Annotated in this window: 40 protein-coding genes (1 of these 40 running past the window's edge); 17 read left to right on the top strand and 23 right to left on the bottom strand. The window is 64.1% G+C overall.

Annotated elements, in window-relative coordinates:
• Positions 1–156: 156 nt before the first annotated feature.
• The 7 genes from EC912_RS12910 to pilG all read right to left on the bottom strand — a co-directional run bounded on the left by EC912_RS12910 (position 157) and on the right by pilG (position 11970).
• Positions 157–654: a chemotaxis protein CheW gene (locus tag EC912_RS12910; RefSeq protein WP_132144639.1), complete on the bottom strand. Its 498-nt coding sequence runs from the start codon at positions 652–654 to the stop codon at positions 157–159.
• Positions 651–2348, bottom strand: coding sequence for a chemotaxis protein CheB (locus tag EC912_RS12905; RefSeq protein ID WP_132144637.1), 1698 nt, complete (start codon positions 2346–2348; stop codon positions 651–653). The genes EC912_RS12910 and EC912_RS12905 overlap by 4 nt, the downstream gene beginning before the upstream one ends.
• The gene (locus tag EC912_RS12900; protein ID WP_132144635.1) at positions 2341–8328 is read right to left on the bottom strand and encodes an Hpt domain-containing protein; all 5988 of its coding nucleotides are present in this window, start codon (positions 8326–8328) and stop codon (positions 2341–2343) included. The genes EC912_RS12905 and EC912_RS12900 overlap by 8 nt, the downstream gene beginning before the upstream one ends.
• Before the next feature lie 145 nt (positions 8329–8473).
• On the bottom strand, positions 8474–10507 hold the full coding sequence (locus EC912_RS12895) for a methyl-accepting chemotaxis protein (RefSeq protein ID WP_132144633.1): 2034 nt from the start codon (positions 10505–10507) through the stop codon (positions 8474–8476).
• Between the two features lie 151 nt (positions 10508–10658).
• Positions 10659–11204: a chemotaxis protein CheW gene (locus EC912_RS12890; protein WP_132144631.1), complete on the bottom strand. Its 546-nt coding sequence runs from the start codon at positions 11202–11204 to the stop codon at positions 10659–10661.
• Between the two features lie 7 nt (positions 11205–11211).
• Positions 11212–11583 carry a response regulator gene (locus tag EC912_RS12885; protein ID WP_132144629.1) on the bottom strand — a complete coding sequence of 124 codons (372 nt, stop codon included), beginning with the start codon at positions 11581–11583 and terminating at the stop codon, positions 11212–11214.
• Between the two features lie 30 nt (positions 11584–11613).
• Positions 11614–11970: a twitching motility response regulator PilG gene (pilG, locus tag EC912_RS12880; protein WP_132144704.1), complete on the bottom strand. Its 357-nt coding sequence runs from the start codon at positions 11968–11970 to the stop codon at positions 11614–11616.
• Between the two features lie 355 nt (positions 11971–12325).
• Between pilG and gshB the strand changes: the two genes are divergently transcribed.
• Both gshB and EC912_RS12870 read left to right on the top strand, forming a co-directional pair.
• On the top strand, positions 12326–13267 hold the full coding sequence (gshB, locus tag EC912_RS12875) for a glutathione synthase (RefSeq protein WP_132144627.1): 942 nt from the start codon (positions 12326–12328) through the stop codon (positions 13265–13267).
• Positions 13264–14124: an energy transducer TonB gene (locus EC912_RS12870; protein WP_132144625.1), complete on the top strand. Its 861-nt coding sequence runs from the start codon at positions 13264–13266 to the stop codon at positions 14122–14124. The genes gshB and EC912_RS12870 overlap by 4 nt, the downstream gene beginning before the upstream one ends.
• A gap of 115 nt (positions 14125–14239) precedes the next feature.
• Here EC912_RS12870 and EC912_RS12865 read toward each other — a convergent pair whose 3' ends face one another.
• A complete protein-coding gene (locus EC912_RS12865) occupies positions 14240–14548 on the bottom strand; it encodes a hypothetical protein (protein ID WP_132144623.1) in 309 nt (102 codons plus the stop codon).
• 102 nt (positions 14549–14650) lie between these two features.
• Here EC912_RS12865 and EC912_RS12860 point away from each other — a divergent pair, with 102 nt between their 5' ends.
• The 5 genes from EC912_RS12860 to EC912_RS12840 all read left to right on the top strand — a co-directional run bounded on the left by EC912_RS12860 (position 14651) and on the right by EC912_RS12840 (position 19785).
• On the top strand, positions 14651–15214 hold the full coding sequence (locus tag EC912_RS12860; protein WP_132144621.1) for a YqgE/AlgH family protein: 564 nt from the start codon (positions 14651–14653) through the stop codon (positions 15212–15214).
• Positions 15215–15221: 7 nt separating this feature from the next.
• Positions 15222–15641, top strand: coding sequence for a Holliday junction resolvase RuvX (gene ruvX / locus EC912_RS12855; RefSeq protein WP_132144619.1), 420 nt, complete (start codon positions 15222–15224; stop codon positions 15639–15641).
• Positions 15642–15732: 91 nt separating this feature from the next.
• Positions 15733–16659 carry an aspartate carbamoyltransferase catalytic subunit gene (locus tag EC912_RS12850; protein ID WP_132144617.1) on the top strand — a complete coding sequence of 309 codons (927 nt, stop codon included), beginning with the start codon at positions 15733–15735 and terminating at the stop codon, positions 16657–16659.
• An 87-nt stretch (positions 16660–16746) separates the two neighbouring features.
• The gene (locus EC912_RS12845) at positions 16747–18534 is read left to right on the top strand and encodes a hypothetical protein (RefSeq protein WP_132144615.1); all 1788 of its coding nucleotides are present in this window, start codon (positions 16747–16749) and stop codon (positions 18532–18534) included.
• Positions 18535–19419: 885 nt separating this feature from the next.
• Complete coding sequence (locus EC912_RS12840) at positions 19420–19785, top strand: BON domain-containing protein (protein WP_132144613.1); 366 nt, start codon at positions 19420–19422, stop codon at positions 19783–19785.
• 98 nt (positions 19786–19883) lie between these two features.
• Here the strand turns inward: EC912_RS12840 and EC912_RS12835 are convergent, their stop codons facing one another.
• Positions 19884–21047 (bottom strand): PilT/PilU family type 4a pilus ATPase, encoded by a 1164-nt coding sequence (locus tag EC912_RS12835; protein ID WP_132144611.1) that lies wholly within the window; start codon positions 21045–21047, stop codon positions 19884–19886.
• A gap of 110 nt (positions 21048–21157) precedes the next feature.
• Positions 21158–22195 carry a type IV pilus twitching motility protein PilT gene (locus EC912_RS12830; protein WP_132144609.1) on the bottom strand — a complete coding sequence of 346 codons (1038 nt, stop codon included), beginning with the start codon at positions 22193–22195 and terminating at the stop codon, positions 21158–21160.
• 240 nt (positions 22196–22435) lie between these two features.
• On the opposite strand from EC912_RS12830, the gene proC reads away from it, so the two are divergent.
• From proC to EC912_RS12800, 6 genes are all read left to right on the top strand, one after another.
• Positions 22436–23260 carry a pyrroline-5-carboxylate reductase gene (gene proC, locus EC912_RS12825; RefSeq protein ID WP_132144607.1) on the top strand — a complete coding sequence of 275 codons (825 nt, stop codon included), beginning with the start codon at positions 22436–22438 and terminating at the stop codon, positions 23258–23260.
• A complete protein-coding gene (locus EC912_RS12820) occupies positions 23257–23832 on the top strand; it encodes a YggT family protein (protein WP_132144605.1) in 576 nt (191 codons plus the stop codon). Before proC ends, EC912_RS12820 begins: the two co-directional genes overlap by 4 nt.
• A gap of 2 nt (positions 23833–23834) precedes the next feature.
• Positions 23835–24251 (top strand): DUF4426 domain-containing protein, encoded by a 417-nt coding sequence (locus EC912_RS12815; RefSeq protein ID WP_132144603.1) that lies wholly within the window; start codon positions 23835–23837, stop codon positions 24249–24251.
• Positions 24252–24307: 56 nt separating this feature from the next.
• Positions 24308–25423, top strand: coding sequence for a calcium:proton antiporter (locus tag EC912_RS12810; protein WP_132144601.1), 1116 nt, complete (start codon positions 24308–24310; stop codon positions 25421–25423).
• Between the two features lie 224 nt (positions 25424–25647).
• Positions 25648–27006 (top strand): TolC family outer membrane protein, encoded by a 1359-nt coding sequence (locus EC912_RS12805; protein WP_132144599.1) that lies wholly within the window; start codon positions 25648–25650, stop codon positions 27004–27006.
• Positions 27007–27165: 159 nt separating this feature from the next.
• The gene (locus tag EC912_RS12800; protein WP_132144597.1) at positions 27166–27360 is read left to right on the top strand and encodes a hypothetical protein; all 195 of its coding nucleotides are present in this window, start codon (positions 27166–27168) and stop codon (positions 27358–27360) included.
• 105 nt (positions 27361–27465) lie between these two features.
• Here EC912_RS12800 and EC912_RS12795 read toward each other — a convergent pair whose 3' ends face one another.
• Both EC912_RS12795 and hrpA read right to left on the bottom strand, forming a co-directional pair.
• A complete protein-coding gene (locus EC912_RS12795) occupies positions 27466–29580 on the bottom strand; it encodes a bifunctional (p)ppGpp synthetase/guanosine-3',5'-bis(diphosphate) 3'-pyrophosphohydrolase (protein ID WP_132144595.1) in 2115 nt (704 codons plus the stop codon).
• 37 nt (positions 29581–29617) lie between these two features.
• Positions 29618–33631: an ATP-dependent RNA helicase HrpA gene (gene hrpA / locus EC912_RS12790; protein ID WP_132144593.1), complete on the bottom strand. Its 4014-nt coding sequence runs from the start codon at positions 33629–33631 to the stop codon at positions 29618–29620.
• A 118-nt stretch (positions 33632–33749) separates the two neighbouring features.
• On the opposite strand from hrpA, the gene EC912_RS12785 reads away from it, so the two are divergent.
• The 4 genes from EC912_RS12785 (at position 33750) to EC912_RS12770 (ending at position 42791) form a co-directional block, all read left to right on the top strand.
• Positions 33750–34217, top strand: coding sequence for a Dps family protein (locus EC912_RS12785; protein ID WP_132144591.1), 468 nt, complete (start codon positions 33750–33752; stop codon positions 34215–34217).
• A 287-nt stretch (positions 34218–34504) separates the two neighbouring features.
• The gene (locus EC912_RS12780; protein ID WP_132144589.1) at positions 34505–37102 is read left to right on the top strand and encodes a glycosyltransferase family 2 protein; all 2598 of its coding nucleotides are present in this window, start codon (positions 34505–34507) and stop codon (positions 37100–37102) included.
• Between the two features lie 164 nt (positions 37103–37266).
• Positions 37267–39033 (top strand): autotransporter assembly complex protein TamA, encoded by a 1767-nt coding sequence (locus tag EC912_RS12775; protein ID WP_132144587.1) that lies wholly within the window; start codon positions 37267–37269, stop codon positions 39031–39033.
• Positions 39034–39044: 11 nt separating this feature from the next.
• Entirely contained in the window at positions 39045–42791 is a 3747-nt protein-coding gene (locus tag EC912_RS12770; RefSeq protein ID WP_132144585.1) for a translocation/assembly module TamB domain-containing protein, read from the top strand.
• 837 nt (positions 42792–43628) lie between these two features.
• Here EC912_RS12770 and EC912_RS12765 read toward each other — a convergent pair.
• The 11 genes from EC912_RS12765 to EC912_RS12715 all read right to left on the bottom strand — a co-directional run.
• Positions 43629–44024, bottom strand: coding sequence for a DUF2802 domain-containing protein (locus EC912_RS12765; protein WP_243649266.1), 396 nt, complete (start codon positions 44022–44024; stop codon positions 43629–43631).
• A gap of 56 nt (positions 44025–44080) precedes the next feature.
• On the bottom strand, positions 44081–44539 hold the full coding sequence (locus tag EC912_RS12760) for a chemotaxis protein CheW (RefSeq protein ID WP_132144581.1): 459 nt from the start codon (positions 44537–44539) through the stop codon (positions 44081–44083).
• A complete protein-coding gene (locus EC912_RS12755; protein WP_132144579.1) occupies positions 44536–45102 on the bottom strand; it encodes a hypothetical protein in 567 nt (188 codons plus the stop codon). Before EC912_RS12755 ends, EC912_RS12760 begins: the two co-directional genes overlap by 4 nt.
• On the bottom strand, positions 45099–45887 hold the full coding sequence (locus tag EC912_RS12750; protein ID WP_132144577.1) for a ParA family protein: 789 nt from the start codon (positions 45885–45887) through the stop codon (positions 45099–45101). Before EC912_RS12750 ends, EC912_RS12755 begins: the two co-directional genes overlap by 4 nt.
• Entirely contained in the window at positions 45887–46900 is a 1014-nt protein-coding gene (gene motD, locus EC912_RS12745; RefSeq protein ID WP_132144575.1) for a flagellar motor protein MotD, read from the bottom strand. Before motD ends, EC912_RS12750 begins: the two co-directional genes overlap by 1 nt.
• The gene (locus EC912_RS12740; protein ID WP_132144573.1) at positions 46897–47637 is read right to left on the bottom strand and encodes a flagellar motor protein; all 741 of its coding nucleotides are present in this window, start codon (positions 47635–47637) and stop codon (positions 46897–46899) included. Before EC912_RS12740 ends, motD begins: the two co-directional genes overlap by 4 nt.
• Position 47638: 1 nt before the next feature.
• Positions 47639–49633, bottom strand: a complete 1995-nt coding sequence (locus tag EC912_RS12735) for a chemotaxis protein CheA (protein WP_132144571.1) — start codon at positions 49631–49633, stop codon at positions 47639–47641.
• Positions 49634–49640: 7 nt separating this feature from the next.
• On the bottom strand, positions 49641–50285 hold the full coding sequence (locus EC912_RS12730) for a protein phosphatase CheZ (protein WP_132144569.1): 645 nt from the start codon (positions 50283–50285) through the stop codon (positions 49641–49643).
• An 8-nt stretch (positions 50286–50293) separates the two neighbouring features.
• The gene (gene cheY / locus EC912_RS12725; protein WP_132144567.1) at positions 50294–50692 is read right to left on the bottom strand and encodes a chemotaxis response regulator CheY; all 399 of its coding nucleotides are present in this window, start codon (positions 50690–50692) and stop codon (positions 50294–50296) included.
• A 64-nt stretch (positions 50693–50756) separates the two neighbouring features.
• Complete coding sequence (locus EC912_RS12720; protein ID WP_132144565.1) at positions 50757–51488, bottom strand: RNA polymerase sigma factor FliA; 732 nt, start codon at positions 51486–51488, stop codon at positions 50757–50759.
• A protein-coding gene (locus tag EC912_RS12715; protein ID WP_207906833.1) for a MinD/ParA family ATP-binding protein crosses the window boundary here: on the bottom strand, positions 51485–51633 show its end. Its footprint extends 727 nt past the window's final position; the window shows 149 of its 876 coding nt (coding positions 728–876); its start codon lies beyond the right edge, outside the window — the gene reads right to left on this strand; it ends in the stop codon at positions 51485–51487. The genes EC912_RS12720 and EC912_RS12715 overlap by 4 nt, the downstream gene beginning before the upstream one ends.

The following is a 51633-nucleotide window of genomic DNA, read 5'->3' as shown; positions in this document are numbered from 1 at the left end:
TGCGGGCAGGAAGCCCGCTCACGAAGCCCCGCCAGTCCACCCGCGTCGCGCAGCGACCGCCCGACGTGGGCCCGGCGAGGGGGACGGCTGGTTCCCCCAACGCCACAACACACCGCGACGCTCTTCCAGCGAATAGCTGGTTAAAGCGTATCCGCATCACTCAGCGACGCGAATACCCTCATCGCCTTCAAGCCCAAGCAACCCCACAAGCGTCTCTTCCAACGCCTCGAGATCGGGAATAATCGCCGTATCGTCCCGCACCAGCACCTGCGCACGAACCCCGAACGGTAAATCGCTCCCGTCGTGCGTAGGCAAAATCAGTTCCGCATTCAACGTCGTCAAACGCGGAAATCCCTGCGTAAGTACGGCGATAAACGGAAGTCTGGGATGGTTCCCCAATGCTTTCAGCACGGCAACGCGAGACGCCGTCGGAACATCCTCGTCGCCTGCCTTGGCCAGATGCGCGAACGACACCAATGGCACCTGCCAGCCGCGATAACCGATCCGGCCCGGCAACCACTCCGGCGCATCGGCGACTGGCTCGGGCTTGGTAAGCGTAATGACTTCAGCCACCGCCGCATTCGGCAGCAACAGACGAACGCCGCCGCTGGGAATCAATACGCAGCGAATTTCGCGCGGTAACGGCTCGCTCATGAGAGTTCCTCGATCAGTTTCTTGACGAGCGCATCGACATCGCCCGTGAAGCCGGCGACGCGTTCCTCGCGAATGCCCGCAACCATCTGGCCCGCGGCATCGTCTTCGGGTGTTTCGATCCACACACGGCCGCCCCGGTCGTATACGGCCTGCGAGCCGGCTACCGCGTCATTGGCGTGGCCTGCGAACACAATGGCCAGCGCGTCCGGGCCGAAATCGGTGGCGAGCGCGCTGAAGATGCTGTCGATCGACGGTCCCTTCGCGCGCCGTCCATTGTCGTCGTCCTTTACGGAGACGGCACCGTCGCGACGGATCTGCACCAGCGATCCGCGCGGCGCCACGACGATATCGCCATGGTGTACAGCCATACCGTTCGTCGCGACGAACGACTTCCGGCCAGCCGTCGCCGAGAGACGCTCGACAAGCACGGCGGTATCGCCGTCGTGATGCTGCGCTACCAGGATCACGGCTGGAAGCCGGGCCGACATGCGGCCCAGGAAACGGCCAAGTGCCGCTTCGCCCTCGTTCGTGGCACCCAGCGCGACGACACGCCGCACGGCGCGGGAGCCGCCTTCGAGGAACATTTCGTGCGCGAAGTCGCCATCGGTACGCGGTGCCACGGCTTCTTCCATCGAGACCAGCTCGAGGCTGAGGCCGGGCTTCAGGTCGTGCGAACCGTCGTCGACGACGTCTTGCGCCAGATATTCCGCGGCGCTGATGGTCTCGATACCGAACTGGCCCGGATTGGTCGGCGCGGTTTTCTCGACGACGATAGTGTCGTGATCGATCAGGTCCCACTCGGGCGCCGGCGGCGGCACGAATTCAGTCGAACGCGATTCGATCTCGAGGGAGCCGACCGCGTCGGTCGAGGCAGCGGCCATGTCGTCCACGGCGGCCAGTTCGAACCGGCTCAGGTCGAATTCGTGTTCGACGGACGCGGACGCGGGTGCTGCCTCATCCACTACTTCGAAGTTCGACAGATCCAGAGACGCCAGCTCGGTCAGTTCGAGATCGGCGGACGGCACGGCGTCGAGGCTGTCGGAATCGAATGCGTGACCGTCGTTCTCGGCAAGCAGCGCTTCGAGCTCGGCGGCTAGCGTCGTTGCATCCGCATCGGTTTCGTTGCCCCGGGCCTCGTCGAGCGATGTGGAGAATTCCAGCTCGTCGAAATCTTCCTCGACTGTAGCCACCGGTTCGCTAGAGGATTCGGGCTCGTATACAAATTGATCGATGGATTCTGCAGACGCTTCGAACGCATCGGCGGCCACGGGCTCGTCGATGAGGGCATCGGGCAGTTCGACGGCGGCGAGTCGCGGCTCGATCGCGCGTGCGTCAGCGGGACGCGGCGGATCCACCGGTGCTTCGCCAACGAGTTTGGCGGCGAGATGGCGCGCCCAGCGCGCTCGGTCCCAGCCGGCAAGACGACGCGAGGAATCCGCGTCGTTGAACACCAGACGCGGATGGTCGCCGTCAATGGCGTCGTAGAGACGGTCCAGGTCGGCATCGGACGGATTGTCCAGATCGACGACGACCACGTCGGCCGACGAACCGACCAGCTCGGCCGGGGCGAACGACTTCAGGTCGGATGCGTAGACGATGCTCGCACCGAGCTCGATGAGTGCTTCGCGAAGATGCGTGCTAAGGCTCGCATCGTCGAACAGCAGTGCGACCGCCGATGGCTGGCGCTCAGCCATGGGTCACTCTCAGCACGTCGTTGATCTGCACGATGAGATCGCTCTCCTGGTATGGCTTGCCGATGTAACGGTCGACACCGATATCGAACGCGCGCTGGCGATGCTTATCGCCGGTACGCGAGGTGATCATGATGATCGGTACGTCGCGCAGGCGACTGTCGGCCTTCATGTGCGTCGCGAGTTCGTAGCCATCCATCCGCGGCATCTCGATGTCGAGCAGCATCAGGTCCGGTACGCGTTCGTTGAGCTTTTCGAGCGCGTCGACACCATCCTTCGCGGTGGTGACTTCGAACTCGTTGCGTTCCAGCACGCGGCCAGTGACTTTGCGCATCGTGATCGAATCGTCGACCACCATGACCAGCGGCTTGGTCCGGATTTCGTCCTGCGCGTGCCCGAGGGCAGCTATACCCGCTTCTACCTCGAACGCGCGGCGTGCAAGGCCGTGACGCACCAGCGGAGCGAGATCCAGAATCATCAGCACCGAGCCGTCGCCCATGATCGTCGCACCGAGGATACCCGGCACCGAACTGACCTGCGGGCCGACCGGCTTGACGACGATTTCGCGCGAACCGATCACGGCGTCGATACGGATGGCGCCGCGCAGTTCGCCGCTTCGGGTGAGAAGCAGCGGCAGTTGCGCTTCGTCGGGCGCATGGACGACGTTCACGCCGAGTAGTTGCGCAAGGTCGTGAATGGCGTAGTTCTCGCCGGCATAGCTGAACTGCGGATCTTCGGACGCCACGCGCTCGGCGAGGTCTTCCGGAGAAATGCGTGCCACACCCTGCACCGACGTCATCGGAATCGCGAAGTTCGATTCGCCGATGCGCACGATGATGGCCTGGGTTACGGCCAGCGTGAACGGCAGGCGCAGTACGAAGGTAGTTCCGACACCGCGCTGGGATTCGATCCCCAATGTGCCACCGAGCTGCTTGATTTCGTTCGCCACGACGTCCATGCCGACGCCGCGACCGGCCACCTGGGTGATTTTCTCCGCGGTGGAGAAACCCGGAACCTGCGTCAGCGCGAATAGCTGGTCGTCGGAGATACGTGCGTCGGCGCGCAGCAGTCCGCGGTCGATAGCCTTGCTGCGGATCGCGTCGCGATCCATGCCCGCGCCGTCGTCGCTGAGGCGAACGACGACTTCGGTGGCTTCGCGTGCGACCTGGATGCGGACCGTGCCTTCGGCGGGCTTACCGGCCCGCTCGCGCTCGGCGGGCGATTCGATACCGTGTGCGACTGCGTTGCGCAGCATGTGTTCGAACGGCGCCTTGATACGATCGAGCAGGTTGCGATCCATTTCGCCGTGCGCGCCTTCGACCTGCAGCTGGGCGCGTTTGTCGAGATCCTGCGCGGCCTGCCGCAGCGTACGGCGGAGGTTGGGCACCATGGCGTCGAACGGCAGCATGCGAGTCTGCATCAGACCGTCCTGCAGTTCCGCGTTGACGCGCTGCTGCTGGAGCAGCAACGTTTCGGACTGACGGGTCAGGTCGTCGAGGATCGTCTGAATCGACACGAGATCGGAAACCGACTCGGCGAGTGCGCGCGAGTACTGCTGCAGCTGCGAGAAACGATCGAGTTCGAGCGGATCGAACGTCGACAGACCGGTTTCGCGATGCTCCTGGTGGTAGCGCGCGATGATCTGCGTTTCCGTTTCGATTTCCAGCATGCGCAGCTGGCTGCGCAGGCGGCTGACCGTCTGTTCGTGCTCGGTCAGCGTCGAACGGAAGCTGGCGATCTGCTGTTCCAGACGCGAGCGGTAAATCGACACCTCGCCCGCGTGGTTCACCAGCGTATCGAGCATATCCGCGCGAACGCGGATCTGCTCCTGCGGCGAACGCTGGACTTCTTCTTCCTCGAATTCCGGAAGCAGCTCGGGCATATCGCGCATGACCGGCGCGGGACGCGCGGCCTCGCGTTCGTCGCGGAAGCTTTCCAGCGTATCGGTATCGGGTGCGATCGGCGCACCGGCAAGGCGCGCGAACGGTTCGATATCTTCGTCGGTCAACGCGATGGGATGGCCGAGCGCAATCTTCTGGACCAGGCCATGCAACTTGTCGAAGCCGACTTCGGTCGCCTCGATCGCGGCACGGTCCGGCTCGCGCTGTCCGCCGGCAACGGCGTCCAGCAGCGCTTCCATCGCATGGGACAGATCGCCGACCGGCGCCATGCCGGCCATGCGTGCACTGCCCTTCAGCGTATGCAGGTCGCGCTGAAGACCGGCGACATGTTCGGGCTGGTCGGGTTCGACACGCCACTGGGCGAGTACGCCGTCGGCGTGATCGAGGATCTCGCGGCCCTCTTCCACGAAGACTTCCAGCAGATCGGGATCGATATTCGCGTACGGCGAAACCTCGGGCACGAGAGCTGCGACCGGCTCTTCGACGACGGGTGCCGCGGCGACAAATGCCTCGACAGCCGGTACTTCGACGGCAGGTTCTTCTTCCGCGATGTGCTCGTCGGCAGGCAGCGCTTCGGACACGTCGACCAGCGAAGCGTCGGCGACGAGATGTTCCTCGTACGGCGTTTCGTCAACCACTTCGTCGAGCGATTCGTCGTAACGCGGCGTTTCGCCATCGTGCGACATCGGCTGCGCGAGCGTCGCCGGTTCGTCCGTCGCCTCTTCGGCCACGCCAGGCTTGTCGACCGCAAGGTCGCCGACAAGCGCCTTCCACGCGGCGTCTTCGTCGGCGTCGTATTTTTCGATGCTCTTGATCGGCTCGGGGCTCGCGTCGACTTCGAATTTCTCGAATGCCGCCAGCAGTTCGGCGGTGAGATCCTCGTTCGTCGAAACGGGCGCCAGCGGTACCGATTCGATATCGGGAATGTCATCGTCCGCGTCCGCGACCGACTCGGTCAGCGGTGCGAATTCGTCGTCCGGCTCGTCGACGAGCCATTCGTCGTCGACCACCGGCTGCACTTCGTCGATCCGCACGGCTTCCGTGGCCGGCCCGGCGAACCGGGTGTCCTCTTCCTCGTCGTCCAACGGAACAGGATCGGGCTCGTAAAGCACATGCGCTACGGTGGCTTCGGGCTGTTCGTCGCGCAACGCGGCGACACGCGAAGCCAGCGCCGACGCCTCGCCGTTCGGCACCACCGGGTTCGTCTCGTCGAACAACGTCATCACGTGATCGACCAGATCCGCCGCCTTGCCGAGCACTTCGACGCCGTCGGCACGCAGCGGCACGCCGCTGGCGCGAACGCGCTTGATCAGGCCTTCCAGCGGTGCCAGCACCTGGATCAGTACCGGAATATCGACCATGCCGATGGCGCCATGCAGCGTATGCACCGCACGCAGCAGGCCATCGTCGACCGGCAGTTCGCCGTTCTCGGTACGCGCGAGATTGGCGCGGATGGTCTGCTGGTACTGCGCGACTTCCGTGCGCAGGATATCCAGCAGCACCGCATCGACCGGCGGCAGCGCCGGAGCGGCATAGGTGTCGTCCGCGAACGAAAGCAGCTCGGCCGCCTCGTCCGTCGTGGTACCGGCAATGGAGGCAAACGAACCGGTGGGAACCTCGGCGATCGTGTCGCGCGGAACGCGACGCTTCACCTTGGTACGCACCGTCTGCATCGAACTGCTGGCCACGTTCTCGACGTAGGCGCTTTCGCCCGCCGCTATTTTGTCGGCCGTTTCCATGATCGCCGCGATCGGCGCGGCCGGCGTCGTTTCGCCCTGCAGCGCGAGCTTCAGCTGCGGCAATGCGTCGATAGCGTGGCGCACCAGCGCCTGCACGCCGTCGTGCGGCAGGATCGTACCGTCCAGCACGCGGTTGAGCATGTTCTCCACTTTCCAGGAGAACTCGCCCAGGAGACGCGCGCCGACCAGGCGGCCCGAACCCTTCAGCGTATGGAACGAACGACGGATGGGGGTGAGCGCCTGAATCTGTTCCGGATCGGACATCCAGGCGGACTGCGCCGCGAGCAGGTTGCCGATTTCTTCCTCGGTTTCTTCAAGGAAGATGTCGCGAATTTCGTCGTCGATGCCGTCGACCGTGATCTGGAATCCGGCGAACTCGGCATTGCCGTCGCCACCGACTTCCTGCTCGACTTCTTCTTCGATCTCGACCCAGTCGCCCTCTTCCGACGCAACGGCAACGGCCGGCGCGACGGGTTCGTCTTCCACGGGCTCGTCGATGACGTCGAACGTATCGGCGAAGGTCGCGACCGTCTCGCCGTGGTCGGCGCTGCTCTCGGGCACCGCGATGTGTTCGACCGCCGTCTGTTCGATGGATTCGAGCTCGTCGCCCAATCCACGTACCTCGCGCTCCGCCGGCACCGGCCAATAGCCGAGGTCGGCAAGGCTCTGCTGCGTCACATCGAGAATGTGTTCGAGACCGCCACGATGCTCGCGTGCGGCCTCAAGGTAGTACTCCAGCGCCGCCAGCGAATCGGCCAGACGGTCCATCTGCGTGCTGGTCGGCACGCGGCGGTCGCCAAGCAGTTCGCGATGGATGAACAGGCCGATACCGCCAGCGAGATCCGCCGGGCGCGTGGCGTTCAGCATGCGCATGGCGCCGCCGATTTCCGCCATCAGTTCAGGCGTGCCATTCAGGTATTCGTGATTCCACGACGACTCGACGAAAGAAACGATCGCGTCCTTCACCTTGCCGGTATTCGCGGTCGCTTCGCGCATCAGCGTCGCGAGAATGTGCCGCGCTTCGCTGCGCGGCAGCGGGTGATGACCGCCTTCCGCGTCGATATGTTCTTCTTCGGCGCCGAGACGCTCGATGTGATCGTCCAGCGACGCTTCGACGTACAGCAGTGCGCCGGCGACATCCAGCAGCGATTCTTCGTCGGGCGTGCGCTGGTGCGTCGCGATTTCTTCGATGATGCGCCGCTGCTCGTTCACGACGCGGCGCGGTACCGACAGCGCCAGCATGCCGAGCGTGTCGCCTACCCGCTCGAGCACTTCGGCCTGCGGTCCAAGCTGCGCAGGGTCGCCATCCGGACGGCGCAGGAACAGGTCAAGCGCTTCTTTCACGCGCAGCAGATCGTCTTTGATCGCCGCGGAAACCGTATCCAGCAGCGCGCGGTTGTGACCGGACATCGATCCGCGCGCATGCTCCACTTCGGCCGCATCGGGAAGCAGGCCGTCGAGCCGATAGGTCTGGCGCAATTCGTCCAGACGTTCGCTGCCGGGCTTCGCCTGCGCAACGTAATAAAGAAGCTTGCGCGCCAGATCGTCGGCATCGCCGCTCTGCAACGCTTCTTCGCCGCCCTCGACGAGTTCGCGGATGCAACGGTCGACGCGACCGATCAGCTGGCGAACGTCGCCCGCATGGGCACGCAGCACGCCGCGCTCCAGACCTTCCAGCACACCGGCGGCAATCCACCACAGACGGCGGCCGGCGATCGTATAGCAACGCGCGGCCAGCGAATCGAGCGTGGCGCGCATGCCAAGCAACTGGCGATCGTTGCCCTGCCCCCGGAACCAGGCAAGCAACTGCTGCTGAAAACGGACGCGCAGGCCGGCAATTTCCGGCCGGTGCATTTCGGCAATGGACGGATCGGCGGCACCGGGTGCCGTCGCCGGCAGCATGGTGTCGAGATTCGGCGTGAACAGCGCGGATTCGTGCAGCGACTGTTCGCCGCGGCTCGCGCGCAGATCGTTGAGCAGCGGCAGCAATACGATGGGTACGTCGCGATGGCCGCTCTGCAGACGCTCGAGATAATCGGGCATCTGCATCATGCCGCGCATCAGCGCCGCATAAGCCTCGTCGCGCTGCGCGACACGCCCCTCGATGAGGGCGGCCACCAGCAGTTCCATTTCACCCACGACCATCGCGGCGCCGTACAGCTCGACCATGCGCAGTGTGCCGTGGACCTGATGCAGGTCGGCGGCGCAGGTGTGCATGACGAAGGTGTCGCGCGGGTCCTCCACATAGGACTCTAGCGCCTGGCGTGCCTTGGCCAGGGCGTCGTCCAGCTCGGCCTTGACCCAGTGCAGCGTGGTGAAATCGGTATGGTCTTGAAGTCTCATCGAACGCATCCAGAAGGTGCGAGGCGCCGGTTGAACCGGCTTGCGAGCCGCTCGCCGCGTGAGCGCAATCGCGGACACGCGCGGTCGTGGGCACCGTGCCCATTCGCGCGATCGTCCGGCAGGTAACGCTGCACGCTGTTCACGTTCATCCCGGGAGTTTGAAGTTCGCGACGGACAGGCGCAGATCGTTCGCGAGCTGCGCCAGGTTTCCGATCGATTCGGCGGTCTGGCTGGCACCCAGCGAAGTCTGCGACGTAATTTCCTGAATCACGTTCATCGTCGCCGACGTATCCGTCGCCGCCGCCGACTGCAGTCGTGCCGCGCTGGAGATGTTCTGAATCAGCGCCGCCAGATCGTTCGACACGCGCTCGATATCGCCCAGTGCCGTACCCGCGTCTTCCGCCAGTCGCGCACCGGCGACCACTTCGGCGGTGGTCTGCTCCATGGAGCTGACCGCCTCGTTGGTATCGGACTGAATCGTCTGGACCAGCGTTTCGATTCGCTTCGTCGCGCTCGCGGAGCGTTCCGCGAGGCGCTGCACTTCGTCCGCGACGACCGCGAAACCGCGACCCGCTTCACCGGCCGACGCGGCCTGGATCGCCGCGTTCAGAGCCAGGATGTTCGTCTGCTCGGCAATGTCGTTAATCAGTTCGACGATGGAGCCGATTTCCTGCGACGACTCACCCAGACGTTTAATTCGCTTCGAGGTTTCCTGAATCTGGTCACGGATGGAATCCATGCCCTGAATCGTTTCGCGCACCACTTCCGCGCCGCGCGATGCGATCTGCACCGAGCGCTGCGCGACGTCCGCGGATTCGGCCGAGTCTTTCGACACCGTATCCATCGAGGTCGCGATCTGGTTAATCGCGGAGGTGGCCGAGGTGATCTGCTGCGCCTGTTGCTCCGCCGCGTCGGCCAGATGCATAGCGGTCGCCTGGGTTTCCTGGGCGGCCGCGGACACGCGCACGGCGGTCTCGTTAATCGTGGTGACGAGGTTGCGCATCTCGTCGACCGCGGAGTTCATAGCGTCGGCGATGGCACCCGTGATGTCTTCGGTCACCGTCGCCTTGATGGTCAGGTCGCCTTCGGCCAGCGAACCCATCTCATCCAGCAACCGCATAATCGCGATCTGGTTACGCTGGTTGAGTTCGGACGTCGTCTCGAAGCGGCGACGCTGGTCGCGGACCAGGAAGAACACCAGGGTCAGCGCAAAGGCAACGGTTGCGATAGCGCCCAGCAGACCGGCCCACACATTGGGGAAGAGACGGGTCACCGGCAGTTTCGCGATCTGCTCCGCCGATTCGTTCGCGCGAAGAAGCACGGACTGGGAATCCAGGGATGCCTGGTTACCCGCGCGTTTCACGTCCTGAAGATTGGGCGAGGCGCTGACAAGCTGCGTCACCGGGTCCGTGAGATCGCTCCAGGAGGTCTGCATACCTTCCAGGATTTTGCGCGCATTGGCATCGCCGATGGCGCGTACGCCGCCTTCGGGATTGCCGTCCACGAGTCCTTTGAGGACAGAGCCGTACAACTGCGCATCGCGCGACAGGCCGTCGGCGGCGGGCTGGGCGGCGTCGCCACCCTGGAGAATCTCCTGCACGCGGCGGATCATACGATCGGACATGAGCATCCAGCGGGCGATCGCGAAGGTCTGTTCGACCGAGGCATTCTTCTGCTGGACGATGTTGAGCACTTCGTCGGCGCGCGCGTTGAGCAGGGGCATCTGCTTGGCGAACAGGTCCGCGCGCTCGCCGGAACTCAGCACGAGGTCCTTATTGCCAAGGATCTTGCCGATGTCGGCGTCCAGCTGGTTCCAGGCATTGGCCAGCGCGCCCACCGAGCGCCCCGCCTGCGTCACGTTATTGTCGGCGTACGCGGGCATGCCGGTTTTCACGTCGCCCTTGTTCAGGCGCGACACGGCCGAGTCGATAGTGTTCCGGGTGGCAGCCAGTTCGCGGTAAGAGTCGCGATTGCCGTCCGATGCCTCCAGCGCATATTTCGCAACCTGCTGCGAAAGCACCTGGATCTGCGTCGTAAGCGCAATAGCTTCGCGGTCCTCGCCGTTCTTGCTGTTCAACCACCAGAAGTCGACCGAAGCCAAACCGATGGAGAGAAGCAGAAATACGACGATGATCGTATAGCCGCCTTCCCTGCCTGCGCCCCCTGCTGTCGTGCTCATACTCACCTCACCCAAACCTGGCGGAGCCATCGCCGGCCCTTTCGGTCACCAGCGCGTTAGGGCGGTTTTGCCGCCCCTGCCTTTTCCCGTACGACGGCGTAACACCGTCGCTCCTGTACCGGAACACCTCGCGGCGTCCCGTTCCCCCACGCTACAGCGCGGCCTGCCTGAAATCCGGTGCACGTACCAGCCGGCTCATGCTGAACAGGCCAAACGCCTGTTCAGCCAACCGGACATTGCCTTCGACGAAACGCGCGAGGCGCGGATCGGTTTCTTCTTCCGAACTTCCGCGCTGCTCGTCGTCGATCGTGCGCTGACCGAATACCTCGTCGACCAGCAGCCCGACCGTCCCGCCGTGCTGCCGTACCAGCAGCAGACGCGTGCGCTCCGACGACGGCGTACGCTCGTCGAACAGAAAGCGTCCGAGGTCGATCGCCGGAATCAGGTTGCCGCGGACGTTCGCTACACCCATCAACCAGGCCTGCGTGCCCGGCACATGGGTCAGCGTCGGCACGGCGAGGAGTTCGTTGATTTCCTCGATGCCGCTGACGAAGCTGCGCCGCCCCACGCGAAAACCGATGCCGCGCCACAGACCCAGAGCCTCGATGCGCTCGGACGCTCCCGCCGAATGGGCGAGGCAGCGGCGTTCGTAGAGGGCAAGCAGTTCGAACGGCGAAAGTGCTGCGACTGCGCTCATGGCGACCTCAGTGGGCTTTCGGCAGCAGATTGTCGATGCATGCAAGGAGTTCCTTCTCGTTCACCGGCTTGGTGATGAAGGCTTTGGCTCCCTGACGCAGACCCCAGACGCGATCGGTTTCCATGGACTTGGTCGTGATCATTACCACCGGGACATCCGCGGTGGCGGGATCGCGACTGAGCGTGCGCGTGGCCTGGAAGCCATTCATGCCGGGCATGATGACGTCCATGATGACCAGATCCGGCTTGTGCACACGGATGCGCTCGATGCCGTCCTCGGCGTTGTCCACGCTGGACACGGAAAAACCCGCCTTTTCGAGCAGCGTGGTGAACACGCGTACGTCGGTGGGCGAGTCGTCGATGATTAGAATATTTGCCACGCGTCCCCCTAGACGTCGACAGCAGCGAACTTAAACGGCAGTCGCATATCGGTGGATCGCGCCGAGTAGCTCGTCGCGAGTAAAAGGTTTGGTCAGGTACTGCTCGGCGCCTACGATACGGCCCCGCGCCTTGTCGAACAGGCCGTCCTTGGACGACAGCATGATCACCGGCGTAGCCCTGAAGTGCGGATTATTCTTTATCAGCGCACATGTCTGATACCCGTCGAGCCGGGGCATCATGATGTCCACGAAGATGATGTGCGGTTTCTGGTCTGAAATCTTGGCTAGCGCCTCGAAACCGTCGACCGCCGTCAATACGTCGCACCCTTCCTTTTTGAGGAGGGTTTCTGCCGTACGTCGGATGGTTTTCGAGTCGTCTATGACCATGACCCGCAGTCCGGCCAGGTCGGTACCACGTCCGTTTTCGTTCACTACGCCCCCGTACCACCCAAGACTACAGTTCAAGGCCCACGATAACCCGGATGGTTCCGGTTAACCGTGCGCAAATCGACGACCGGGGCAAATAGCCACCCCGACGGCACGCTCTTCGGCGTTCCGCCTAGTGTCGCTGTTTAGCGGGTGGCCAGCATAACGTCAAGCTGAATTGTTCGTATTAGCCGGGAATCCCCTCGCCAAGAGGGTGTCGGCCGCCAACCCGAAAGGCTTTAGGCACCGCCCGTGGGCAGGACAGCTCGCGCGGCACTAAACTCCGCGCTTCGCCTTTGCAGGTCAGGAAGCCGTCATGCCCCTTTCCGTCGCCGTCCTCATGGACCCGATCCGTTCCATCAAGATCGCCAAGGACTCTACGTTCGCCATGCTGCTGGAAGCCCAGCGCCGCGGACATACCCTGTTTTACATGGAGCAGGGCGACCTGGCCCTGCGTGGAGGCGACGCCTGGGCCAGGCTGCGTCCGCTCGCCGTCCGCGAGGACCCGGCGAACTGGTACACGCTGGGCGAGGCCGCCTGGCGCCCACTGGGCGAGATCGATATCGCCCTCGCCCGCAAAGACCCGCCGGTCGACAGCCAGTTCGTCTACGACACCATGGTCCTCGAACGGGCCCAGCGCGCCGGCACGCGCGTGGTCAACGATCCGCGCTCCCTGCGCGACTGCAACGAGAAACTGTTCGCCCTGGATTTCCCCCAGTGCATCGCGCCGACGCTGGTTTCCCGCGATGCGGGCGAACTGAAGCGCTTCGTCGCCGAACATGGCGAGGCAGTGCTGAAGCCGCTGGACGGCATGGGCGGGCGCGGCATCTTCCGCGTACGCCATGGCGACAGCAACCTGAATTCCATGCTGGAAACCCTGCTCGACGGGGCGAAACATTTTGCGATCGCGCAGAAATACATCCCTGAGATCGTCAGCGGCGACAAGCGCATCCTGCTGATCGACGGCGAGCCGGTGCCCTACGCTCTGGCGCGCATCCCGCAGGGCGACGAATTCCGCGGCAATCTTGCGGCCGGCGGACGCGGCGAAGGCGTGCCGCTCAGCGAGCGCGATCGCTGGATCGCCGCCCAGGTGGCGCCCGAACTTCGCAAGCGTGGACTGCGTTTCGTGGGTCTCGACGTCATCGGCGACTACCTGACCGAGATCAACGTCACATCCCCGACATGCATCCGTGAACTCGACGCCCAGTTCGGCCTTAATATTGCCGGGCTGCTCTTCGACGCCATCGAGGCCCAATGACTTCCCGCCCCACCGGCGCCGACCTGATCGGCGCCACCCTGCTCTTTTCCCTGCTAGTGCACGGCGTGGTGGTCCTCGGCATCACGTTCGACTTCGACAAGCCGAAACCCAGCCTGCCGACGCTGGACGTCACCCTCGTGGACGTCGCCAACAGCGAAGCACCGGACAAAGCGGACTTCCTGGCGCAGGCGAATAACTCGGGCGGCGGCGACCGGGACAAGGCGGCGCGTCCGTCCGAGCCCGTGTCCGGCCCGTTGCCCACGCCCAACCGGGGCGTCGTCCCCACGCCGAAGGAAGCCTCGGCTCCGGCACCGCGCGAAGCCGCGGATGCCCAGCTGCTGACCACCAGCGGCGCCACCGGCTTCACGGTCGACACCCAGAAAGAGCGCACAACCCAGCGCGAACGCCCCGTGCCCGTTTCCGACGAGGAAGTGGAGCGCAAGCTCGAAATGGCGCGCCTCAGCGCCGAAGTGCGCGAGCAGTCGCAGGCGTATGCCAAGCGCCCGAAGAAGAAGTACATCTCTTCGAACACGCGCGAATACGTCTATGCCGCCTATATGAAGGGCTGGGTCGGCCGCGTGGAACGCGTGGGCAACCTCAACTATCCCGACGAGGCACGCCGGCAGGACATGCACGGAGAACTGGTGCTTACCGTTGGCCTGAACCGCGACGGCAGCATCAAGAGCATGGACGTCATCAAGAGTTCCGGGCACAAGCTGCTGGACGATGCCGCCCAGCGCATCGTGCGCCTTTCAGCCCCCTTCCCCAGCCTGCCGCCGGATAAGAGCAAGGTGGATGAGCTGTACATCACGCGTACGTGGCAGTTTTTGCCGGGGAATGTGTTGCGCAATTATTGAGGGGGGGGGATTCCCTCCCCTCACCGTTGCATCCCCCTCACCGTCATTCCGGCGTGCGCCGGAATGACGGTGAGGGGGAAAAAGCGCTGCGAAGCGATTCCTCGTAAAGCCTTCCTTACGGCAACAACTGATCCGCCTCGCTCACCGACGCCGTCCCCGTTTTCCTCTCGAACACGCAAAGCTCCCTGCCCGTTTTCCCCGCCATATGCTTCTGCGGATAGCGCCCTTCGAGCACCAGCGCGCTCACCGGGATACGGTCGTCGTAACGGATGATCCGCCCGACCGGCTTCACGTCGGCAAGGCCGCTGGCGGCCCGGCACGCCTTCTGGATGCGGGCGTCGTCGTCGGCCCACGCTTTTGGCGAGGAAGCATGTGCGCCGAGCGCCATGAACAGGGCCAGCGCGGGTAAGGCGTAACGCAGCATCTCGATCTCCTTTCGTGGATGAAGCTCTGGGAATAAACCCTACAAATATCTCGCTGAACCGCTTCGCACACACCCGTCACGGCGAGCGGCTACAATGCGGCCATGACGATCGCCAACACCTTCGCTGGGCAGTTTCTCATCGCCATGCCCACCCTCGCCGAACCTCCGTTCGCGCGCGGCGTCGCCTTTCTCTGCCAGCACGGGGAAGATGGCGCGGTCGGTCTGCTGATCAACCAGATATCCGAATACCGGCTGGGCGATGTCCTCGCGCAGATGAAGCTGACCTGCGACGATCCCGAAATCGCCGATTACCCCGTATTGATCGGCGGCCCCATCCAGCAGGAGCGCGGTTTCGTCCTGCATCGCGAGGTCGGTCACTGGGACTCCAGTTACCGCGTGAACGAAGAATGGTCGGTCACCACGTCGCGCGACATTCTGGTGGCGATAGCGGCGGGCGAAGGCCCGCGCCGCGCATTACTCACCCTGGGGTATGCCGGATGGGACGCGGGACAGCTCGAAAAGGAACTCATCGACAACGCATGGCTGACCACGCAGGCCCACGAACGCATCGTGTTCGATACGCCGCTCGAGGAACGCTGGATCGCGGCCGCGGGGCTCATGGGCGTCGATCCTTTCCAGCTCGCCGGCTACGCCGGTCACGCCTGACCGCACGATGAGCTCCCTGTTCGGTTTCGATGTCGGCACGAAAATCGTGGGTATCGCCGTGGGCAATCGCCTGACCGGCACCGCGCGCGGATTGGCCGCCGTTCCCGTTCGCGACGGCGAACCGGACTGGCAGGTTATCGACCGGCTTCGCGGCGAATGGCTTCCCGTCGAACTGGTCGTGGGGCTCCCGCTGGATATCGACGGCAAGGACCAGCCGATGACGCGCACCGCGCGCAAATTCGCCACGCGGATCGGCGAACGTTACGGGCTGCCGGTCGCCCTGGTGGACGAGCGCCACAGTTCCCAGGAAGCCGCCCGGCGTTTCGCCGCGGGCCGCGCCGCGGGACTGCGCAAACGGTCCGACGCACTGACCATCGACGCGGAGGCTGCGGCTGTCATTCTCGAAAGCTGGCTGGCACAGTCGTGATTGGACGCATGCCCCACCCTTCCGTTGTAGAAGCGTCCTTGAGCGCCCCTACAAATAACCCACTCCGTTCCCACCCTTATCCGAGGCTGTCATGTCCAACCGTCTGCGCCATCTGACCACGCTGGAGAACCTGCCGCGCGAGACGATCGAGCGACTGCTAGACCGCGCGGGAACGATGCGCGACGGCTGCGCCCATGGCACGCGCAAGCTCGACCTGCTGGCCGGACGCACCGTACTGAACCTGTTCTTCGAACCGTCGACGCGTACGCGCACATCGTTCGAACTGGCGGCACGGCGCCTCGGTGCCGACGTCATCAATTTCGACATCGGCTTCTCGTCGACCGCGAAGGGCGAAGAGCTTTTCGACACGTTGCACACGCTTGAAGCCATGCACATGGACGCCATCATCGTCCGGCACAAGGAATCGGGCACGCCCGAGTCGCTGGTCCGCCACGCCATGAGTGGCGTCGCCGTGATCAACGCCGGCGACGGCAATCGCGCGCACCCCACCCAGGGCCTGCTCGACGCGCTGACCATCCGCCAGCACCATCCCGATTTCAGCGATCTGATCGTCACCATCTGCGGCGACGTGAAGCATTCGCGCGTCGCCCGCTCCGATGTGCACGCGTTTTCGGCATTGGGTGCGAAGGAAATCCGCCTGTGCGGTCCGGCATCGCTGATGCCCGATCCGGCCGAGGTCCCGGGCTGCAAAATTTACGACAACTTCGACAGAGCCATCGAAGGGGCCCATGCGGTCATCATGCTGCGCCTTCAGAAAGAGCGCATGGCGGCGACCGACCTGCCGGACGAACAGGCCTACTTCACCCGTTACGGCCTGGACGGCGCGCGACTGAAGCGCGCGGCACCCGGATGCCTGGTCATGCACCCCGGCCCCATCAACCGGGGCATCGAGATCGCGACCGACGTCGCGGACGGTGCCCAGTCGCGCATTCTGGAACAGGTCGCCAACGGCGTATTCGTACGCATGGCGGTACTGGCGGAGGTCATGGGGCGCTAGCGCCCTCCGGCAGTGGATCCGTACAGGATGCGGGGCGATTCGGCATAATGCCGACCTGCGACATAGATGATAACCATGGGGAAATACATGCGACCGACGAAGCGATTGATCGCGCTCGGCCTTACCAGCGTCCTGCTGGCGGCCTGCGGCCACAAAGACAAGGATGCTCCGCTGGCCTTCGTGCCGGCCGACACCCCGTACGTGCTGGCGAACCTCGACGTACTGGACGACGACACCCGTAACGCCATGATCGCGCAGCTCAATACGCAGCTGCCCGCCCAGGTGTTGCAGATGAAGGCGGCCGCCGACCAGCTCACTGCCAAGGGCAATGCCGAAGGCGCCCGCCTGATCAATGCCCTCGCGGCGGAACTCGATGGCAAAACCATCGAGCAGGTCGCGAAAAACGACGGTTTCGACCTGAAGGGCAGGACTGCCTTCTTCGGCCTGGGCCTCAGCCCGGTCGCCCGCGTCGAGCTGGCCGACCCGACGGCTTTCGAAGGTCTGGTCGGCCGTATCGAAACGGCTTACGGCCAGAAGCTTGAAACGGCCACCGTCGGCGGACAGTCCTATCGCCACGTCACGCCGAAGGATTCGGGCGTACAGCTGATCCTCGCGGTCGTCGGCAAGCAGGCCGTGGGTACGCTGCTGCCCGCCGATGCCGGCGAACCGCTGGTCCGTCAGGCGCTGGGCCTCGACCGCCCCGCGAAGAACATCCAGGACGATGGCCGCCTCGACGATCTGGCCAAGGAAAAGGGCTATAAGCCTTACGCCGTCGGCCAGGTCGATATGGTTCGCCTGCTGCCGCTGATCGCCGGAGGCAAGGACCCGCTGTTCACGTCCCTGCTCAAGCACAAAGCCGTCGCCGAAGCCACGGCAAACGGCGAGCCTGCGCCGGCCGCCGCGCCGGAAGTTCCGGCTAGCTGCCAGACCGATGCGGCACGTATCGCCTCGCGCGTTCCGTCCATGAGCTTCGGCTATACCCGTCTGGATGCGAAGCATCAGGACCAGCGCTTCGACATCGCCCTTGCCGACGACGTCACGAAGGCATTCTCGGGCCTGAAGGTCGAACTGCCGGGTCTTGGTCAGAACGCCGACGCTCCGTTCGACGTCAGCATCGCTCTGCCCATGGAACAGCTGCGTACGTTCTGGACCGCCCAGGCCGACGCCGTTGCCGCCAAGCCGTTCACCTGCCCCAGCCTGACCGATCTCAACGACGGTTTCGCCAAGGTCGGTTCGACCATGCAGCAGGCGGCCATTCCGCCGTTCGGCGACATCCGCGGTCTGCGCATCGTGCTCGATTCGTTCAAGGCAGCCGATCCCGCTGCCGCCACGCAGGTGCCCACGTTCAGCGGTCGCATCGTGATCGGCACGCGCAATCCGGCGGGCCTGGTCGCGCTCGGCCAGACCGTGCTCGGCGGCGTGAACCTGAAGCTCGCCAATGACGGCAAGCCTGCCGCGCTTCCGCAGAACCTTACCGCCATGGTCGGTCAGCCTGCGTGGGCCGCCATGAGCGATATCGCGCTCGCGATCGGTTTCGGTCAGGGCGAAGACGCACGTCTTGGCGACGCACTGAAAGCCAGCACGGGCGATGCGGGCCGCTCGGCACGCATGCACCTGACCGGCGATATGTATCGCACGTGGATCGACCTGATGTCGGAGAAGGCCGAAGCCTATGCCGAAGCCACCGCGGCCAGTGCAGCGGCTGCCGACGGCACCGATGCGGACCCGGAGAAAGAGGGCGCCGCCGCCGCACAGCGTTCGAAGCTGCAGTTCCAGACGATGCGTGCACAGGCTGATCGCATCGTTTCGGTATCCGCCGAAGCGCATGTCGACGACAAGGGCATGGTCATCACCGGCCAGAGCGAACTTAAGTAAGGCATTCGCTACGCAGTGAAAAAGGGCGCCTTCGGGCGCCCTTTTTTTTCACGCATTAGGGGACGATCTCTCGCGTCTGGCCGCTCTTTGGGTAAGGACAGTCGCTGGTTGGCTCGTGTTATCCGCGGCTTCGTCGGCTCACGCTCGTGCGTCGGGGAAGCCGCGACCGGGTTGGCCCTTGGGGCCTTCGGCGCCGTCCCTGCGGGAGCGGGCCGTAGTCCCGCTTTCGCTCCAACTGGGTATGGCGGCTCTCGGCTAAGGCGGCCCCAAGGGCCAACCCGGCCACGGCACCGTCGGTTGCGGTTGGCTGTGGGGAGAGCACGAGCCGAGCACATGGGCAGGCGTGCACAGGCATGGGGTCAGCTATACCCATGCGTCGACGCCATGCTTTCCCCCACGTGACCGCAGCGTTCGGCAGAGCCGTCGGCCACCACCCTCGACGCGACTTGCGCAACCGAGCGCTGCGGGCGGAAAAGGCCCGCAGGGGGCGGACCTGGACGGTCCGCCGTTTTTGCTGAGGCAAGGATGCCGAATCAAAAACCCCCGCCCGCAGCGCGGGCGCGACGGGGCGCAGCCATCAGACACAAGCCGCGCAGCGGCTCTCCTTCCCCGAGCGACGGTGAAGCCGGAGCGTCGAGGGTGGTGGCCGACGGCTCCCCCCGAAACGTCCGAGCGCGAAAGCGATGGCAAAGCCGAGCCCTTCCCGACAAGGCATGAAGAACCTTCTTGCCGGCTTGCCAAACCGAATACACCCTAAACGGATATCTGAACGAACCGTCGCGCAGGGCACGAATCGTTCACGGATGCGCTGTTTCTATTGGCGCCGCGGTACGACCGCTGCCGAACGCAGCACTTACCGTCGTCCCATCCATGAAGGAGTTCACCATGAACCATGCAACCATTCGTAAGGCCCTCTTTGCTGCCGCCCTTGTTACAGGCCTCGGCGCAGTACCGTTCGCCCAGGTGAGCGCCCAGGATTCCGCTGCCAAGACCAGCGACAACCAGACCGTCCCCGGCAAGGCCGACGATGCCTGGATTACCACCAAGGTGAAATCGGAATTCGCTACGAAGAAAGCTGTCCACGGCTCGGACATCTCCGTGACGACGACCGAAGGTGTCGTCGCGCTGACGGGTAGCGTCACCACGGCCAAGGAAAAGACCAACGCCGAGAAGATCGCGAAGGCGGTCAAGGGCGTGAAGAGCGTCGATGCAAGCGGGCTGACAGTTGCGCCGGCTGCCGACGCTAAGTAAGACGTTTCGCGAGCGGTAAAAAAAGGGAGCCGAAAGGCTCCCTTTTTTTGTTCTGCTTTTGTGTAGGAGCGCTCTTGAGTGCTCCTACACACAGGGCATTAGCGATGCAGCATGCCGCCGAACGTATTCCGGTTCGTTGACTCTTCGATTTCGACGCCTTCCAGTCCCTGCGAAAGCGTATGCGCATCGCCGCCCTGCGCGAGCTTGATGCGCAACCGCACTTCGTTCGAGCTGTCGGCGTGACGCAGCGCGTCTTCGTAGGAGATCTCGCCCGCGTGGTAAAGCTCCACCAGACTCTGGTCGAAAGTGCGCATGCCGAGCTGATTGGAATCGCGCATCAGTTCCTTCAGCTTGTGCACTTCGCCCTGACGGATGTAATCCTGCGCAAGCGGCGTACCCAGCATCACTTCGACCGCTACGCGACGCGATTTCCCGTCGGGCGTGGGAATCAGCTGCTGCGCGACGATGCCCTTCAGATTCAGCGAAAGATCCATCAGGAGCGACTGGCGACGGTCTTCCGGGAAGAAGTGCAGGATACGGTCCAGCGCCTGGTTGGCGTTGTTCGCATGCAGCGTACACAGGCACAGGTGGCCCGTTTCCGAGAAGTTGATCGCATGCTCCATCGTTTCTCGCGTACGCACTTCGCCGATCATGATGACGTCGGGTGCCTGGCGCAGCGTGTTCTTCAGCGCGTTCTCCCAGCTATCGGTATCGATACCGAGTTCGCGCTGGGTGACGATGCAGCCTTCGTGCTTGTGCACGTATTCGATCGGGTCTTCGATCGTGATGATGTGACCCGTCGAATTCTGATTGCGGTAACCGATCATCGACGCGAGCGACGTCGACTTACCCGTACCCGTACCGCCCACGAAAATGATGATGCCGCGCTTGGTCATCGCCAGTTGCTTGACGATCGGCGGCAGGTTCAGTTCTTCGGGCGTGGGAATTTTCGATTCGATCCGGCGTAGCACCATGCCGACGCAGTTGCGCTGGTAGAAGCACGACACACGGAAACGGCCGACACCCGACGCGCTGATGGCGAACTGGCATTCGTGGGTCTTCTCGAACTCTTCGCGCTGCGAAGGCGTCATCACGTTGAGCACCATGTCGCGCGCCTGTTGCGCGGACAGCGGACTCTGCGTGATCGGGACGATGCGCCCCTGCACCTTCATGGACGGCGCCACACCGGCGGTGATGAACAGGTCGGACGCCTGTTTATGCACCATCAGCTTGAGGAATGAAGTGAAATCGAAGTCGCTCATGGCGAGCCCTCTTGTGGCCGGACCGGGCCGGCGCCCCTACGGGCGATCATATACCGCCCGGGGGCGGGCGGCTGTGTCTGACGCCACGTTCCTGCGCCCGGGTCGGGGCTTTAGCGGAAGCCTTCCTTGTTCTTGGCATATTTACCCGCTTCCTGCCGCGTTACCAAGCCGCGCTTGACCAGGTCCTGCAGCGTTTGGTCCAGCGTCTGCATGCCGTGCTGCTGACCCGTCTGGATGGCCGAGTACATCTGCGCGACCTTGTCCTCGCGGATCAGGTTACGGATAGCCGGGATGCCGACCATGATTTCGTGGGCCGCGATACGACCGCCGCCGACCTTCTTCAGCAGCGACTGCGAGATGACCGCGCGCAGCGATTCGGAAAGCATCGAGCGGACCATCGGCTTTTCGCCGGCCGGGAAGACGTCGATGATACGGTCGATGGTCTTGGCCGCCGACGAGGTATGCAGCGTGCCGAATACCAGATGGCCGGTTTCCGCGGCGGTCAGTGCCAGCCGGATGGTTTCCAGATCGCGAAGCTCGCCGACGAGGATGTAGTCCGGATCTTCACGCAGCGCGGAACGCAGCGCCTCGTTGAAGCCATGCGTATCGCGATGCACTTCGCGCTGATTGACCAGGCACTTCTGCGACGTATGCACGAATTCGATCGGGTCTTCGACCGTGAGGAGATGGCCGTATTCGTTCTTGTTGATGTGGTCGACCATCGCCGCCAGCGTCGTCGACTTGCCCGAGCCGGTCGGACCGGTCACCAGGATCAGCCCCTGCGGCTGCTCGATCAGCTCGCGGAAAATCTTCGGCGCACCCAGGTCTTCCAGCGTCAGCACTTCGGACGGAATGGTACGGAATACGCCGCCCGCGCCACGATTGTGGTTGAACGCATTCACGCGGAAACGGGCCAGACCGGGAATCTCGAACGAAAAGTCGGTTTCGAGGAATTCCTCGAAATCGCGGCGCTGCTTATCCGACATGATGTCGTAGATCAGCGAATGGACCTGCTTGTGCTCCAGCGCCGGGATGTTGATCCGGCGCACATCGCCGTCGACCCGGATCATGGGCGGCAGACCTGCGGAAAGATGCAAGTCGGAAGCCTTGTTCTTCACCGAGAAGGCAAGGAGTTCGGCGATATCCATCGGTGTCCCCTGATAAGTGGCTTGCGGCAGGGACTTTCGACCGGCGATCGGAAGCCGATCATGCCGTGCGCTTTCGCGAATCGAAGCCCCTGTGATTCTTATGACGCCCCGGGACCGGCCCGGAGTACGCGTTTCGCATAGGTAAACACGCCCCCACCCTCGGCGGCAAGGCGCGTCGCGTATATTCTTAGGTCGATGCCATGCTCGACTGTGACGTGGCGCACCGAAGAGACGAACTCAATGAGCCGGATTGCCTTCATCGGCGGAGGAAACATGGCGGCCAGCCTCATCGGCGGCCTGCTGCACAAGGGCAGCCAGCCCAGCAGCATCGCTGTCGCCGAGCCCCGGGCCGAGGCCTGCCAGGAGCTGTCGCGGCGTTACGGCGTGGCGACCTATGTCGATAACCTGGACGCCGTCGAAGGCGCCTCCACCGTGGTCCTGGCCGTCAAACCCCAGGTCATGGCCGACGTATGCCGCCAGTTGCAGCCCCAGATCCAACGCCAGCGTCCCCTGATCGTTTCGATCGCCGCAGGCATCCGCATCGAACAGATGGAGCGTTGGCTGGGCGGCACCCTGCCCGTCGTACGCTGCATGCCCAACACCCCGGCGATGATCGGCGCGGGTGCCACGGCGCTGTACGCCAATGGCCGCGTCAGCCCGGTGCAGCGCGCGGAAGCGCAGCACCTGCTGGATGCCGCGGGACTCACCGTATGGGTGCCGGACGAGGACCAGCTGGACACCGTGACGGCCTTGTCCGGTTCCGGTCCCGCGTACTTCTTCCTGCTGGTCGAGGCGCTGGAAAACGCGGCATTCGCCCAGGGGCTGTCCCGTGAAACGGCAAGGGCTCTCGCGGCCCAGACGGCGCTTGGCGCCGGCCGCATGCTGACCGAAAGCGGCGAATCCGCCGCGACCCTGCGCCAGCGCGTCACATCTCCGGGCGGCACCACGCAGGCCGCCCTCGAAAGTTTCGGCGCCGATGGCTTCAACGCCATCGTCGCACGCGCCGTCGACGCCGCCCGGCGTCGCGGCGGCGAACTGTCTCAAGCCATGGAATCGAATAAGTGAATTACCTGACCAACGCCGGCGGACTCATCATCAACTTCATCTTCGGCGCAGCCGTCGCGCTGTTCGTCCTGCGTCTGCTGGCCGAAGCATGGCGCGCGGATTTCCAGAATCCAATCTGCCAGTTCATCTACCGCTACACCAATCCGGTGCTGCGTCCGCTGCGCAAGGTACTGCCCAACTGGCGTCGCCTGAGCACGTCGGCGCTGGTCGTGGCGTGGCTGATCGAATGCCTGAAGGTCGTGCTGCTGATCGCGATCATGGGCTTCATACCCAATCCGGTCGGCGTGCTGGTGATGGGCGTCGCCGAGTTGCTCGATTTCGTCCTGCTGCTTTACATCGTGCTTATCGTCGTCTGGTCGCTGATGAGCATGCTGTCGACCGATCGTTACCACCCGGTAGCGCGTCTGGTCACCAGCATTACCGAGCCGCTGCTGCGCCCGTTGCGCGGCCGCATGGTGCTTGGCGGTCTGGATTTCTCGCCGGCCGTGGTCCTGTTGCTGCTGACATTGGTACGTTTGCTTGTCGCGCAACCGCTGTCGGACATCGGCCAGCGATTGATGCTGGGACTGTAAGCATGACGATCTCCCGCGCGTTTCTCGCCGTACTGTTTGCCTGCGTCGCCATTCGTGCGCACGCGGGCGAGCAAGTCGGCGGTGCGAACGTCATCCGCTACAACGCGCTCGCCACGTCGAATTTGCCCGCCGCGTCGGCGCAGCGTTACGGACTCACACGCGCGGAAGACCAGGGCATCGTGATCGTTGCGGTAGCCCGTGGCAGCGACGATGGCGATGTACCGGCAACGGTGGAAGGCAGGGCGATGACGTTGATCGGCGCACCGGTGCCGATCGCGTTCCGTCGTGTCGAGGATGCGGGCACGGTGTCGTGGCTGGGGACGTTCCGTATCCCCTCGCCCGGCGCGTTGCATTTCGTGCTGACCGTGACGCCGCGCGGCAGTGCGACAGAGACCGTGGACTTCACGCAGGATTTCTAGTCCCACCACGCAATCTCCGCTAACCTCGGACGGAACCACCGCAGCGAGGAACCCGCATGGCATCGTTCACGAAGTACGGACGACCGCTGCTCGCGTGGCTGACCGTCGCCCTCTTCCTCGTCTACGGCTCCGGATGGATGTCCGAACTCAGCCGGGATACGGTGGCTATTTCGCTGTTCGCGTGGCTGTTCGTCATGATCGTCTGGACCGCCTTCGGCGTGGTCCACGAGGCGGAAGAACTTGCGACACGGCTGGGCGAGCCCTTCGGCACGCTGATTCTCACGCTGTCGATCGTCATCATCGAGGTCGCGCTTATCTCGGCGGTGATGCTCGGCGGGACCGGCACGGCAACGCTTGCCCGCGACACCATGTTCGCCGTGTTGATGATCGTACTGAACGGCGTCGTCGGACTGGGGTTGCTCATCGGCGGCATACGCCACCACGAGCAGACCTTTAACCTTCAAGGCGCTTCGTCCTATCTGTCCGTCATCATTCCGCTGGCGACCATCGCCCTCGTGCTGCCGAACTTCACGACGTCCACGAGCGACGGCACCCTGAGTCCGGTGCAGGCCGTCGCCTTCTCCCTGTTGACGATGGCGCTGTACGGTCTGTTCCTCTGGCTACAGACGGGGCGGCACAAAGGTTATTTCGTTGCGCCGAAATCGACCGCTCCCAACGAAGCGGAGCCGCCGCCGGAACCGCAGCCGAAGATGCCGCCACGGGAACTCGCGCGCCGGATCGGCATGCTGCTGGTCTATCTGCTGCCAATCGTCATCCTCTCCAAAAGTCTCGCCAAGGTCCTCGATTACGGCATCGACGCGACCGGTGCACCGCCCGCACTCGGCGGCATCATTATCGCGATGCTCGTCTTCACTCCCGAGGGCATTTCCGCGCTGATCTCGATTCGCGGCGATCAGCTCACCCGCGCCATCAACCTGTGCCTGGGCGCCGCCGCATCCACCGTGGGTCTTACCGTGCCCGCCGTGCTGGCCATCGGACTCTTTACCGGCCAGAGCGTCGTGCTCGGACTGCCTTCGGCAAGCATCGTCCTGCTCACCGCGACCCTGGTACTCAGCACCCTCACGTTCTCCGGCTGGCGCACCACGATGCTGGAGGGCGCGGTGCACCTGTCGATGTTCGTGGTGTTCCTCGTCCTGACGTTCAGTCCCTGACCGGCTGCCCCCGGATTCGGGGAGCCGACGACGACGCCGACCGGAAAGCTCCTGTCCGGCCTCGTCCGCGTACATGTCCGCGGACAGAGGGCCGGGCTGCGCAATCGGCGGGAGGTCGCCATTACCGTGGCCCGGGCAGCCCGGATCGCGTTGGCATGCGCATTGCAGATGCATCGCGCTAGCCACCGATCCGCACGCATACGCCGTGCGGCAAAAGGATGCCCATGCTCGTCGCACAACGTCTGTCGCTACTTCCCTTCCTCATCGGCCTCGGCCTGCTTTGCTCGTCTGCGCATGGCGAGGATCTGCTGGATGCCTTCCGTCAGGCCGTGGCCAACGACCCGGTGCTTGCCACCGCGCAGGCAACGCAGCGCGTGGCGGCGGCAGGCGTTCCCATCGCACGATCGGCTCTGTTGCCCCAGCTGACGGCGAATCTCAGCCTGACCCAGTACAGCGGTGGTAACGGGTCGTCCACCACGAGCGGAAACGGCAACATCATCGACACCGGTGCGGGCGGTCACGTCCGCGAACGCGCGGCGAGCGCCAATCTGGCGCAGCCGATCGTGAACCTCGCAAGCCTCGCCACCCTGCATGCGGCGCAGGCGACGAGAAGTTCGCAGGACGAAACGGAACGGGCCGCGATGCAAGCCCTGTACGTCCGCGTCGCCACCGCCTATTTCAACGTCCTGATTGCCGAGGACGAACTGGAGGTATCGAAGTCGTACGAGGATGCCTACCAGCAGGAATTCGCCCAGTCCACCGAACGGTTCGCGGACGGCCTGGCCGCGGCATCGGACGTCGCCCAGTCCGAAGCGTATTACCACTACATCAAATCGCGGCGCATTACAGCCGAAGGTGCCCTGAAGGACACCAAGCGCGCGCTCGAACAAATTACGGGACAGCCCACACCGGTACTGAAACGGCTGCGCGAGGAACTGCCCATGCAAATGCCGGAACCGAACAAACCCGAAGCCTGGGTCGACGCGGCGATGCACACCAATCCGTCGGTCCTTGCGTCCCGCTATGTCGTCGATGCGGACGAACACAAGATCAACGCGGCGCGCGCGGGCCACGCGCCGACGCTGGGCCTGGCGGTCGGATACAGCAAGTACGGCAGCTGGTCCAATGCCCGTGCCGGCGGCGCGGGATACGGTCCGGGTACCACGTCGGTCGGCCTGCAACTGTCCGTGCCGATATTCAGCGGCGGTCTCGTGCACGCACAGATAGGACAGGCCATCAGTCAGCGCGACGCGGACGAAGGCCTGGTGGAAACCCAGCGCCGACAGGCGGCGCGCGATGCACTGAATTACTTCAACCTGATCGTCGACGGCGTCGACCAGGTAGCGAGTGCGCGTGCCGCGGTCGCCGCCGCCGGAAAAGCTTTGGAATCCATGCGTGCAGGCAACGATATTGGCACCCAGAGCCTCACGAACGTCGTGGTGGCCATTCAGTTGCTGGCGGAAACCAAGACCGAATACACCCTCGTGCGCCATAACTTCGTGCTGAACCATATGTTGCTGAAGCAGGCAGCGGGAACCATCGATCTGCACGACCTGGAAGACGTTAACCGGTTGCTCGAATAGAAGACGACATGGGTACTCGCATACCGACTGCCGCAACGATGGATGAAAACGTACGTCCGTAGATTTACCAGACATAGCCTCAGTAGGAATGCGCTGGAGACCGGCGCGGGAACTCCCAAACATTCGCTTGGGTTTCCGCCCTATACGCAGGCTGTCCATATGAACCGCCGTCTGGTTTCTCTAAGTGTTCGAGCGGCTGTCGTGCTCGCCGTCGCCGGCATGCCCGCGCATGCCGACACCGTCGATCCCTGGGACGGCGACTGGCATGGCAGCATCACGCCTTATGGATGGCTGCCCGGCGTGACGGGCGAAACCCGCTTTCAGTTGCCCAACAAAGGAAAGCGCGGACAATAAATTCCTGAAGAAAGTCCAGTTGAGCGGACCGAGCTTCAGCTTCACCTGGCATTTCTGATCGCGACGAGAGTCGAAAAACCTATCCCGTGTCGCGACCGACCGCTATCAGCGTCCGCCAAGCCGGCGCGCATCGATCACATTGGGCAACGCATTCAGACGCCCAAGCAAGGTGGAAAGTTGCTCGTAATCCTTGACCCGCAACGTGAAGCGCATCTCCACTTCGGCGGTGCGCACGTGCACGCGGCTCGACGACGCCACGATATGCGGACCCGCGTTGCTGATCGTATTCGTGACGTCTTTCTGCAAGCCCTTGCGGTCGTAGCCGCGCAGTTCGATGTCGATCTCGTAAGCCTGCACTTCCACCCTGCCCCAGCTCACGTCGATCACGCGTTCCGGACTGCGGCGGGCAAGACGTTCAAGGCTCGCGCAGTCGGCACGATGCACGGACACGCCGCGTCCACGGGTGATGAAACCGCGAACCGGATCGCCGGGCAACGGCTGGCAGCAGCGGGCGAGCGTCGTGAGCAGGTTGCCCACGCCTTCGATACTGAGCGCGCCGCGATCGTGCTGCGCAGCGCGCGACGCAACCGGACTGCCCGATTGCGTGATCTCGGACTCGACTGGTTCCTGTAACGAACGCGCGATCTGCCCCAGCGTGACTTCGCCGAGGGCGATGGCGATAAACAGTTCGTCCTGCGTTTTCAGACGGAACTGCGAAACCAGTTTCGCCGGCTCTACATCGTCCAGCGCAAGGCGGCGTAACTCGCGTTCCAGGGCCGTGCGCCCGGCGATGACGTTGGCATCGTGGGCCTCGCGCCGGAACCACGCGCGAACCTTTTCCCTCGCGCGCGACGTATTCAGATAACCATGGTGCGCGGACAGCCAGTCGCGACTGGGTTCGGAGACCTTGGTCGTGAGGATCTCGATACGGTCGCCGCTACGTGGCTGTGCCGTCAGCGTAGCGATGCGTCCGTTGATCTTGGCGCCACGGCAGCGGTGACCGACTTCCGTATGGATGTGATACGCGAAATCCAGCACGGTCGCGCCGCGCGGCATGTCGACGACTTCGCCCTTGGGCGTCAGCGCGTAAACGCGGTCTTCCAGCAGCTCGGTATGGAACTCCGCAGCCAGTTCGGCTTCGTCGTCGCCACGCGGCTCCAGCAGTTTGCGCATCCACGCGATCTTGGCTTCGAACTCCGCATCGGCACCGCCGCCTTCCTTGTAGCGCCAGTGCGCCGCGACACCGAGTTCGTTGGCGCGATGCATTTCGTGCGTACGTATCTGTACTTCGAGCGTCTTGCCCTGCGGCCCGATGACGGCCGTATGCAGCGACTGGTAGCCGTTGCCCTTGGGGCGCGCCACGTAATCGTCGAATTCGCCGGGAAGGTGCGGCCAGAGGCTGTGCACCATGCCGAGCGCGGCGTAGCAGTCCGCGACGCTGCCGACCAGGATACGCACCGCGCGGATGTCATACAGGTCGGAGAATTCCAGCTCCTTGCGCTTCATCTTCTTCCAGATGGAATAGATGTGCTTCGGACGTCCGGCAAGCTGAGCCTCGATGCCCGCGCCCGAAAGTGCGACGCGCAGGTCTTCGAGGCACGCGGCGATGAAGATCTCGCGGTCGGCGCGGCGCTCGTCCAGCAGGCGCGCGATACGGCGGTAGGTGTCCGGCTGCAGATACCGGAAGGCAAGGTCTTCCAGTTCCCACTTCAGCTGCCAGATACCCAGCCGGTTAGCGAGCGGTGCATGGATGTCGGAGGTGAGCTGTGCCAGTTCGCGCCGGTCGGCATCGGCCAGCGACATGCCCGAACGCATGGCCGCCAACTGCCGGGCAAGCAAAACGAAAACGACGCGAAGATCGCGGATGATCGCCAGCAACAGACGGCGTAGCCCTTCGGCATCGGCGGGACCGCGTTGCGCATGCAACGCCCAGACCTTCTCCGCTTCGCGCTGACCGTCGATCAGGCGACGCAGCGACGGCGTCCATGCCGGCGAATGCAGCGCCCACGCTTCCGCCGAACCGGATACCAGCGCGAACCATAGCGCCGAGGCGCAGGTTTCGTCGTCGCAACCGAGTAGCTGCAGCAGTTCGATGACGGTTTCGGTTTCGGCGCGCACGGCGACCGGAAGCGCGGCGATGGCTTCGCGCGCATGGGTGGTCAGCGGCATCGACCCGCCGCTTGCCCGCCCCGCCGTTTCGCCCGTGATCGGCGTATTCATGCCACCGCTGCCATCTGTGCCGTCCTGTCCATCCGTATCAGCCCGCTTGTGCTACTTCCAGCGCCTTCGCGAGTCGCTTTGCCGAAACCGGCTCGGCGGTTTTCAGTTCCTGCGCATACAGGGACACCCGCCATTCCTCCAGCAACCAGCGCAATTCGTGCCAGCCCGTGGCGTCCAGCGCCGTACCGCCGGCATTGAGCAACGCGCGCCAGTAGGGCAGCACCTGCAGCATACGCGACTGGTCCCGTGCCGGGTCCTGGCGCAGGCGTTCGGCACGCAGGCGCATGGCTTTCAGGTAGCGCGGCAGATGGGCGAGCCTCGCGGGGGGAAGCTCCCTCAGGACGCCCGGCTGGATCAGCGCATGCAGTTGCTCGCGCAGGTCGTCGTAGCTGGCCTTGGCGAAGCCCATCAGCGGCGGTTCCATCCAGGGTTTCAGTTCGGCCTGGGCTTCGATGATGGGCTCGGCGAGTTTCAGCCGCGCTACGGCCGCACCGAACAGTTCGCGCGACAGGTCCACCCGCAAGGCTTCGAACTCGCCCTGCGTGCGCGCATCGAGACGCCGGTCGGCGACCAGATCCTCGAAACCGCCTTCGACCAGATCCTCGCGCAGACCATCGACGCTGCCCATCGGCGCGTACTTCAGGGATAGCGGATTGGCAATGGGCAACTGGCGGCGAGCGCGCTTGAAATCGGACGCAAGCGCCTGACGAAGCAATCGTTCAACGCCGCCCACGTGTGCTTCTCTGGCTTCGTCCGCGCGTTCGAACACGCGCAGGGCCACGGCTTCGCCAAGGTCAACGAGAGCGGGATAGGCAATCAGTCCGCCTTCCGACCGCACGTCCCGCGGAATCGATTCGAAGTCCCAGCTGACGATGTCTTCGCGGGTCAGTTCCAGATCCGTCTTGCGCGAGAAAGCCTCGCGCGCCTTGCCTTCCCATTCGGCGCGAATACTGGCCAGGTCGCGGCCATCGGCTACGGTGCGGCCGCTTTCGTCGTGAATGCGGAAACGCATCAGGAAATGCGCGGGCACGTCGACCTCGGCGAATGCCGATGCGTCGATGGCGACACCGGTGGTCCGCTTGAGGAAGGCGGCAAGCGCTTTGGGCAGCGGTTCGTCGCGCGGGGCTTCCGCCTCGACGAAGGCGCGCGCGAAATCGGGCGCCGGCACGAAGTTGCGGCGCAGCGTCTTGGGCAGGCCGCGAATGAGTTCCGCCACTTTTTCGCCGAGCAGCCCGGCGACCAGCCATTCGCAGCGGGCAGCGGGCACGGCGTTGAGGAAGGCGAGCGGTACGTTCATGGTCACGCCGTCGGCCGGATCGCCGGGCACGAAGCGATATTCCAGTCGGTAGCGATGTTGTCCGAGTTCGAGCGATGCCGGGAAGGCATGCGGATCGAGTCCCGCGCCGTTATCCATCACATCGGCGAGCGACCAGCGCAGCGCGGCCTGCTCGCCCGGCGAGGCCTTGCGATACCAGGCGTCCAGCGCACGCACGTCGGACATATCGGCGGGCAGCTTGCCGGTGAAGAACGCGACGAGGTCGTCGTCGCTGCGGAGCAATCCGGCGCGACGCTGCTTGGCCTCGATCTCGCCGGCTTGCTCCAGTACGCGGGCATTCGCGCGCACGAAGTCGGCGCGGGTTTCCAGATCGCAGCGGATCAGCGCTTCGCGCAGGAAGATATCGTGCGCGGCGGCGGGGTCCTGACGATGGAAGGTCACCGGACGGCGTTCGACCAGGATCAGTCCGAACAACGACACCTGTTCGTAAGCAACCACCGTACCGCGCTTGCGCGACCAATGGGCGTCGCGCGCGGTCGCACGGACGAGATGGGCACCCTGTGTCTCGATCCACGCCGGATCGACGCGGGCGCACATCATCGCCCACACGCGACCGCCGATATCGATGATCTGCGCGGAAAAAACCCACGCTGGCGGTGCCTTCGAAAGCGCCGAACCGGGAAAGACCTGGAACCGCCGCTCGCGCGTACCGCGATACACACCCTTCTCGTCCTTATGCCCGACCTGCGTCGGCATACCCGCGAGCAAGCTTCGATGCACGGCTTCGTACAACGCATCGGCCTCGGAACCTTCCTTGCGAGCAGGAACGCCTGCAGGAGCGCCCTCGGGTGCGATCCCCGCGGAGCGCGAACCCAACGACCGCGACCGACGCGATCCCGTCGCCGAAGCGACACCCTCCGACGGCGCCGCCAACGACGGCACATCGACATCCCACCCCAACTCGCGCGTCACCAGCACCAGTTGTCGATGCAATTCACGCCACTCGCGCATCCGCATGAAACTCAGGAAATGCCGCGAACACCAGTCGCGCAATTTCGTCTGCGTCAGTTCTTCGGACGCATCGTGATAGCCGCGCCACAAATTCAGCACGCCCGCGAAATCGGACTTCGGATCGGCAAACTGCGCATGCGCGGCATCCGCCTGCCCACGCGCTTCCGGCGGCCGCTCGCGCGGGTCCTGAATGCTGAGGAAGGCCACGATGGTGACGGCTTCGCGCAGACAGCCCAGACGACGCGACTCCACCAGCATGCGCGCCAGCTGTACGTCGATCGGCAGGCGCGCGACGGTACGGCCGATATCGGTCAACCGGCGGTTTTCGTCGATGGCGCCGATTTCGGCCAGTCGGCGATGGCCGTCCGCCACTACGCGCGGATCGGGTGCTTCGAGGAAGGGAAAGTCTTCGACCTCGCCAAGGTCCAGCGCCAGCATGCGCAGAATGACGTTGGCGAGCGACGAACGCAGCAATTCCGGATCGGTGTATTCGGGACGCTGGAGGAAATCCGCTTCGTCGTACAGGCGATAGCAGATACCCGGGCCCACGCGTCCACAGCGACCCTTGCGCTGGTTGGCCGCCGCCTGCGAGATCGGTTCGACGTGCAGTCGTTCCAGCTGCCCGCGCTGGCTGTAGCGCTTGACGCGTGCCGTACCCGAATCGACGACGTAGCGAATGCGCGGTACGGTCAGCGAGGTTTCGGCGACATTCGTTGCGAGTACGACGCGACGCTTCGGACCCGGCTTGAACACACGGTCCTGATCGTTCGCCGACAGGCGCGCATACAGCGGCAGGATTTCGGTTTCCCGGTATTGCCGCCGCGACAGCAGCAGATGGGCGTCGCGGATTTCGCGTTCGCCCGGCAGGAAGATCAACACGTCGCCGCGAGGGTCTTCGCGCGTAATGGCGTCGAGCGTGTCGGCGATCTGAAGCGCGAGGTTGCCCTCGCCACGTTCGCCGGGCGGTCGCCAGCGGACCTCGACCGGATACGCCCGGCCTTCGACCGCGACGACGGGCGCACCTTCGAAATGTTCCGCGAAACGCTCCGTATCGATCGTCGCCGAGGTGACGATGATCTTCAGATCGGGACGCCGTACGGCCAGCCGCTTCAGATAGCCGAGCAAAAAGTCGATATTGAGGCTGCGCTCGTGCGCCTCGTCGATGATGATCGTGTCGTATGCCGACAGCCAGGGATCGGACTGGGTTTCGGCGAGCAGGATGCCGTCGGTCATGAACTTGACCAGCGCCTGGTCCGACACCTTCTCGGTGAAACGTACCTGGAAGCCGACTTTGTCGCCCACCGGCGTACCCAGTTCCTCGGCGACACGGGTGGCCACCGAGCGCGCCGCGAGCCGGCGCGGCTGCGTGCAACCGATCAGGCCCGCCTCGCCCCGGCCGGCGGCCAGGCAGAGCTTGGGTAGCTGGGTGGTCTTGCCCGAGCCGGTCTCGCCGGCGATGACGACCACCTGGTGCTCGCGGATCAGCTTGACGATGTCGTCGGCCCGCGCCGTGATGGGCAGCGCCTCGTCGAGCACGATGGGCGGCTTATTGGCGGCCCGCCCGGCCCGGCGCGCGGCGGATGCCTGGATGTCCTTTTCGAGCGCGTCCATGCGGCCCGGATCGGCATCTTTGCGCGAAAGCGCCCCGAGCCGGCCGAGCAAGCGGCCGTAGTCCCGGCTGCTGACGCGCGCGAGTTCGTTCCGCAGGGCACGCAGCCGCGGATCGGGGGAGGAATGACGTGCTGGGGTTGTGGACTGACTCATGGAACCGCAAATAATAGCCTGAGCCTATCAATTGGATCGGAACGTTTCATTTCCAAGGACCTTCCGACCCGTCTAATCTGCTGTCTGACGCCAGGATTCACTTAAGGAGAGAAGCACCATGGCTATCGATATCGGCATTGCCAAGAAAGACCGCGAAACGGTCGCCAAGCATCTTTCGAAGCTGCTCGCCGACACCTATTCGCTGTATCTGAAGACCCACAGCTTCCACTGGAACGTGACCGGCCCGCAGTTCAACAGCCTGCATACCATGTTCGAGGTCCAGTACAACGAGCTCTGGACCGCCGCCGACGAGGTCGCCGAGCGCATCCGCATTCTCGACGTGTTCGCTCCGGGCTCGTACAGCCAGTTCGGCAAGCTCACCTCCATCAAGGAAGAAGCCGGCGTTCCCGAGTGGAAGGACATGGTCGCCCAGTTGGTCGAAGGCCACGAAATCGCCGCCGCCACGGCGCGCGACACGATCAAGGCCGCCGACACGGCCGGCGACGAAGGCACCGCCGATATGGTAACGGGACGCCTGAAGGAACACGAAAAAACCGCCTGGATGCTGCGTTCGCTGCTGAAGTAAGCGGGTTCGTTCAATCCGTGTAAAGCCGCCGCCTCCGGGCGGCGGCTTTGTTTCCGAACCATGGGAGCTGGAGGGAATCCCTCGCCGCCTCCGTCAAGGGGCAACCCTTCCCAACCGGTTACCCGCCAATCCCTTCATACTCGCTCCCCGAGTGGCTGCGGAACGGTACCTCTCTGAGTTCAGCCTGACTATCCATGCTGCAATGCGTTGAGCCTGCTGCCCCCGTTCGTTAAGCTCGGCGGGTTACACCACTATTTCTTTGGGGGCCAGAAGGTCCGGGGATTGTTTTGAGCGCTGCCACCACGACCGACACCCGCCACCCTTTCCTCGCCGCGCTGCTCCTTGCGCTGGTCGTCGCGGGGCTGAATTTCGGGCTGTGGTTCCTCGGCAACATGCCGCATGGACCGAACGACTGGAAAGGACCGATCGGCGGTTTCGCCTTTACGGCCTACCAGCGTTACCAGAACCCGATGAAGGGCGACGTCTCGACCGATCCCGAAATCGACAGCGACCTGAAGCTCATCAAGCATTATTCGGGTCGTATCCGCACGTACTCGATGCTGGAAAATCCACAGGTCATCCGGCTGGCGCGGCAGGAGCACCTGGAAGTCATGGCGGGCGCGCTGATCGACCGCCGCATCGACAACAACGAACGCGAAATCGATGCGCTGATCGCGCAGGCGAACCGTTATCCGGACACGATCACCCGCGTCATCGTGGAAAACGAGGTGCTGTTCCGTTCGGATCTTCCCCCCGAACGCATCATGACCTACCTCGACCGCGTGCGCGCCGCCGTGCGCCAGCCGGTATCCATCGCCGAGCCGATGCACATCTGGTTGCAGAACCCCGAACTCGTCGAGCACGTCGACTTCATCACGGTCCATCTGTTCCCCTACTGGAACGGCATCGATCGCAAGGACGCCGTCGGCGACTCCATCGGTAGCTATCAGAGCCTGCGCCAGCGGTTTCCGAGCAAGCACATCGTCGTCGGCGAAATCGGCTGGCCGTCGAACGGCGACCGCTTCCAGTACGCCTATCCGTCGGTATCCAACCAGGCCATCTTCCTGCGCGACTGGTTCAATGCCGCCCGCAAGGACGGCATCGACTACTACGTGCTCGAAGCCATCGACCAGCCCTGGAAGGAAAACCTCGGCGAAGGCCGCACGGGCGCCTACTGGGGCATGTTCAACGCCGACCGGCAGCTGAAGTTCCCCTTCACCGGCCCGGTGACCGAAGACACCGGCTGGCCGTGGAAGGCTCTGGCCGCCGCCGCGCTCGCCTTCATACCGATGCTCTGGTTCGCGGTGCGCTTCAGCCGCTTCAAGCTGATGGGGCGCCTGTTCATGCTGGCGATGATCCAGCTGTCGTGCGGACTGATCGTGTGGTCGGCCACGCTGCCGTTCAATTTCTACCTGAGCCCGTTCGACTGGGCGATGCTGATCCTGCTGTTCCCCGCGCAGATCGCCATCCTCGCGATCCTGCTCATCAACGCCTTCGAGTTCACCGAGGTGCTGTGGCGTCGCAGCTGGATCAGGCATGCGGAGATGCTGACGCCGGATCCGCCGGAAAAGCAGCCGTTCGTATCCATCCACCTGGCGTGCCACAACGAGCCGCCCGAGATGGTGATGCTCACGCTCGATTCGCTCGCGCGGCTGGACTACGCCAACTTCGAAGTCCTCGTGCTCGACAACAACACGAAAGACCCGGACGTCTGGAAGCCGGTCGAGGCTTATTGCGAACAACTGGGCGAACGCTTCCGCTTCTTCCACCTCGAGCCATGGCCGGGCTATAAGGCGGGCGCGCTCAATTTCGGCCTCACCGCCACCGATCCGCGCGCCGACGTCGTCGCGGTCATCGACGCCGACTATGTCGTGCGCGAAGACTGGCTGGCGACGCTGACGGGTTACTTCCACGACAGCAAGGTCGCCGTGGTGCAGTGCCCGCAGGCGCATCGCGATTTCGAACGCAACAAGTTCCGGCGCATGACCGCCTGGGAATACGACGGCTTCTTCCGCATCGGCATGCATCATCGCAACGAGCGCAACGCCATCATCCAGCACGGCACCATGACGATGGTGCGTCGTTCGGCGCTGGAAGGTACGGGCGGCTGGTCGGAGTGGACGATCTGCGAGGACGCCGAGCTGGGCCTGCGCCTGATGCATGCGGGTTACGAGCTGGTCTATGTCGACGAACTGATGGGCAAGGGCCTGACGCCCGCCGACTTCAAGGCGTATAAGAGCCAGCGCTATCGCTGGGCCTTCGGCGCGATGCAGATCCTGAAGGGTCGCTGGCACTGGATGACTCGCCGCGGCCCCCTGAGCGCTGGCCAGCGTTTCCACTTCCTCACGGGCTGGTTCAGCTGGTTCGCCGATGCGTTGCATCTGATCTTTACGCTGATGGGCATCTACTGGACGGCTGGCATGATCGCCCTGCCCCAGTATTTCAACCTGCCCATGCAGTTGTTCCTGATCCCGGTCATCGGCTTCTTCTTCGCCAAGGCCATCTTCGGTGTGGTGCTGTACCGGGCTCGCGTCCCGTGTAGCTGGCGCGACACGCTGATGGCGTCGCTGGCCAGCATGGGCCTTTCGCACGCCATCGCGCGCGGCATCCTGCACGGCCTCACGCGCGAGAAAACGGCGTTCGTCGTCACCGCGAAGAGTCGTCGCATGGGCGGCAGCAGTTTCGCGGCGTTTGCTCCCGTGCGCGAAGAAGGTTTCATGGCCTTTGCCCTCGCGCTCGCCGTCGCGGGCATGGGCTATGCCTATGGCACCCGCTATCTGGAAAGCATTCTGTGGATGTCGATTCTTACGGCGCAGTCGATCCCCTACGTGTCGGCATTGATCGGCGCATGGATCGCCCATCGCGCAGGCGACGAGGCAGGCTGACCGGACGTTCATATTTGTGAGAACCCGTCTAGTGACCTGAGCGGGCCTGCAAGGTAAGTTAAGGACAGACTTCGTCGGATACGCGTTGTCAGGGTTCGTCGGACGCGAACCCGCTTGTTGCCCCGGCCGCATCGGGGCATGGATCACGACCGGAACGGGACGCGATGCGCCGAACCAGACGCCATGGACTGCTGCTGTTGCCGTGGTTCTTTCTCCCCGCTCTCGCACACGCGGGAGTAAAGCTCGTCGTCGATGGCGTCGAGGAACCGCTCAAGGGCGCCGTCGTCGCCGGCGTGGAACTCAGTCAGTACGCCACGCGCGACATCTCGGCCGCCCAGGCGCGGCGCCTGTACGAAAAAGCACCCGATCAGGTCCAGACCGCCCTTCGACCGTATGGCTATTACGAGGCCACGTCGGACGGCGATATCAAGCAGGCAGGTAACGACTGGATCGTCACCCTGCACGTCAAGACCGGCGCACCGGTCGTCATCTCTTCCGTCAAAGTCGATATCGACGAAGAAGCCGCGAAAGTGCCGGGCGTGCGCCGGGCGATCCGCGCCGCCGAGAAGCTGAAGGACCAGCCCCTCAACGACGGTCAGTACGACGCGTCGCGCGACGCGATAGGCGCGGCGCTGACCGCTACGGGTTTCCTCGACGCGAAGCTGACCGTCCATCGCGTGGAAGTGAATCGCGCCGAAAAAAAAGCCAGCGTGTCGCTCGCCTGGACCGCCGGCCAGCGCTATCGCTTCGGCAAGGTGCACTTCAAGGATTCGCAGTTCCGCGAGAGCTTCCTCGACCGCTACGTGCCGTTCAAGAGCGGCGACTATTTCGCACAGGACAATCTGCTGCTGCTTCAGCAGTCGCTGAACGGCGCCGATTATTTCTCCGTGGTCAATGTCATGCCCGACATCGACGAGGCGAAGAACGGTGTCGTCGATGTCACCGTCGAATTGGCGCCCGCGAAACGCACGATTTATACCGGCGGTCCGTTTTTCGGCACGGATACGGGGGCCGGTCTGCGTGGTGGTATCGAGAAGCGCTGGGTGAACGATCGCGGCCACAAGTGGAAGAACGAACTGGTCGTGGCGCAGAAGCTCAAGACGATTTCCACGCTGTACCAGATCCCGATGCCTGGCCCGAACCAGCGCAGTTTCAACTTCGGCGCCAACTACCGGGACGCGGACACGACGACATCGCAGTCGCGCACGTTGCAGCTGGTGGCCAACGAAACCCGGCTGTGGCACGGCTGGACACGGACCATCGGCATCAACGCCTTGTCCGGCACATTCACCGTCGGCAAGCGCGGCGGCGAACCCGACAACACGTTCGGCATCGAACACGGCCGCAGCACGCTGCTTTATCCGGAGATATCGTTGTCGCGCAAATCGGGCGACAACCCGATCTTCGTGCGGCATGGCTGGTCGCTCAACCTCGTGGGCCGCAGCACCGTCGGCAACCTGCTTTCGGATGCCAGCTTCAGCGAGGTCATCGCCGATGCCAAATGGATCCAGTCGTTCTGGGGCCGTAACCGCCTGATCCTTCGCGGCACCGCCGGCCATACCTGGACCAACGACTTCAGCGCCCTGCCCCCGCAGCTACGCTTCTTCGCGGGCGGCGACCGTTCCGTACGCGGCTACAGCTTCGAGAGCATCGGCCCACGCAATCAGTACGACCGGGTCATCGGCGGCGAAAGCCTGCTGGTTGCCAGTACCGAAGTGGAGCACTACTTCACACGCAACTGGGGCATGGCCGCGTTCGTCGATGCGGGCAATGCCTTCACCGGTACCGACTACAGCCCGCGCATCGGTGCGGGTCTGGGCGTGCGCTGGCTTTCGCCGGTCGGCATGGTCCGTGTCGATCTGGGCGTACCCGTCCACGACAAGAACGAACACGGCGTGCAGTTGCATGTCGTCATCGGGCCCGACCTGTGAGGAGCGCCGGCATGAAATGGTTCCTCCGCGTACTCATGGCGCTTGCCGTCATCCTGCTGCTGGTCGTCGCGTCCGCATGGTGGGTGCTGGGCACTGGCGCGGGACTTCGATTCGCGCTGGCGCGCGCGACCGCGTTCACCGGTGGCGCGTTGACCGTCCAGCACGCCGAGGGGCGTCTGGCCGGCCCGCTCGATCTTGCCGGCGTTCGCTATGTGGACGGCAAGGGCATAGACGTCAAGGTCGCGAAGGCGCACCTCGATCTGCGTATCCTGCCCTTGCTGCGCAAGCGCGCGCACGTGCTCGACCTGAGCGCGGATGGCATCGACGTCGCGCTTGGCCCCAGCGAACCCGACACGACGCCATCGCAACCCTTCTCGCTGACACCGCCGCTCGACATCGTGCTCGACCGCGTACACGTGGGTCACGTCAAGGTGACGCAGGCGAATCAACCCGTTTTCGAATCGGACTCGCTCGACCTGATCGGCTCATGGACCGGCAAGGGCGTCGAGCTGCGCCAGCTTGCCCTCAAGGCACCTGCCGGCCATGCGGATCTTGACGGCACGCTTGCGGTCGGTCGCGGTTACAGCGGCGACGGCAAGGCGTCGTTCGCATGGAAAGTGGGCGATGTCGACTACGCCGGCCAGATCGAAGCGCATAGCGACGGGAAAAAAGCGCACACGGTCATCGGGCTGACGTTGCCGATGGTTGCCGAGATCAACGCCGATCTGGTGCAAAGCGGCGACTTCGCATGGACCGGCCGCATCGACGCACCGCGTTTCGATCCGAAACCCCTGATGGGCGAAAGCGCCATCGCGTCGCTGGGTCTGTCGCTGCAAGGTCATGGCGATCGCTATGGCGCGGACGTATCCGGCGATATCGGCCTCAATGCCTATACCGTCCATCTCGCTCCGCTGCGCGCGAATTTCGACCACGAGTACAAGCGCCTGACGCTCGATGAGCTGAGCGTGGGCTCGCCTCAGTTCAAGGGCGCGCTCACGGCCAGGGGCACCGTCCAGCTGGACGCCAAGCCCATATCGGCCGATCTGCGTCTGGACTGGAAAGACGTGCTCATACCGGCAGAGATAGCCGGTCAGGACCTGGCAAGCGCCGGCGGACTCGCCGTCCGCGGCAGCGCCGAAACATTCCACGCCGACGGCGCCGTCGACATCGGACCGCCTGGCCATGCGCAGCATCTCGCGCTCGATCTCGATGGCACGCCGAAGGTCATCGAACTCCGTGCGCTGACGCTGAAACAACCGAAGGGCAGCCTCGACACGAAGGGAACGCTGATCCTCGATCCGCAGCTGGCATGGAAACTCCAGGTCAACGGCAACAACTTCGATCCTGGCCAGTTGCTGGCCGGATGGGATGGCGCGCTCAACCTCGATCTGTCGACCGATGGCAACATGTCGCCAAACGGTCCCCTGGGTACGCTGGACCTGCGCAAGCTGGACGGTACATTGCGCAAACGCGCATTGCGCGGCAATGGCACGCTGACGTTGAAGCCGGGCGAGGTCGTCAACGGTCGCCTGGACCTCGCCTCCGGCGGCAGCAGCATCCGACTCGACGCGCGCGGCGATACCGCCAACGACGCCGACCTGAAACTCGCCATCGCGTCCCTCGGCGACTGGCTGCCCGACGCGGGCGGACGAATCGAGGGCGACATCGGCGTACGCGGCAAATGGCCCAAACTGGCGGTGAAGGCGAACATCCGAGGAAACTCGGTGGTCTATGCCGACCATAAACTCGATGCCTTGCATGTCGATGCGGACGTGCCCGACATCAGCCAGCCGGGCGGCAATGTCGCCATCGATGCGAATGGCGTATCGACCTCCGGCATGCACTTCGATCGCATCGCTGTACACGCCAACGGAAACCAGCAAAAGCACCAGCTCACCGTCGATGCGAAGGGCAAGCCGCTTTCGGCGGATATCGCGCTCAGCGGTTCGCTCCGCGACACGTCGTGGACCGGTACGCTGTCGACACTGAACCTCGATTTGCAGGGTCTGCCCCGCTGGCATCTGCAGAATGCCAGCCAGCTCAGCTGGAACAACGGCGCCGCGAGCATGAGCGATCTCTGTCTTACCGCGGGCGATCCCCTCGTTTGCGTCGCCGCAAAACAGGACAAGGCCGGCAATCTCGACGGCAACTACCGTGTGCGCCATATTCCCGTGGCCATGCTGCTCACCGCGGCGGGCTCGTCCGATCTGCCGATGCGGGCAGAAGGCAGTATCGAAGGCGATGGCAATGTACGCCGCACTGCCGCCGGTGCTCTCAGCGGTCAGGCGAACATCACATCCACGCATGGGTCGATCGCCTATTCGGATCATCCCGACCAGCCGTTACTCGTCTACGACAATCTCGCAGCCAATGCCCAGCTGACACCAGGCAATCAACGCGTCACCGTGCGCGCCAGCCTTAACGACGGCGGCACGCTCGACGGCAATGTCGGCATCGCCGGTGCGCAACAGGCTCTGAGCGGCAGCGTTTCGGTACACCTGAAGAACCTCGCATTCGTCGAGTTGTTCACCAGCGAAATCGCCGAGGTGAAGGGCGCGCTCGACGGCAGCTTCCAGATGGGGGGAACGGTTGCCCAACCCGCAATTACCGGCCAGGCCGTTCTCGGCAACTTCGCCGCCGAAGTGCCCAGTGCGGGACTGAAGCTGAAGGACGGTCGCGTCACGCTGACGACCTCCGACGCAACGACGTATCGCATCGATGGCACCGTTAAATCGGGCGACGGCAACCTGACGATCGCCGGCACGGCAGGTCTCGGCAAGGGTGCGAGCACGCAGATCGGCATCAGCGGCAGCAAGTTCACCGCGGTCGACATCCCCGCCGCGAAAGCGGTGATCTCCCCCGACATCAAGATCATCCAGAGCGGCGAAGGGACGAATGTCACCGGCAAGCTCAGTGTCGACATGGCAGACGTCAACGTCGAGCGCCTTCCCGGTGCCGGTGCGACCAAGGCATCGTCCGATGTCGTGGTCGTGGATGAGAAACAGCAGGAACAGATAGTCGAATCGCTTCCCATCACGGTCGACCTGCGCGTCGACCTTGGGCAGCATGTCCATCTCGTCGGCTTTGGTATCGACGGTCGCATCACCGGAACACTCGATGTACGCGAACGTCCTGGCCGCGTCACTACGGGCCAGGGGCAGATCGGCGTCGACGGTACTTACAAAGCCTATGGGCAGGACCTGCGCATCGAGCAGGGCCAGCTATTGTTCGCAAGCACGCCAATCGACAATCCCGGCATCAATATCCGCGCGACGCGCACACTCAATCCCAACGCCACGATCAACGACGGCCAGAAGGTCGGTCTGTACGTTTCGGGCACGGCACGGCGTCCTATCCTGACGGTGTTCTCCAACCCGGTCATGGAACAGTCCGATGCGCTCTCCTATCTCGTCACGGGTAAACCTCTTTCGCAGGTGAAAGGCGGCGAAGGCAACATGGTCGGCGCGGCCGCACAGGCGCTGGGCTCGGCGGCCGGCGATCTGCTGGCGAAGAGCGTCGGATCGAAAATCGGTGTGGACGATATCGGCGTATCGAACAACGACGCCCTTGGCGGCGGTTCGGCCTTCACCGTTGGCAAGTACCTGTCGCCACGCCTCTACCTCAGCTATGGCGTTGGCCTGTTCGATCCCGGCCAGGTCATTACCCTGCGCTACCTGCTGAGCCACCGCTGGAACTTCGAAGCCCAGAGCGCCACCGACTTCAATCGCGCAAGCCTCAACTACCGGTACGAGAGATAGTCCACCGCCAACTATCCACAGGGTGTGTGGATAGTTGCTGCATAAGCGTGTGGATAAGTCCGATGCACGCTTGTGCGGCAACGACTTGCGTTGCACTGGTCATTCCGCGACCAGCACGCTCTCTGTAGGAGCGCACCTGCGCGCGAAAACCAACGGAGCGGAGATGATGAGTTCGCCATTCGCAGCCAGGACACCGGGCTTGCGGAGGTGAGGGTCCGTCTTCCTCGCCCTGTTGGCTTTCGCGCGCAGGCGCGCTCCCACAGAAAGCAAACTCCGGCAATGCGCGATATCCACAGGCCATGTGGATAGTCGCTGCATAAGCATGTGGATAACTGCGATTCGCACTTGTGTGGCAACGACTTGCGTTGCGCTGGTCATTCCGCGACCAGCACGCTCTCTGTAGGAGCGCGCCTGCGCGCGAAAGCCAACGAAGCGGAGATGATGAGTTCGCCATTCGCAGCCAGGACACCGGGCTTGCGGAGGTGAGCATCCGTCTTCCTCGCCCTGTTGGCTTTCGCGCGCAGGCGCGCTCCCACAGAAAGCAAACTCCGGCAATGCGCGATATCCACAGGGCATGTGGATAGTCGCTGCATAAGCATGTGGATAACTGCGATTCGCACTTGTGTGGCAACGACTTGCGTTGCGCTGGTCATTCCGCGACCAGCAAGCTCTCTGTAGGAGCGCGCCTGCGCGCGAAAGCCAACGAAGCGGAGATGATGAGTTCGCCATCCGCAGCCAGGACACCGGGCTTGCGGAGGTGGGAGTCCGTCTTCCTCGCCTTGTTGGCTTTCGCGCGCAAGCGCGCTCCTACAGCGGCGCTGTTGAGCTAGCGTGTGCTCAAGACGGGTTGCCTGCGTGCAGGCGGTGTAGCAGTTCCGCTTCCGACAGCGAAAGGCCGCAGGTCTCGGCGATCTGCTGCGCGGTAGCTCCCTGGCGGGCAAGGCGCTGTGCCAGGGTGTAGGCGCGGTCGGCGGTCTGCCCTACTTCGTTCGGCATGGTCGGCGCGTGGCGGACGTGGTCTTCGATATCGCCGAGGCGAATCTCCAGACGCTTCAGCACACCGATGAGCGCGGCTTCGTCCACACCGACGATGCGCCGTTCGGGCTCGGCATCGGGCACGGGGGCGGAGGCGGCCGGTTGCGTGAGAGGCGTTCTGGCGTCGAGCCTGCGCCACAGCAGCAGCAAGCCGAGCATCTGCAGTACGGCGAAGACAATCAGGATGTAAGCAAGCATGTTGTTCACGGGCGTTTCCTGCATGAGCCGCGCGAATGAACGCGATTCGCTAGCCGTCACACACGGCAGAGGCGCTGCACGTCGACGAGCGCGATGAAACCGTCGTGCCGCGTGACCACGCCGCTGACCGGGTCGTCCCTGCGACTGGCGCGGCCCGGGGGCGGCACCGCGATATCGCTGGCATTGAAATCAAGCATATCGCCGATGGCATCGATGCGCATACCCACGATCGACCCCTCGTCGTCGAAGACGACGACGCGCTGGGCGTCCTCCCGGTCCGGTGCGACGCAGCCGGCCAGGCCGAAACGGCGTCGCCCGTCGAGCACGGGCACGATCTGCCCACGCAAATTGACGATACCGAGGACGTCGTCAGGTGCACCCGGCACCGGCGTGACGTCGCCGCAACGGATAACCTCGCGCACGCTGGCCAGCGTGACCGCGTAATGCTGTTCCTTGAGAACGAAGCCGAGCCACGCGCCCTGCCCGCCATGTACCGCTTGGCGCACATCGTTCATGGACACTCCTCCCGTTCAAGCCATTCGATCAATGCCGCGGTGTCGACGACACCGCACTTCGGTTCTTTCGCCATGCCAGCCAGCCATGGGCGCGTCGTGGCATTCGTGCGCCACTGGATCGCATCCGGGCCGAACACCACGGGTTCGTCCTCTACGGTACAGGCCAGCGCCCATTGGCGGTCGCTCAGCAGTACCAGCGTCGTTGCCGGCGAGCCCGCCATATCCGGCGACATGACCGCCGCCAGATCCGCGACCCGGGCCTCCCCGCTAGGATGCCGCCAGCGCCCCAGACAGATAGGCCGGGTCGCTACGGTGGGCGCCAGCGGCGGCATAGGCAGCAGGTGGATGACGTCGCGCATGGGAATGGCTAGCCGGACACCCGCCGCGATACACAACAGGTAACGAGTGTCGCCTTCGACCACCAACTCTGTTCCGGAGGACTTACGCCCCGGCTCGAATGCCATGACCTGGACGACGGCCGCGGGGACGATGGCCGCAGGCGTGAGGAGTTCGGCGAGATAATCCGCGACGAGCTGGTCGGCGGCCTGCATCGAGGTCGTCATGCGGCTGCGTCCGCCATGAGTTGACCGCGCATGGCGAGCAATTCGTCGAGCAACTGGCGATAGGCCAGACCACCCCGGCGCGCCGCGGACCACGACGCGAGCGGGACACCCGCCGCGCTGGCTTCACGAATCTGGGTATCGGTGGGGATGACGGTCGCGCTGACCGCGTCTCCATATTTTTCGCGCAACTGCTCGAGACAGGCGCGCGAGGCATGGGTCCGCGCGTCGTACATCGTCGGCACGATCGTGCGGGGTAGCGGGCGCCCGCGCGAGCGCTCGATCATGCCGAGGCTTCGCAGCATGCGCTCCAGACCTGCAAGGGCCAGCGCCTCGGTCTGCGTGGGAACTAGCAGGCGGTCGCTCGCGGCCAGCGCGTTGACCATCAGGACACCGAGTGTCGGCGGACAGTCGATCAGAACATGATCGAAGTCCTCGGCGAGCCCGGCCAGCGCCTGACTGAGCACCAGGCCCATGCCCGCGCGCGTCCCCACCTGCCGGTCGAGCGTAATCATGGCCGAGGACGCGGGAAGCACCGAGAGCCGCTCGTAAGCCGTCGCATGGACCAGCGACGAAGCCGGTGGTGCGCTACCACTGCTGCCGAACAGATCGTAGATGCTGCCGTGCGCGCCGTTCTCGACACCGACGTAGCCGCTGAGCGACGCATGCGGGTCCATGTCGACCATGAGCGCGCGTTCGCCGCGTGAGGCCAGCATGCTACCCAGTGCGACGGTGGTGGTCGTCTTGCCGACGCCGCCCTTCTGGTTAGCGACGGCCCAGACAACCATCAGAGCGCCTCCTGCCGGGCGAATGCCGCGGAGCCTGCAACGGGTGCGGCAACCGGCGGCACGACCGCTGCGGGTGCCGCATCTGGTGCTGGCACAGGCACCGATGCCGGCTCGGACCGGGTCAGATCGATGCGATCCGCGTCGCTATAAAATCGTGCGGGTGCGGCCTTGTCGCTCATCACGACGATGAGCACGCGCCGATTGCGGTTGCGCCCTTCGTTCGTCGCATTGTCGGCGACCGGACGGAACTCGCCCCAACCGATGATGCCCACGCGATGCGCGTCTACGCCGGCGCCCGTGAGCAGGCGCGCGACACTGGCGGCACGTGCGGCGGACAGTTCCCAGTTCGACGGAAATGCGGGCGTGCTGATCGGCGTGGTGTCGGTATAGCCTTCGATCCGCATCGCGTTGGGGAACGGCGCGAGAATCCCCGCGATCTTCATCAACGTGGTTTCCGCGGGGCCTTGCAGCCGGGCGACGCCGATCGGAAAGAGAATGTCGGTGCGCACTTCGATTTCCAGCCAGTCGGTGGTCCGCCGCACGCTGACGAGGTTCTTGTCGATCAGCGGCTTCATGGCGCGCTGAACTTCCTCGGAAATCTGGCTCAGGTTGGCTTCGTCCGTCTTGCCTACCGTGGGGTTCGACGCCGGGGCGGTCTGTACCGCCGAGGATTCCTGACGCTGGACCGACGCACCTTCGTGCCCGGGCAACGGCAGATCGCGCGGCGGCAGCGGTACGTCGATACGGGATATCGGCGTGGCATTGGGCGCACGCGACTGATTGGGCATCGGCACCTGCTTGGCGGGCTCGGCCTCACGCGTGGGCTCGATCACGCGCCCCGTACCGTTGAACGCTTCGTTGATGGACTGGGCCATCACGCGAAACTTCGTTTCGTTGACGGCGGATACGGCGTACATCACAACGAACAACGCAAGCAGCAACGTAATCAGATCGCCGTAGGGAATAGCCCAGCGTTCGTGATTGATGTGCTCTTCGACGTGACGCCGTTTCACGACACGAATCCCTGCAGTTTGCTTTCGATGTGGCGCGGGTTGTCGCCCTGCGCGATGGAAACGAGGCCCTCGACCAGGATCTCGCGCATCTGCGAACGCGCGCGGGCGAGTCCTTTCAGGCGCGAGGCCATCGGCAGTGCAAGAAGGTTGGCGAGGCCGATACCGTAGATAGTGGCGACGAACGCGGCGGCGATGCCGTGACCGAGCTTGCTCGGCTCCGCCAGGTTCTGCATGACGGACATGAGGCCCATCACCGCGCCGATGATACCCATGGTCGGCGAATACGCGCCGGCATTCTCGAAGACTTTCGCCGCTTCGATGTCGATGTGCTCACGGGCGAGGACCTCGACTTCCAGGACGCTACGCATCGCGTCCGGTTCGGTTCCATCGACGAGAAGCTGTAGCCCTTTGCGGATGAAGGGATCGGTTTCGCGTTCGATGCCCGCTTCCAAACCTAGCAGGCCCTGGCGACGCGAGATTTCGCTCCAGCCGACGATGCGGCTGACCAGGTCGGCCGTTTCGATCAGCGGCGGACGGTAGACCCAGGGCAGCATGCTCCATGCGCGCTTGAGTACGACGCCCGGCGTCTGCACCAGCAGGGCCGCGAACGTACCGACAAAGACGATGACGAAGGCGGCCGGATTCCACAGGGCATCGAGACTGCTGCCTTTGAGGACGGTACCGACGATGATGACCAGGAAGGCCAGGATCGTGCCGACGATGCTTACGATATCCATATCAGATCGCTACCCTCATCGAAGGGAGGAGCTGGCCGGCGTCGTCCGCCAGACCCGCCAGGTCGAGGACGAGCGAGATACGCCCGTCGCCCGTGATAGTGGCGCCCGCGACACCGGGTACGTCTTTCAGCAGCGGTCCCAGCGGCTTGGCCATGACGTCCTCGCGGCCGATCACTTCGTCGACGAGGCAACCCAGCGTCTGATGACCGATCTGCACCACCACGACATGCCTGCCACCGGAAGGCACGCCCGCCCAGCCAGCCAGATCGCACAGCGGAAGCGCTCGCTGGCGATGCGAGGCTACGACACGGCCGTCCAGCGTCTGGATCTGGCCTTCGACCAGTTCGAATACTTCGGCCACATTGCTGAGCGGAAGCGCCAGCAGTCGATTGCCCACGCGCACCATGAGGACCCTGAGAATCGCCAGCGTGAGCGGTACCGACAGACGGACCTCGCTGCCACCTCCCACGCGCGAATCGATCGACAGCGTGCCGCCGAGTTCGACAATCTTGGTTTTGACGACATCCATGCCGACGCCACGGCCGGAGATATCCGACACCTGGCTGGCCGTGCTGAATCCGGGACGGAACACGATGTCGAAGCATTCGCGATCGTCCAGCCGCGCGGCCTGTTCCTCGTCGAGCAGGCCCTTTTCCACCGCCTTGCGGCGAAGTATTTCGGGATCCATGCCTTTGCCGTCGTCGCGCACGGTAATGACGATATGGTCGCCGTACTGACCCGCCGTCAGGTGGACGGTACCCACCCGAGACTTGCCGGCCTGTTCGCGGACATCGGGCATTTCGATACCGTGGTCGACCGCATTGCGCAGCAGATGGACGAGTGGATCGGCTAATGCTTCGACAACGGTGCGGTCGAGGTCGGTTTCCTCGCCTTCCTGCACCAGTTCGACTTCCTTGCCCAACTGCCGGGCGAGGTCGCGGATGATGCGCGGAAAACGCTGGAACAGCTTGCCGATGGGTTGCATGCGCATGCGCAATACGGCGTTCTGCAAATCTTCGGCGACACGCTGCAGTTCGCCGACGGCACGTTCCATCGGTCCCTCGACACCTTGCGATGCGAGGCTGGTCAGGCGATTGCGCACGAGCACGAGTTCGCCCGCCGCATTGACGAGACTATCGAGACGGAATGTATCGACGCGGACCGTGGTGTCGGCGTTCGATGCCGTGCGTTTCTCGGCGGCTGGCTTCGCGACGGGCGCGGGCGCAGGCACGGGTGCTATCGCTTCGGCGACAACGGGCGCGGGTGTTTCGACAAGACCGGGCGCTTTGCCCTGTCCATGCAACGCATCCAGCAACGCTTCGAACTCGTCGTCGCCGATAACATCGCCACTGGAAGAAACGACGGGTGTGGCAGCGGGAACGACGTCCACATCGACCGACGCGCCGGGAGCATTGCCGCTGCCGTAAAGCGAATCAAGCAGTGCCTCGAACTCGTCGTCGTCGATTGGGCCGGACGGCGCCGATGCCGGTGCGTGCTCGCCACGCGCGGCGTCGAGCATGGCCTCGAACTCGTCTTCGATCGCATCCCGACTAGCCGATGGCCTGGCGGACGGCGTCGACAGGGTCAGCGCGACGGGCTCGGCCGAGGTGGTGCGCCCGGGAATCAGAAGGCGCGCCAACAACGCGTCGGGCGCCGGTTGCGAATCCGCGCCGGCATCGGCCGCGCGCATCATATCGTTGAGAAGATCGAGCGATTCGAGCAACGCGTCCATATACGCTGCGTTGAGCATCACCGCACCGTTGCGGGCTTCGTTCAGAAGATCTTCCGCGCGATGGCACAGGCCAACCATCGCGTTCAGGCCAAGGAAGCCCGCACCGCCCTTGACGGTGTGGAATGCACGAAAAACGGCATTCAGCAGCTCGCTGTCGCCCGGCGAGGCCTCCAGGTCGACCAGTTGCTCGCCCAGCGTCTCGAGCAGTTCCCTGGCCTCGATCAGGAAGACGTTGAGCAACTCATTGTCGAGCTCGACACTCATGCCGGTCTCAGAATCCGAATTCGCTGAGGAGACGATCCACTTCGTCCTGGCTGACCTTATCGGCCACCGGCGGCGCGTTGCCGCCAGCCAGCGAGCCGGTCAGGCGAACCAGTTCCAGCAGCGACGATTCGACCTTGCCCATGAACTGCTCCACCTGGGCAACGCGCTGACCCGAGATGTCCTGCCACGACTGGGCTTCGACCAGTTCGCCAAGACCGATATCGCAGTTCTGAGCGAAGTCGCCGACACGCACGGCAAGCGCCGTGGCATTGACGCCGAACGCGGGATCGGAGGTTTCCAGCACGAGCAGCTCGTCGGCCTGCGTGGCGAGCGCCTGTGCCTGCGGACGCAGCTTCTCGCTGAAATCGAGCGTGCTGTGGGCGGCCTGCGCGCTCATTTCCAGCACATCGCGAAGATGCTTGCGTGCGTCGCCCATGCTGCCCGGCACGCCATCGCTGGAGACATCGGCGGCAAGACGGCGCACGGAATCGTGCAGATCGCGCGCAAGGCAACCAAGCGCGTGGAACAGGTGCTGTTCGCGGCTGCGCAGCAGACGATCGAGTGCCTTCTCGAAGGCGGCACGGTCGTCGGCGTCGAGAAGCTCACGCAGTTCGGGGACGACTTCGTGGTCGGCATTAAGCGAGATGTTCATGATGTCCCTTAGCCGGCCGCCGCGAGGCGTTCGAAAATCTTGTCGAGTTTTTCTTTGAGCGTGACGGCCGTGAAAGGCTTCACCACGTATCCGTTCACGCCGCTCTGAGCCGCCGCGATGATCTGGTCGCGGTTGTTCTCCGCAGTAACCATTAGAACGGGGATCGACTTCAGCTTGGCGTCCGCGCGGATGGCGCGAAGCAGATCGATGCCGGTCATGTTCGGCATGTTCCAGTCGGTGACGACCAGGTCGAACGCCTGCGCACGCAGCGACACGAGCGCCGCGGTGCCGTCTTCGGCTTCCTGGATGAGACCGTTGGTGAAACCGAGCTCGACCAGGAGGTTCCTGACGATACGTCGCATGGTGGAGAAATCGTCCACCACGAGGATCTTCATATTCTTGTCCAAAACGCTACTCCGCCTTGACCGCGCGTTTACTGTTGATTCCGACGTCGCCGACGAAGCGGCGCCATCACGTTCTTGCGTTCCATCCCGTCATACGCGCACGAAGCCGGATCAGGGCTTGCCCATGGATCTGGCATACCCGCGATTCACTGACTCCCAGGACCGCGCCTACTTCCTTGAGATTCAGTTCTTCCTCGTAGTACAGCGACATCACCAGCTTCTCGCGTTCGGGCAGACCGTCGATCGCCGCGACCAGCGCTTCGCGCATGCCCGCTTCCTCGAACAATCCTTCCGGACCCTGAGCGTCCGGGTCGGCCACGTCGATCGCCGCGCCTTCGTCGCCCTCGGGGGCGGAAAGACTCAGCAGTCGCGCGCTTGCCGCGTCGGCCAGAATCTGGTTGTACTCGAGGGCGTCGATTCCGAGGCGCTTCATTACCTCTGCGTCTTCGGCATCGCCACCCGTTTCATTTTCGATCTGTCGTGTTACCTCCGCTACTTCGCGCAACTTTCGATGCACGGAGCGCGGCGTCCAGTCCGTCTTGCGCAGTTCGTCCAGCATCGCGCCCCGGATGCGGATACCCGCATAGGTCTCGAAGCTGGCCGCGCGAGTCGGCGAATAATTTCGCGCGGCCTCAAGCAGTCCGATCATGCCGGCCTGAATGAGGTCGCCCACGTCGACGCTTGCCGGCAGACGACCCATCAGGTGATAGGCGATACGCCGGACCAGCGGCGCGTGGATACGCACCAGTTGATCCGCCGGGATTCGCGTGACTTCCAGGTATTCGGTCGCAACGCTCACAACGGCAGCCCTCCCCCCATGGAGGCCCGATCGGCGAAAAAGCCGATCCGACCCTGTGCCCGGGGTTCGGGTTCACCCCATGTATCGACCGCACGTGCCAGATTCTTGAATCCGACCGCCGATCGACTGCTCGGCCACGCTTCGA

This window comes from Luteibacter rhizovicinus (assembly GCF_004342265.1).
GTDB classification, from domain to species: domain Bacteria; phylum Pseudomonadota; class Gammaproteobacteria; order Xanthomonadales; family Rhodanobacteraceae; genus Luteibacter; species Luteibacter rhizovicinus_B.
The sequence above is the reverse complement of the archived record's forward strand: the minus strand, read 5'-3'. Positions and strand labels throughout refer to the sequence as shown.

Coding starts and splice junctions, on each gene's coding strand:
- EC912_RS12910 (WP_132144639.1), bottom strand. CDS start 654: ATGAGCGAGCCGTTACCGCGCGAAATTCGCTGCGTATTGATTCCCAGC.
- EC912_RS12905 (WP_132144637.1), bottom strand. CDS start 2,348: ATGGCTGAGCGCCAGCCATCGGCGGTCGCACTGCTGTTCGACGATGCG.
- EC912_RS12900 (WP_132144635.1), bottom strand. CDS start 8,328: ATGAGACTTCAAGACCATACCGATTTCACCACGCTGCACTGGGTCAAG.
- EC912_RS12895 (WP_132144633.1), bottom strand. CDS start 10,507: ATGAGCACGACAGCAGGGGGCGCAGGCAGGGAAGGCGGCTATACGATC.
- EC912_RS12890 (WP_132144631.1), bottom strand. CDS start 11,204: ATGAGCGCAGTCGCAGCACTTTCGCCGTTCGAACTGCTTGCCCTCTAC.
- pilG (WP_132144704.1), bottom strand. CDS start 11,970: ATGGTCATAGACGACTCGAAAACCATCCGACGTACGGCAGAAACCCTC.
- gshB (WP_132144627.1), top strand. CDS start 12,326: ATGCCCCTTTCCGTCGCCGTCCTCATGGACCCGATCCGTTCCATCAAG.
- EC912_RS12870 (WP_132144625.1), top strand. CDS start 13,264: ATGACTTCCCGCCCCACCGGCGCCGACCTGATCGGCGCCACCCTGCTC.
- EC912_RS12865 (WP_132144623.1), bottom strand. CDS start 14,548: ATGCTGCGTTACGCCTTACCCGCGCTGGCCCTGTTCATGGCGCTCGGC.
- EC912_RS12860 (WP_132144621.1), top strand. CDS start 14,651: ATGACGATCGCCAACACCTTCGCTGGGCAGTTTCTCATCGCCATGCCC.
- ruvX (WP_132144619.1), top strand. CDS start 15,222: ATGAGCTCCCTGTTCGGTTTCGATGTCGGCACGAAAATCGTGGGTATC.
- EC912_RS12850 (WP_132144617.1), top strand. CDS start 15,733: ATGTCCAACCGTCTGCGCCATCTGACCACGCTGGAGAACCTGCCGCGC.
- EC912_RS12845 (WP_132144615.1), top strand. CDS start 16,747: ATGCGACCGACGAAGCGATTGATCGCGCTCGGCCTTACCAGCGTCCTG.
- EC912_RS12840 (WP_132144613.1), top strand. CDS start 19,420: ATGAACCATGCAACCATTCGTAAGGCCCTCTTTGCTGCCGCCCTTGTT.
- EC912_RS12835 (WP_132144611.1), bottom strand. CDS start 21,047: ATGAGCGACTTCGATTTCACTTCATTCCTCAAGCTGATGGTGCATAAA.
- EC912_RS12830 (WP_132144609.1), bottom strand. CDS start 22,195: ATGGATATCGCCGAACTCCTTGCCTTCTCGGTGAAGAACAAGGCTTCC.
- proC (WP_132144607.1), top strand. CDS start 22,436: ATGAGCCGGATTGCCTTCATCGGCGGAGGAAACATGGCGGCCAGCCTC.
- EC912_RS12815 (WP_132144603.1), top strand. CDS start 23,835: ATGACGATCTCCCGCGCGTTTCTCGCCGTACTGTTTGCCTGCGTCGCC.
- EC912_RS12810 (WP_132144601.1), top strand. CDS start 24,308: ATGGCATCGTTCACGAAGTACGGACGACCGCTGCTCGCGTGGCTGACC.
- EC912_RS12805 (WP_132144599.1), top strand. CDS start 25,648: ATGCTCGTCGCACAACGTCTGTCGCTACTTCCCTTCCTCATCGGCCTC.
- EC912_RS12800 (WP_132144597.1), top strand. CDS start 27,166: ATGAACCGCCGTCTGGTTTCTCTAAGTGTTCGAGCGGCTGTCGTGCTC.
- EC912_RS12795 (WP_132144595.1), bottom strand. CDS start 29,580: ATGAATACGCCGATCACGGGCGAAACGGCGGGGCGGGCAAGCGGCGGG.
- hrpA (WP_132144593.1), bottom strand. CDS start 33,631: ATGAGTCAGTCCACAACCCCAGCACGTCATTCCTCCCCCGATCCGCGG.
- EC912_RS12785 (WP_132144591.1), top strand. CDS start 33,750: ATGGCTATCGATATCGGCATTGCCAAGAAAGACCGCGAAACGGTCGCC.
- EC912_RS12775 (WP_132144587.1), top strand. CDS start 37,267: ATGCGCCGAACCAGACGCCATGGACTGCTGCTGTTGCCGTGGTTCTTT.
- EC912_RS12770 (WP_132144585.1), top strand. CDS start 39,045: ATGAAATGGTTCCTCCGCGTACTCATGGCGCTTGCCGTCATCCTGCTG.
- EC912_RS12765 (WP_243649266.1), bottom strand. CDS start 44,024: ATGCTTGCTTACATCCTGATTGTCTTCGCCGTACTGCAGATGCTCGGC.
- EC912_RS12760 (WP_132144581.1), bottom strand. CDS start 44,539: ATGAACGATGTGCGCCAAGCGGTACATGGCGGGCAGGGCGCGTGGCTC.
- EC912_RS12755 (WP_132144579.1), bottom strand. CDS start 45,102: ATGACGACCTCGATGCAGGCCGCCGACCAGCTCGTCGCGGATTATCTC.
- EC912_RS12750 (WP_132144577.1), bottom strand. CDS start 45,887: ATGGTTGTCTGGGCCGTCGCTAACCAGAAGGGCGGCGTCGGCAAGACG.
- EC912_RS12740 (WP_132144573.1), bottom strand. CDS start 47,637: ATGGATATCGTAAGCATCGTCGGCACGATCCTGGCCTTCCTGGTCATC.
- EC912_RS12735 (WP_132144571.1), bottom strand. CDS start 49,633: ATGAGTGTCGAGCTCGACAATGAGTTGCTCAACGTCTTCCTGATCGAG.
- EC912_RS12730 (WP_132144569.1), bottom strand. CDS start 50,285: ATGAACATCTCGCTTAATGCCGACCACGAAGTCGTCCCCGAACTGCGT.